Source organism: Tenacibaculum sp. ZH5_bin.1, assembly GCF_042865525.1.
Lineage (GTDB): Bacteria > Bacteroidota > Bacteroidia > Flavobacteriales > Flavobacteriaceae > Polaribacter > Polaribacter mesophilus.
Map to the genome: position 1 here is coordinate 1 of NZ_JBEGIO010000006.1, position 57,671 is coordinate 57,671.

Below are 57,671 nucleotides of genomic sequence, written 5' to 3' on the forward strand. Positions count from 1 at the left end.
CTTCCTTGAGCTGCTATATCTATTCTTCCATTTCCGTCTAACTGACCAGAAGAAACATTTTCACTTGCTTCTACTGCATCAAAGCACCCATCATTATCACTATCTAAATCTAAATGATTCGGAATTCCATCATTGTCGGAATCTAAAAAACCGCCACATATTAGAGCTAAGTTGATAGGAGATTTTGTATTTCCAGATTTTAGATCAAGTTTTAGCGATGTTGTGGTTGTTTTAATTTCCCAAGCTTCAGATGCTGAAATAGCACCTAAGGCATCAAAGTTCAAAATGCCACCAGAGTTAGAATTAATCATTAAATCACCATTTGGGTCGGCTACAGTAAATTCTCCTGTTGAAGTTAATTCCCAAGTATCCCCTGTATCAAAATTTCCAGTTATACCAATTTCATGTTTTAGAGAAACTGTTACTGGGGATGAAAAAGTAAAAGTTGCTGTTCCTCCTTGAGTGATTAAGATATCTCCATTAGCATTACCTTCGTCTACTGTACCTGTTGTAGTAATTGTTACATCTATTATTTTTTCTGTATCTTGATCAAAATAACTTCCAGAGGTTAAGGTAGTTCCAATTCCTGTTAAATCTAATGGGGTTCCTGCGCAAGCTAATGATTCTTCTGTGTCTAATATTCCATCATTATCATCATCTAAATCTAGCCTATCGGCTATTCCATCACCATCAGGGTCTGTCCCTGATCCATTAATAGTAATTACTAAATTAGCTGTATCTGAAGACACTCCGTCGGAAATTTCATAAAAAAATGTATCTGTTAATGTTTGACCTACGAGTAAGCCTGCTACTGCTGGGTTTGATGTATCAACAATATATTCATAACTTCCATCTGGATTCATTATTATTGACCCGTAAGTTCCAGGGTATAAAATATTTAAATTTCCGGCATTTAGGTTACCTAATGTAGTACCAAGTCTTATGGTGGTAACAGAGCCAGAACCTTGCCAGTAAATATCTGAAACACCAGCAATTTGTCCAAGAGGGTCAGGATCTGTAACATTAGGTCCATAATTATAGCTTAATCTTAATTGATTAATTGGCTGTTCAAAAAAAACATTGATATTTCCTGTAGCATCACTAGGTATTGCGCTACCTATTCCATAAAAAGTATTACTTCCTGAGTTAATTACTCCACCTGTTGTAACAAATTTATAAGTTGAATTTATACCATCTAAATTACCTTCAATTTTTATTTGATCTTGCCAAGAACTTCCTTGTGAAAAATCAATATCTGTTAGTAAGAAACCTAAATTAAAAACAGGTTGATCAAAATCTATAACTAAAACAGTGTCATCAGTTGGGTTAGTTGTTCCGTCTATATTATATATTAAATAACCTGTATGACCTCCGTTGGTAGTATAATCTACTGTTTGGTTAAAGGATGTACCAAATCCTCCAGGGTCTAAAGTAGTAAAAGAAAGCCCCACGCCACCAATAGTTTTTGTTTTTCCATTTACTGTTTCTCCATTTGTAAAATTGCTTTCCCAAACTAAAGTAGATAAGCCTCGATCTACGGTATCAGAGCCCCCAGTTCCAGGATCGGTTATTACATTACCTGTGGCACTTGCATCGATAAAAGCAGTTAAAGAATCTGTGTTATCTATTGCGTCAGGGGCTTCATCTACTCCGTTAATTGTTATGGTTAATATACCATAATCTTTTATACCAATGGCATCAGCTACAGTATAAGAAATAATATCATCTAAACTCTCTCCGTTTCTTAAACCTGTAACAGAAGCATTTGTTTCATCTACATCATAAGTATAAGTACCATTTGCTTGTATTGTAATGTCTCCATATAAAGTAGTATAAGTGTTGTTAACAGCTGAAGGATAGACGTCTACTTCTGTTACCGATATGGCAGTAGAGCCAGAGTCATTAGTAAGAACATTACCTGTAATAGTTCCAGTAGAATTAGCAAGAATACTATCAGCTTCATCTACAACTGTTGGGGGAGTAGTGTAGATTCTTATAATGGTTTGTGCTGTGGTAGAATCTCCATTTGTATCAAAAATGGTAACATCCATTGTGCGTACCCCATCTGTATATGGGCTTTGCAAATCTCCATAAAACAAGGTGGATAAAAACGTTTCAAACTCAGAATTAGAGATAGGATTTCCAGAGGTTTCTACAATATTAAATGTTGTGTTTGTTAGTTGTGTAATTTGTATTGTTGAACTCCCTATAGTATAGGTAAATGGACCAGATACCGGTAATTGTAACCATAATAAATCAAAACCACCGCCATTATTAATAGCTAACAATTCACCAAAAGGAGTATCAACAATTCCAGAAAAACTTATTGTTGCACTTAAAACACCTGTATCTGTTGTTACTTTTGGATCTACAGTTACAGGGAAAATGTTTGATGTTGTTGGCTGTAGTTGGAAATCATAATTATTTCCTGGTGTTATAGAGTTTAAATCTAAAGTTGGTGTAGCCATCATCATCATACTAAAAGTAGATGAAAAGGATCTTTGATTTAAATTACTATTAGTTATTTTTTTTGTTAAAAAAGAACTACTTATAGGGTTAACTAGATTGTTTGATGAGGATAATTTTGTGTCTTGAGGTGGTTTATAGGATAAGGTTTTGTTGAGATTACTTCTTTTTAATTCTTCTTTTATGATTACTTGCGAACTAAGGCTAATAGTAAATGTTAAGAAAATTATATATAATATGCTTTTATATACACTATAGTGAGGGTGTTTATTTTTCATATAAAGCTTTTTTTGTTTAAAGTGGAGGGTTATGCAGGATTGTAATTACATGTTACTTAATATATGAATTAAATAACATAGTAAACTTTATTAACTATATTGATAATGTAATCTATGTATAAATAGAATATAAAAACTAACTAAATAGTTAGTTGTTTTTTATACTTAGTTAATTGTGGCTCATAATTATGTGAAAATTGTATGAGGATATTTAGAATCAATCTCACAAACTTCATTGAAAGAATTGAGAAGATTTAGTAAATATGTTTTTTTCTTTTTTGAAAGCCTAATAGTTTTCTCTTTTCTAAAGGTAGGTAGTTGAATTTTCCAAAGAAGAAGAATTATAGGATTTAAGATAAATCTTATAATGCTAAAATTTTGATAATAAATGTGTTTCATGTTGGGAGACTTGATTTTGTTTATATATTATGATACTGTTATGTCATCTTTTATTTTATTTAATAGACAATTAAGAGAATAGAAATTTTTTAAAATACCAGTATAAATATATAAAAAATAATTTAACATTTTTTTATGTTTAAATATTTTTTGCATAGAATAGTGGTTTGTTAATTAAAGGAGTGGGAAAGGTGAGGATAGACTTTTAATTATTTTTTTCATTATTATGAAATAAGAGATGTTCTTAAATCGTAAAACTATTTTTAAGAAAATTGTTGTAGGAGTCATATTATAATAATGTTAACGCGCAAAATAAATGAGGCTCGGTAAAATTAAAAAGAAGATGAGAATTAGTTATGTATCTAAATATTTTAGTTTAAGCTATTCTATTCAGTTGGTCATTTTTTTAGAATTGGGAGGTACTTATTGGATAGTATTTTGAGTTTTTACTCATGACTTAGCTTTTTAGTGATTGAAGGCTATTCCTATATTTTTTGTAGGAACAACACTAAGGATAGTTACCAATCAATTATCTCCAAAAACGAATTTAACACTAACAAGAGTTAGTTGTATGGGAAGCTTAACTGATTGTTTTTAGTTGTAAAAAATACTTTTCATAAGCTCGCAAATGGAGAAAATAATAAAAGTATTAGATTAGATTTCTAGAGCTTTGTGTTAATCATAATAATTTAAATATCTTTAGCAGAAAAAGATACTTTTATTTTGATAACTACACTACTTATAATTTTATATGTAGCTATTATTGCTACAGTTGCTGTTATTATTATTAATACTTCAACACCACCAAAAGCAATAGCTTATCTATTTTTGCTGATTCTGTTTCCTGTAGGAGGTATTATTATTTATTTAATGGTTGGAATAAACCATAGAACGTATAAGTTATATAATAAAAAGTTAGAAGTAGACAAAAACATTTTCTTCGACCTTAAAGAGAAGCTAAAAAAGTATAATGAAAAAATACTATCAACGTCTAAAAGCCATTTAGGACATTTTTATAATCTGACGAAGTTTATACATAAAGAAAATATTTTAACTAGTAATAACAAAGTTAATTTACTAATAAACGGGGAACGTAAGTTTCCAGAAGTTATAAAAGTATTAAAAGCTGCAAAAAATCATATACATATAGAATATTATATTTTTCAAAATGATACTATTGGTAAGCAAATAGGAGATGTTTTAAAAGAAAAGGCTAAAGAAGGAGTTAAAGTACGTTTTATTTATGATGATTTTGGAAGTAAAGATATTCGTAAGTCGTTTGTGAAGTCTTTAATTGATAGTGGGGTGGAGGCGTACCCTTTTTATAAAATTAAATGGTTATTGTTAGCTAATAGAATTAATTATAGAAATCATAGAAAAATAATTGTAGTTGATGGAAAAGTTGGTTTTTTAGGAGGTGTTAATGTTTCTGAAAGGTATATTAATCCTAATAAATTTAATTGTTATTGGAGGGATACACATATTAAAATAGAAGGACTCGCTGTTTTAAACTTACAACGAGTTTTTTTAGCGGATTGGAATTTTTGTGCTAATCAAAATGTTATTATAGAGGAAGAGCTTTTTCCAGCGGGAGATCAAGTAAAAACAAATGAACATAAGCAATTAGTTCAAGTAATTTCTAGTGGACCAGATTCTGATCATCCAGACATTATGTATGCTCTTATTCAAGCAATTTTATTGTCAAAAAAAGAAATCTTAATCACAACCCCTTATTTTGTCCCGAGAACTTCTTTTTTAGATGCTCTTAAAATAGCTAGTTTGAGTGGGGTTACAATAAAACTATTGGTACCAAGTATTTCAGATTCGAAATTAGTTAATGCAGTGTCAAATTCTTTCTATAAAGAAGTGTTAGAAATAGGAGTGGAGGTATATAGATATAAAAAAGGATTTGTGCACGCGAAAACAATTGTATTTGATGAGTTAGTTTCTTCTGTAGGAACAGCAAATTTAGATGAACGTAGTTTTGATTTAAATTTTGAAATTAACGCATTAGTTTATGATAAAGATTTTGCAAGTCAGTTGAAAAATGCTTTTATGGAAGATTTAAAAAACAGTGAGAAAATAGACTTACATCAATGGAATAGTAGACCTGTTTTAATACGTTTTACAGAGAGATTAGCTAGATTGTTAGCTCCTATTTTGTAGTTAAGTTACAAAAAGAGTAACGATAAAACTTCTTAAGAAAAAGAAGTTTTATCGTTATTTATTCTTCAAAAAGAGCTTTTTGAGTTATTCTTTAATTATAAACATGGATCTACGATTCAGTTGATGTTCGTCTTCACTACACGTAGTTTGGTTATTACATTTGTTAATAAGTTTTGATTCTCCATATCCTTTCGCACTTAGCCTTGTTATATCAATTCCTTTTTTAAGAAACCAATCTAATGTAGCTTGTGCTCTATTTTCAGATAATCTTGAATTGTAAGAATCATTACCTCTAGAGTCTGTATGTGATTCTATATGAATTTTTAAAGTAGGATATTCTTTTAATGCGGCCAAAATTTTAGCCAGTTCAATTTCTGCATCAGGGCGAATATTAGATTTGTCGTAATCAAAATAAATAGGTTGTAACGTTAACTTACACCCTAAATCATTTGGAGGGCAAGGGTCAGAAAGCTCTAAAGCTAAAGGCATGTTTAGTTTAATAGGCATTTTAATAGTTTTTGGGTTGCTAGGGGTTTCTATAACTTTTTCTTTCGGAAAATATTCCTTTTTCTTTGCCCTTAGGGTATATTGTTCTTGGCAATCCAATAAGAAAGAAAAAGTAGCATCATTACCTACAGTCATTGTTTTTACTTCCTTGTTGTTACTATCTATTAAAGTAACTTCTGTATTTGGAATTAGTTCACCAGTTTTTTTATCAATCACAGGTCCTTGAATGGTGATTTCACAACGTTCCCAAATTTGATAAATATCGTCACTTTTACTACCTTCTTTACCATCACGATTAGATGTAAAATACCCTATTCTATCTTCTTTTATGATGAAGCCAAAATCGTCTTTTGGACTGTTTATAGGTTTTCCAAAAGTAGAAATTTCTCCATGAGAGTTTTCTTCTAGTTTTGTTACAAAAATATCTAAGCCCCCCATACCTGCATGTCCATCGCTTGAGAAATAGAGGTTGTTTTCATCACTAACAAACGGGAAAGTTTCTCTTTCAGAGGTGTTTATTTTATTACCAAGATTTATAGGTTTTGTGTAAATATCTTCACCTAAGATTTTTACATACCAAATATCAGACATTCCCAAGCTACCAGGCATATCTGAAGAAAAGTATAGTTTATCTTCTTCAGGGTTAAGGGCTGGATGTCCAACAGAGTAATTATCGTTGTTAAAAGGAAGTTCTTGTATATTTCCCCAAGTATTACCTTTTTTAGTGGCTTTATATATTTTGAGTCTAACAACATGATTTTTATCTTTTTTCTTTTTACCATTTAAATAATTATTCCTAGTAAAATACATAGTGTTTCCATCTTTTGTAAAAATAGCGGTAGATTCATGGTAAGGTGAGTTGATACTTCTGTTAAAAGCTTTTACTTTACCAAAGTTCATATCCTTATCTAAAGGAACTTGATATAAGTTAAGAAAAGGTTGCTTATCCCATCCAGCAAGCTCAGTAGGATGTTCTTTTGATAAAGTTGAATCTTTTCTGCTTGAAGCAAAAACAATATTATTGCCATAAAAGGCTGGACCAAAATCTGAATACTCTGTATTAACAGGAATTTTCTCTATTTCAAAAAGTTTATCCTGAACACCTTTTTTAAATAAAGTGTCAGCAACATTTCTATAGGATTCTAAAGGGATGGCTTTACCTCCTTTTAATCTGTAAATTTCCATGAGCTTTTCAGCCTCTTCAGGTTGATTAATGCTTTTTAAGCATTGAGCTGCTCTAAAATAATCAACTGTAAGGGCTTCATTTGGAAATCGGTCTATTAAATTGTAATACCATTTTGCAGCACTTGAATAATTACTATTAAAATAGTACGTATTTCCCAGTTTTCTATAAATTTCAGCTGATCCATAGTCTTCTTCAACGACCTTTAAATAGATTTTTTGTGCATCTATAAAATCATACGTATTGTATTTGATGTTTGCCTTTTCAACTAGTGCAATTTGAGTAAAAGCGTTTGTATTTGTTAAGGCAGTTAAAAAATAGAATATTAAATAATGCTTTTTCATGATATTAAGAGTTTAAAAGAATCTTGGTGTTAGTATGCGTTCAGGGTTATTAAAGATGTCAAATCTTAAAAAGAATTCATAAGAACCATTACTATGGTCTTCGATATCTGTAGTTTGAAAATCATATCCCATTCCTAAGAATAACTGATTAGTTATTTGAAACCCTGCCATGGCGCTAATTGCAGCATCCCATCGATAAGAGGCTCCAAGGGTAAATTTATTGTTGAACAGAAAATTTGCAGATAAATCGGCTTGCAGAGGAGATCCATTAACCCACTTAAACATAGTTGCAGGCTTGAGTTTTAGGTTTTCACTAATATCAAAAACATAACCCGCTATAAAGAAGTAATGTAAACGTTCTATGGCTATGGCATCTTCATTGTTGTTATTGACGCTATCTGAATTATAATGTTTTGAATTGAAAAAATTAGGTACTGATAATCCAAGATAGAGTCTGTCGTTATTATAGTAAATACCTGCACCTATTTGAGGTTGTACTTTTTTGTCAATGTTTTCTGCAAATTGCCAATCGTTTTCATCATATATGTTTAGTTTGGAGTAATCTACGTCTAGTATACTCAGTCCTCCTTTAATACCAAACGATATTCTTGAACGACCTGATAAAAGTAATGAGTATGCATAATCTATTGTAATACCTGTTTCGTTAGAAGGACCTATTTTATCATTAATAATAGAAAGTCCTATAGCGTTTCGTTTTAAGGTACCCAAAGGCATATTAAAAGTAAAAGTTCCGGTATTTGGAGCTCCATCAAATCCAGCCCATTGTGTTCTGTATAGTAACCCTAAACCAAGAGCATTTTTTGAACCAATATAACCCGGGTTTACAACTTGGGTGTTATACATGTATTGTGTATACTGTGGGTCTTGTTGAGAAAAACACACATTTACACTAATAATTATTAATAGTAATATAGAATAATGTTTCATTAGGTTTAGTGGTTTTTAGTTTCTTTTTAGATATAAATATCCTTTATCAGTCATGGCTTCTTGATCGGAGTTCCATCGTGTTAGTATATAGAAATAGGTACCTGTGGGTAGTTTTTGATCTTTACTAACTGTTGTACGTCCTTCAGAGGTTCCTCTAAATAAATTTCCGTTAATTCCATAAGCATCAGTTTGATAAACTAAAACACCCCATCTATTAAAAACTTTTAAATTATTGTTAGGATAATTTTCAATACCATTAATGCGGAAGAAATCATTAGCCCCGTCTTCATCTGGAGAAACAGCATTAAAAATTTCAAAAGGAATTTCTTCGACGGGTAGGTCTGTTATTGTAGGATCATCTGGATCACCATCATTATCAATATCAATATCGTCTAAGTTGTTTGGATCGTCAGAAGTATCAGTTACAGAACCTCCTGAAGAGTCTTCAGCTGTAACCAATGCTTGATTGGTAACAGACTCGTTTGTTAAGTCTTGTTCAGTTATAACATAAATAGCAGTAAAGGTTGTACTATCAACTTCGCCAGGCAATAGTTGAGGAATGGTGCTACCGTTAATTGTAATTCCAGGTAAGTTATCTTGTAAAGTAATATTATATAAAACTGAATCTCCAGTATTGTATATGATAAAACTATATGTTATGGTTTCTCCAACATTAGCATATCCATTTCCATTAGCATCATTAAAGGTGCTTACTTTTTCAAGATAAATACTGTTATTAGGTTGACACAATGTAGTTTGGGTTTGATCGTCTTCAAGAATACTATTGTCATCAGATAAATCACTTACATTGTTACTTGATTGGTCACTGAACCATTATCAATATTTGCTTGAGTAATTGTGTAATTGGCAGTATAACTCCAAGTTTCATTAATGTCAAGTTGGTTGTCACTATCGGTATCGCCTGAGGCAAGGGTAATTGTACCACCAAGCATTGGATCAGTAAGAACTACGTTGGTAATAGTAGTGTTTCCTGTGTTTGTAAGGGTAAAACTATAGGTAATGGTTTCTCCGATATCGCTACATCCATCTGTGTTTTCGTCATTGAAAGTAGCTGTCTTAATAAGTGCAATACTATCGGATTGACACACTGTAGTTTGTGTTGGGTCGTCTTCAAGCACACTATCATTATCAGATAAGTCTGTAACAACGACAGCTTGCGATGACTCTCCGCTTGCGGTAGCTTGATTCGTAATTGACCCATTATCAATATTGGTTTGAGTTATGGCATAATCAGCTGTATAAATCCATATTTCACCTACATCAAGTGTGTTGTTTGTGTTCAGGTCTCCTGAATTTAGTGTAACAGGTCCGCCTAATAAAGGATCATTTACAGTTACATTAATTAAACCAGTATTACCTTGATTTGTAACCGTCATTGTGTAGGTTATTGTTTCTCCGACATTGCTACAACCATCTGAGTTTTCATCATTAAAAGTGGCTGTTTTAACAATAGCAATGTCTGGTGCTTGACATAAATCAATCGTAGTGATATCATCTTCCAGGATACTATTGTCATCAGATTGATCACTAACTGTACCTCCAGAAACAGTACTAGCTTGCACTGTAGCTTGATTTTGTACAAAAGTGTTTGTAATATCTAGCGGAGTAACAATATAAGAACCTGTATATATCCAAATTTCATCAACATCTAACTCATTGTCAGAGTCAGTATCTCCTGAGCTGTAAGAAACTGTAAGTAAAGGGTCGGTTACAACTATTGAGTTTAGTGTTGTGTTTCCTGTATTTATAACAGAAAGGGTAAAAGTTATTGTTTCTCCGTTATCGCTACAACCATCACCATTTTCATCATTAATGGTTCCTTGCTTAATAAGTGCAATACCTTCATTTTGACATAAATTGGTTACTGTAGGGTCGTCTTCTAGAGTACTGTCGTCATCAGACAAGTCGCTTACGTTAGTTCCTCCTGTACTTACTCCTGTTACAGTGGCTTGACCAGTAACAGAGCCATTGTCAATATCGTCTTGAGTGATAATATAGTCTAGTGAGTATACCCATGTTTCGTCAACATCTAGTTCATTATCACCATCAGTATCACCAGAGTTTAATGTTAAAGGGGAAGGAGAAATAGGGTCTGTTAATTCAACGTTTGTAATACTAACATTCCCTGTATTGGTTACGGTATACGTATATGTAATTGTTTCACCTGGATTTGCGCATCCGTCACTATCTGTGTCATTAAAAACACCTTCTTTCAATAAAGCAATACCAGCTTGTTGACAAAAAGTTGAGTTAGTAGCATCTATATATCCACCGTAAACTTCAATTGAATTTACAGCGGCAACTAATGAGTTTACTGTTAATTGAATTTCGTCAAAACTAGTGCTAGTATCAAAAGCTACAACGTAAAAGCTATCTGTACTAGTAGGAGTAATATTAACTAACCCAAGAGCTTCAAGGGCTAACAGATTATTAGCTGTTTGTTGCTCCTGTTGAACACCGTCAAGATAAGTTGTAATTGTGAGTGTGTTCAATAAATCTGCCTGAAGTAAGTCGTTTGTATCTCTAATTATAAAACCTGCTTGTGTACCAGCAGGGTAATCAACAAGTACATCTTGAACTGAAATTGAAGCGCTTCCAGCTACACCAGCTACAATATTTATGAGTGCATAATCAGAATTGTCTTCAGATATAACATTTACAGCATTGTCAACTTCGCAAGCGATACAAGCAACACCGTCGGTTCCTGTATTATCGTTATTAATAATCACTGAGTTACTAGGGTTTGATATTACATAAGGTTCATCACAGTTAATCGTTCCTGGACAGAAAGATTGAAGTACCATTCCATAAACTCTGGTACTACCTAGGTTTAAAGAAAGAGTTTGTGTCATAGAAAGTTGTACTTCATCAAAAGGAGCGGTAGTAATAAACCCTAATCTTACAGATTCACTTCCTGTTAATAATAATCCAGAATATACAGGAAGTAATTCAGTAGTACCTGTTTTAGATTCAACAAGTGTTCCATCTAAATAGGTTGAAATGGTTATAGTATCAAACAATTGAGTGTTTAAAAGCGTAGTATTTTCAATGTCAAAACCTGCAAAAGTACTAGTAGGGTAATCGGTAACCTCATTTTTGTAGGCTATAGATGCGGTACCAGCGACCCCAGCTAATAAATTTATAGAAGCGTAGTTAGAGGTGTCAGAGTCAATAGCATTATTAACGTTGTTAACACTTCCTAGTGTTAAAAGACCTCCATTTCCAGTATGCTCCTCTACTGCTCTAACTGGAAAGTTTGGCTTAGTTAGTTGTGTAGCGGTGTTACAGGCTAATTCAGGACCTTCACAAAATCTATTTGTTACAGCAGCGTAAACGTTTGTTGTCGATGCAACTCCTGCCAAACTAGCAATAGAAATTTCTACAGCATCATAATTCATTGAAGTGTAAAAACCAACATAGAATTGATCAGCACCTAAAATAGGACTGTCTAAAGCAAGTAAAGAAGTACTTGTGTTAGTTTCTTGTTGTACACCATCAAGATAGGTTGTTATGGTAATAGCATTTAAAAGATCGGCTTGAAGAATGGAAGTGTTTTCTATTAAGAAACCTGCATAACCACCCGATTCGATAAACTCGCTAGCTGTATTGTCAGTTACAGTTAATGTATGTGTTACTCCAAGACCAATAAGTGTTGATACAGAAGCAAAGTTAGAAGGATCTGTGTCTATAATGTTGCTAGCATCTGAAATACCACAACCTATTACACAGAGTCCAGAAGTGTTTTCATCTACTGTTAAATCTGTAAAATTATCATTTGTTATTGCTACAGGATTTTCTGTATTACAGGGAACAGGGTATTGTACGCCATCTGTATAAATGATATATTCTGCAGTAGATTGACATCCGTTAGCATCTGTTACTGTTACATTGTAACTTCCTTGAGTTAATCCAGAAATAGAAGAAGATGTTTGGTCTCCGGGGTTCCACAAATAAGAGTAAGGAGGAGTTCCTCCAGATACGGATAAAGAAATATTCCCATCTGAAGCTCCGATAGAAGTTTCTTTTATTGTGTTACCTGATATTTTTATGGAATTGTCTACATAACTACCATAAACCTCAATGCTATTAATAGTAGCAGCGAGTGAACTAACTGTAAGTTGAATTTCATCATATTCAAGTGAAGTAGAAAAGCCAACCAAATAAAAACCATTAGTTGTAGAAGGAGTTATATTTATTAAACCTAATGCTTCGAGAGCTAATAAATTGTTTCCAGATTGTGTTTCTTGTACTGAACCATCTAAATAAGTTGTTATGGTTATAGAATTTAATAAATCTAATTGTAAAAGGTCATTTGTATCCCTAATAACAAAACCAGCAGCGCTTCCAGAAGGAAAGTTACTTAGAACATTTTCAACTGAAATAGAAGCTGTACTTGCAACACCAGCAGTTACATTTATCATAGCAAAGTCAGATTCACTTTCGCTAATAACATTTGTTGCGTTATCTACTTCACAAGCTACACAAGCTACTCCGTTTACACCAGTGTTTGTGTTATTAATTATTACAGGTTGAGAAGGATTGTTTAATAAAGTAGCAGTATCACAGTTTAAATTCCCTTCGCTAAAAGTTTCTAATATAAGACCATAAACTCGAGTACTCCCTAAGTCTAAAGTAAGAGTTTGTTGAATGGATAATTGAGCTTCATCAAAAGGTAATGAAGTAACAAAACCTACTTGAGAGCGTTCAGTACCAGTAAATAATAAACCACTGTCTACCGATAATAATTCAGAGCTACCTGTTTTTACTTCCTGTTGAACACCATCTAAATAAGTTGTTATGGTAATTTCATCAAGTAGTTCAAGATTTAAAACAGAAGCATTTTCAATGTCAAAGCCTACATACGTTTGTGCAGGATAATTTGTCAGCTCATCTTTTATAGAAATACTTCCAGTAGCTATAACACCTAAAGTAAAATCAATACTAGCGTATGAGTTGCTATTAGAGTCTACCGCAGCATTAGTATTGGTTACGCTACCAACATTTAAAACACCTCCCATTCCAGTATGTTCGTCAACTACACGAGCAGGAAAATCAGGTTTATTAATCAAAGTAGGAGTATTGGGTTCTAAATTAGGGCCAACACAAAAACTATTAGTAACCGGATAATAAATATTAGTACTAGAAGCAATACCTGCTAAACTAGCTATTGAAACTTCAATGCTATCGTAGTCTAAAGTAGTGTAAAACCCCGCGTAGAATTGATCATTATTTAATAGAGAACTACCAAGTGTTACTAACGAAGCTCCTGAATTAGTTTCTTGAGGAACACCGTTTAGGTAGGTTCTTATGGTAATAGCTCCTAGTAAATCTATTTGAGCAACAGAGCCATTTTCTATTAAAAAACCGGCATAGCTTCCTCCTTCAAAAAATTCATCCGTGGTATTATCTGTTACTGTTATTGTATGAGTTACACCTAAACCTAAAAGTGTAGAAATAGTAGTGTAGTTTGAAAGATTTGTGTCTGTCAAATTGTTGAGGTTTGAAATACCGCAACCCAATAAACAAAGTCCACTAGTATTTTCAGTTACAGTTAAATCAGTGAAACTAGATGAAGAGATAGCAACAGGAGCATCGGTATTACAGGGAACAGTAATAGGAGGAGAATAATTAATATTATTATTACTCGAATTTTCTTTTTTGACAAAAGAGGATAATACTAAGAGCAATAATATTAATTCAACAAATTTGAATCTTTTATAATTTTTTAGTAAGAGTAAATACGTTAGAGTAATTCTTTTCATAATAGTTGATTAGTTAGGTGTTATAAATAACTATCAAGCTTTAATTAGTGGTTGGTAAGCAAGGATAGTATTATGCGATTTGTAGTTTAGTAAACATGTTTAGTTTTTATTTACTAATACAACAAATAGTAATTCAGGTTTCTTTTTACAGAGCTATTAATAATTCTAAATAATAATTACTTATGAATTTCAGGTTAATGAAAATCTTAAAAGTAACTGTATAGTTAATTATTAGTATAGCAGTATGTGGAATACGGATTAAGGAAAAACTAATAGTTTAATTATAGCTAACCTTTTGAATAAGAAAAAAAATAAATAATCATAACACGAGAGACTTAAATTAAAAATAGCTTAAACATATTCTCAGTAAAACTTAAAAAAGCTTACCTAGTTTACAACAGTTAATAATGCATTATTAACAGTCAACAGTATTTTAACTTTAAGGGGAGAAAAAATTATAACTTTTAATTACATTATAATAAATTTCTTTTAGATCTTTTGTGAAGATAGTAAAAAAAATATTATAAACAAAAGAAAGAGAGCTTATTAGTGGCTTTTGTAAGCTTTGAAAATAGAGATGATAGAATAAAGGAAAGTGTATTAAGAATGTATTAACATTTTTTTAACTTCGATTAGTTCGGTTTGTTCCGAACTGAAGTTATTTTTGCATGGCAAATTTTTTATGGAGATGAATCAAGTAGAAAAGAAAAAATGTGAATTGGTAGAGAAATTGGGGATTTTTTTAGAAAAAAAAGAACAGTTAGCCCCAGTTGCAGCAAGAATACTTTCACATATTATTTTAACAGGAAAACAAGGAGCAACCTTTGAAGATTTAGTATCTGGTCTTTGTGCTAGTAAAAGCACAATTTCAACACACCTTAATCATTTACAAGGTTTAAAACAAGTAAGTTACTTTACAAAAACAGGTGATAGAAAAAAATACTTTATTCTAAATAGCGATACAATGCTAAAAGGAATAAGTAATATGATAGAAGAGTGGGAAGGAGAAAAAGAACTACACATAGAAGTTAAAGAATACAAAGAAGACATTAACAAAACTCTAAAAGAAGAAGATAGATTTGATCTTGATTTCCACGATAGTTTTATTGAGTTTTTAGATGGAGCAATTGCGTCTGTAACTAAATTAAAAGAAAAAATTATAAACCACAAACAATAACTATATATACATAAAATGAAATATCAACACATATACGGTATTGCTATTCTTAGCATTGTTGCATTATTTTTTACAAGTTGTGAAAAACAACAACAAAAACAACAACAAATGCCAACGCTACCTTTTCCAGTAGTAAAGGTTGCAAAAAAATCAATAACAAATTACCAACAATATCCTGTAACTATTGAAGGAGAAGTAAATAGTGAAATAAGACCTAAAGTTTCTGGATATGTAAAAAACGTTTTGGTAAAAGAAGGTCAAAAGGTTAAACAAGGACAATTGTTGTTTAAGTTAGAAACGCAATCATTAAGTCAAGATGCTGAAGCGGCAAAAGCAGTTGTAAACACAGCACAAGTAGAAGTTAATAAGCTAAAACCATTAGTAGAAAAAAATATTATTAGTCCAGTACAATTAGAAACGGCAAAAGCTAATTTGGCACAGGCTAAAAGTACATATAATAGTGTTATAGCTAATATTAACTACGCAAATATAAAAAGTCCTGTAAACGGGTTTGTAGGTTCAATTAATTATAGAAAAGGTGCTTTGGTAAGTGCACAAAGTGCAATGCCACTTACAAAAGTAGCTTCTATAAAAAATGTATATGCATATTTTTCTATGAATGAAAAAGAGTTTTTAAACTTTATCTCTTCCGCTGAAGGAGAGACAATGGATGAGAAAATAAAAAAGTTACCACCAGTAAAATTATTATTAGCTAATGGTAAAGAGTATGAGCAAACAGGAGCCATTGAAACCATTGCTGGTGATATAAATCAGCAAACAGGAACTATCAGTTTTAGAGCAAAATTTGATAATAAAGCAGGTTTGCTACGTAATGGAAGTAGTGGTACAATTTTAATACCTCAAGAGCATAATGATGCGTTGGTTATACCATCAGAATCTACATTTGAGCGTCAAGGTAAGGTATATGTTTATATCGTAAATAATGATTCTTTGGCAGAAAAAACTATTGAAGTTGAAGCCCAAATAGGAAAGCTTTATGTAGTAAAATCAGGGTTAACAACAGAACAAACAATCTTAGCTAAAGGCTTAAATAAAGTTCGATCTGGAGCAAAAATAAAACCTATTCCTACGCCTTTAGATAGCATAGTAAATTCATTCGATACGGTATTTAAATAATTAATAAAACCAGTTATGTTACAAAAATTTATAGAGCGTCCGGTACTCTCTACAGTAATTTCTATTATTATAGTAATATTAGGAGTACTGTCATTAACACAATTACCGGTAACGCAATATCCAGATATTGCACCACCAACGGTGCAGGTTACTGCTTCTTATCCAGGAGCTAGTGCCGAAACAATTTTAGAAAGTGTTATTGTTCCTATAGAAGAACAAATAAACGGAGTAGAAGGAATGACCTACATGACTTCTACTGCAAGTAATACAGGTACAGCAAGTATTCAAGTTTTCTTTGAACAGGGATATGATCCAGATATTGCAGCTGTAAACGTACAAAACAGAGTCGCTAGAGCCAATGCGTTATTACCTTCTGAGGTAACAAGAGCAGGAGTTATTACAGCAAAACAACAAAACTCAGCATTATTATATGCTGCAGTTTACTCTACAAATCCTGAGTATGATGATGTTTTTATTCAAAATTACTTAAATATAAACGTAAAACCAGAATTACAACGTGTATCAGGGGTAGGAGCAGTAAACGTGTTTGGGGCAAAAGACTATTCGATGCGAGTGTGGTTAGACCCAGCAAAAATGGCATCTTATAAGTTAGAACCTAGAGAAGTAATTGCAGCGATTAATGAACAAAGTTTAGAGGCAGCAGCTGGGTCTTTAGGACAAAACTCAGGAGAGTCTTTTGAATATGTAATTAAATATAAAGGACGATACAAAACTGCAAAAGAATACGAAAACGTTGTTGTAAAGGCTTTAGGGAATGGGCAGTTTTTACGTGTTAAAGATGTAGCAAAAGTAGAGCTAGATGCATTTTCATATTCGTCATTATCACGTACAAACGGGAATCCAGCACTTAACTTTGGTGTTTTTCAAACACCTGGATCTAATGCACAAGAAATTATTGAAAACATCTATGTAAAACTAGAAGATTTAAAGAAAGATTTTCCAGAAGGATTAGATTACATTATTAACTATGATACCAATAAATTCTTAACAGCATCTGTAAACAAAGTAAAAAGTACTTTAATAGAAGCCTTTTTATTAGTGTTTGTAGTAGTATTTATCTTCTTACAAGATTTTAAGTCTACCTTAATACCCGCAATAGCGGTTCCAGTATCAATTATTGGTACCTTCTTTTTCTTAAATCTATTTGGGTATTCTATCAACTTATTAACCCTATTCGCTTTAATTTTAGCAATTGGAATTGTGGTAGATGATGCTATTGTAGTAGTAGAGGCGGTGCATGCTAAACTGGAAGATGGAGCAGAAAGTGCAAAAAAAGCATCAATTTCAGCGATGAGTGAAATTAGTGGGGCTATTGTGTCTATTACGTTAGTAATGGTGGCGGTTTTTGTACCAATTACGTTTATACAAGGTCCATCAGGAGTATTCTATGAGCAATTTGGGGTAACACTAATGGTTGCTATTTTAATTTCAGCAGTAAACGCACTAACACTAACACCAGCTTTAAGCGCATTACTATTAAAACCACATAACGATACTCACAAGAAAAAAGGACTATTACAGCGATTTTATGATGCATTTAATGCAGGATTTAATGCGGTAACTAATAAATATACTAAATCTTTAGGGTTTTTAGTAAAACACAAATGGGTAACAGCAGGTATTTTAGGGTTAAGTGTTTTGGCTATTGTATGGGCAAGTAATACGATACCTACAGGATTTGTACCTTCAGAAGATAGAGGTGTAGTCTTTATGAATGCTGAATTACCTGCAGGTTCTTCTTTAGATAGATCGTATAAAGTAACAGAAAAGTTATATGAAAGTATTAAAGAAATAGAAGGAATCAAAGGGGCATCGTTTATTAGTGGAAGAAACTTTTTCTCAGGAGAAGGAAGTTCGTACGCAATGGGCTTTATTATTCTGGAAGATTGGAGTGAAAGAGAAAGTGATGCTGAATCAGTTAAAAGTATAGTAGGTCAACTTTTTGGTAAAGCAGCTATGATACCAGATGCAAACATTATTTTCTTTACACCACCAAGTGTACCAGGTTTTGGTAGTGCAGACGGTTTTGAAATGAGATTACTAGATCGTGCAGCCAAACCATTAACAGAAATGGATGCAACAGCCAAACAATTTGTTGGTTTGTTAAATCAACAACCAGAAATAGCGTTTGCTTCTAACTCTTTTGACACTGGATTCCCTCAGTTAGAACTAGATATAAATGTAGAAAGAGCTAAAGAAGCAGGAGTATCAACAAGTGCTATCCTTTCAGCTTTACAAGGATATATTGGAGGAAATTATGCAGCTGACTTTAGTAGATTTGGAAAACAATTTAGAGTTTTCGTACAATCGTTGCCTGAAGACAGAATAAATGAAGAAAGCTTAAATAGTATGTTTATAAAAACACCAAGTGGAGAAATGACACCAATCTCTCAATTTGTTAGTTTAGAACGTGTATATGGACCACAAACAGTTAATCGTTTCAACCTGTTCAATTCAGTAACAGTAAATGGAGGAATCACACCAGGATTCAGTACAGGAGACGCAATTACTAAAATAAATAGTTTAGCAGAAAATAATTTACCAGAAGGATATAGTGTTGCTTATTCTGGAATCACTAGAGAAGAGATAGCATCATCAGGACAATCTACCATTATTTTTATGATTAGTATTCTGTTTGTGTATTTCTTATTAGCAGCACAATACGAGAGTTATCTATTACCACTATCAGTAATTTTATCATTACCAATTGGGGTAGCAGGAGCATATTATACAACATATTTAGCAGGGTTAGAAAATAACATCTATTTCCAAATAGCTTTAATTATGTTACTAGGATTGTTGGCTAAGAATGCGATTCTTATTGTAGAGTTCGCAATACAGCGTCGTAAGCAAGGAAATAGCTTATACGATGCTGCTATTGAGGGAGCAAAAGTACGTTTAAGACCTATTTTAATGACTTCTTTTGCCTTTATTCTAGGGTTATTACCATTAGTGTTAGCAAAAGGAGTAGGAGCTGAAGGGAATAATTCTATCGGTACCGGTGCTGCAGGAGGATTATTAATTGGTACTTTAATAGGGGTATTTGTTATTCCTGTATTATTTGTAATATTCCAATGGTTACAAGAAAAAGTATCAAGTAAACCAGCTGTTGTTGAAATTAAAGAAGATTAATTATGAAATTTATTTTAAATAAAACTTTGGTTGTAGTCATTATGGCTACAACCCTACAAAGTTGTTTCGTAGCGAAGGATTATGTGCGACCTGAGTTAAAAGAAACAGAACATTTGTATAGAACAGATAATTTACCAAAAGACAGTATCTCAATGGCAGATGTGTCTTGGAAAGATATGTTTACTGATGCTCATTTGAAAGAATACATTGATGAAGGACTTCAGAATAACTTAGATATCCGTGTAGCCATACAACAAATGGCTGCTGCTGAAGCTTACATGAAACAAGGTAAAGCAGGGTATTTACCTACTTTAAGTGTAGGAGCAAAAGCTACACATCAAGAATTAGCAAAAAACAGTCAGTTTGGATCTTTTTTTAATGGTAGTATAGATCAATATGAAATTACAGGAAACCTTTCTTGGGAAGCTGATATATGGGGTAAAATACGAAGTAATAAACGAGCAGGAAAAGCAGCATATTTACAAAGTGTAGCTGCTCACCAAGCAGTAAAAACTCAATTAGTTTCAGCAATAGCAACTACCTATTATCAGTTAGTAGCTTTAGATGCTCAATTAGAAATTACTGAACAAACTATTGAAACCAGAGAGAGTAGTGTAAATACTATTAAAGCTTTAAAAGAAGCAGGTCAGGTTAATCAAGTAGCTGTAGACCAAAATATAGCACAATATAACAATGCAAAAGCGTTAAAGGTAGATTTAGAAGCTTCTATTTTTAAAACAGAAAATGCCTTAAACTTGCTATTAGGAAGAACATCAGTAGTTGTTAAAAGAAGTAAACTTTCACAACAAGAGTTAGATGTTACTATAAAACTAGGTGTTCCTACTATTTTGTTAAGAAACAGGCCAGATGTAATGGCTGCTGAATATGGATTAATTAATGCTTTTGAAATGACAAATGTTGCTAAAAGTAATTTCTATCCATCGTTAACTTTAACTGCAACAGGTGGTTTTCAGAGTTTAGATTTAGATGAATTACTAAGTACTAATTCCTTATTTGCTAATATTATAGGAGGCTTAACACAGCCTATCTTTAATCAAAGAAAAATAAAAACGCAGCACGATGTAGCTAAGGCACAACAAGAACAAGCATTGTTAAGTTTCAAAAAGACTTTGTTAACAGCAGGGAATGAGGTTTCAAATGCACTTTTCGATTATAATGCTGAAACCGAGAAATTTGAATACAGACAAAATGAGGTTGAAGCTTTACGAAGAGCAGAAACTAACTCTGAGGAGTTATTAAAAAATGGGTATGCAAATTATCTTGATTTATTAACAGCAAGAGAAAGAGTTTTGAACGCAGAAATAAACGTTATAAATAACAAATTAAATCAATTATTAAGTACAGTAAATATATATAAAGCTTTAGGAGGAGGATGGAAATAAAGTAGGGTTGATTATGAATAATAGGGAAAAACTTATCAATGTTGCAAAAGAAAAATTTATAGCATTTGGTAGTAAGCATACTACAATGGATGAAATAGCTGAGTTACTTGGAATTTCAAAAAAAACTATTTATGCATGCTTTTCTTCAAAAGAAGAATTGATAATTGAAAGTATCAAAGAATTAATAAATGAATTTAAAATTGATATAGAACCTATTTTAAAATCTGATAAATCAGCATTAAATAAAATAATAGAAATATATGAGGTAATTTTTAAATACGTAATAAAGTTTAAACCTTCTTTTATTTTTGGATTAAAAAAATACTATCCCAATGCCTATGATGCCTATATAGAAGTAACGAAGAATGTTGTATCTAAAGATGTGATAAATTTACTAGAAGAGGCTAAAGTAAACGGAGAAATAAGGAAAGATGTAGATCTTGAGCTATTTAGTAAATTGTATCTAAGTAATTTAGAAGGGAGATTGTTTAATGCTGACAACTTATTTAAAAATTACCCAAGAGAAGTCTTACTTGAATATATGATTATAAATAATTTAAACTCTTTAAAGCCTAGCAAATAAGAACATAAATTTTTGTGGTTTTTGATGAAAAGTGTCGTGTAGTATGTTATCATATCTACAAGACACTTTTTTGTATTGAAAAAATGATTTATAGATGGAAAAAGAAAAAGTATTTTTGACGTATTTTTGTAATAAAGTAACAGAAATTGTTAAAAAAAATAACTACATATTTATTGCTTAGTATTACAACTTTGTTTTATAGCCAGGATAAAACAGGATTACAGTTCTTAAATATTCAAAAAAAAGCAGAGAATTATTTAGAAAAACTACAAGAAAATTATACAGAAGGAAATTATAAGCTTCATAAAATTTATAGTGACTCTTTATACAATATATCTAAAAAGAATAACCTGAAAGCATTACAAGTAAAAGCAATGGTTAACCAGGCAATAAGCTTAAACATGCAAACAAAATATGTAGAAGGTATAGCACTGTATAAAGAGGCATTAGCTATTGCTAAAACGATACCAGAAAGCAAACAAGCTGAAACTGTTGTGTTAGTTAACTTAGGAAATATATATAATAATGTAGAACTTTATGAAAAGAGTATAGAAACCATGAAGATGGTGCTAAAGCAAGTAGCCTATACTGAAAAACCAAAGTTAATAAAAATGGCTGCGTTGAACGGATTATCGATAAGTTATTCAGCTTTAAATAAAGAAGAAAAATCATTACTATATGCAGAACAAGTAAAAGAAATAGGAGAAGAAACAGGTAATGAAAATATCATTTTAACATCCTTAAACCATATTAGTAGTTCCTATTATAAATTAGGAGCGTATCAAAAATCTATTGAAACAGCAAACAAAGCAACAAAATACAAGTCTTTTGAGAAAAATACTAGGGTAAAAGCATGGCTTTTAGTTAATTTAGGAGTCGCAAATTTAAAACTAGAGTTTTATAGTGAAGCAGAAAAATACTTAAAACAAGCGTTAAGCATAGCTTCTGAAAAAAGTATAGAAGAAATTGAAATGATATGTTATGAAAACTTGACTACGATATATCAAAAATTAAACAAAACGACAGCTTACTTAAATACAGAAAAGAAATATAATGAGAGTCGAATAAATTTTCTTAAGAATCAAAAAAAAGCGATAACAGAAGAACTAAAGGCAGAAATTAAAGCAAAAGAAGAAACTATTTCAGCACAAGAAAATACAGAAGCTTTACTCTCAGACCAACAAAAAACAACCTTGTGGTTTAGTGTGTTATGTATGATTGGTTTAGGTGGGTTATTTTGGATTTATATAAAAAAGAATGAAGAAGAAAGTGCTATTGAAGAAATAAAAGAGCAAACAAAAGAAGTAAAAGTAATCCAAGAAAAATATAAAAATTCTTCATTATCAAAAGAAGATAGAAGCTCTTACAAACAAAAAATATTAAAGGAAATTGAAGAAGAAAAAATATACTTAAACCATAACTTAACTCAAGCAAGTTTTGCTAAAAAATTATCACTAAGCAGTCATCATTTGTCTGAAGTGTTTTCGTTTGAATTTGACAAGAATTTTTATCAACTCATCAATTCATATCGAATTAAAGAAGCCAAGAAAATGTTACAATTATCTACAAGCAAAGACCACAAAATACTCGCTGTTGCTTACGATTCTGGTTTCAAAAGTAAAACTACTTTCAACCGTGTGTTTAAAGAACAAACAGGTTATACCCCATCAGAGTATCGAAAAAAACTAATAAATTAGGTTCCACTCTATAGAATGATACTTCTATAACAATCAACGGTTATATCTTGCGCCTCATTACTTAATATAAACGATATTATTAAGTAATACTTAGCTTTTATTTTATATATGAAGATTCAGTTTGAGTTGGTAATATCACCAAACAAACAACACCTATCAAACCAATATTTAATGGCTGGGTAGTTCTTACTTTATGTAGTATGTAAAAAAGCTTGATTAAAATAGAAGTGTTAAAAATTATATTAAAAAGAATGAAGGCATTAATAGGTAAATTTTTAAGAAGTGGTTTAGTAGTACTTTTTTTAATTTTAAGTAGTCAATTGTTTTCGCAGTCGTTCACTTCTTTATGGAACACGGCAAATATTAGTACTGGCTCTTCTGGAGTTAATGAAATAAGCATCCCAACGAATTCAGCTTACACGTATTCATACACCGTTGATTGGGGTGATGGAAATATTGATTCAAACGTAACAGGAGACATTACCCATATTTATGCCACACAAGGAACTTATACCGTAAGCATTAGCGGAACGTTTCCTGCAATTTATTTTAATAATACTGGAGACGTTGACAAAATTATCGAAATCTTGTCTTGGGGTACTATTCAATGGCAAAGTATGGAAAGCGCATTTTATGGATGTTCAAATCTAAATTTTGATGCTATTACTCCACCAAATTTAAGTCAAGCTACTAGCCTACAAAATGCTTTTAGAGATTGCTCATTGTTTAATGGTATTATGAATAATTGGGATGTAAGCACCATAACTAATATTTCAGGGTTATTTATGAATTGCGAAATTTTTAATAGACCTTTAGATCAATGGGACACATCTAGTATAATAGACATGTCTTACACTTTTTATAATGCAAGGGAATTCAACGAACCATTAGATAACTGGAACACATCAGCAGTAACTACTTTAGAAAACTTTTTATATAGAGCCCGTAAGTTCAATCAAAATATTAATAACTGGAATGTAGCTAATGTTGTTAATATGGAAGGAGCCTTTTACGATACAAGTGCATATAATCAGCCAATGAATAATTGGAATGTTGGTAATGTTACCAATATGAATAACACATTTAAAGGTTCTAATTTTAATAGCCCAATAGACAACTGGAATGTAAGTAGTGTTACAACAATGGAGGGAATGTTTAGTCAAGCTAAATTCAACCAACCTATAAATACATGGAATGTTAGTAATATTACAAATATGTCTAGGCTATTTTTTAGAAACAGAACCTTTAATCAACCTTTAAATAACTGGGATGTTAGTAATGTAACAAACATGTCGAGTATGTTTGATGGATGGGCTTGGGGAGCAGTTTTTAATCAACCTATAGGTAACTGGGATGTAAGTAATGTTACTGATATGAGTTATATGTTCCGAGATAACTCAGGCTTTAATCAAGGTATAGGAACTTGGAATGTAAGTAATGTTGTTACCATGAGAGGAATGTTTGAAGGCGCCACTGTTTTTAATCGAGATATTAGTTTGTGGAATGTTAGCAAGGTTACCAATGTAGAAAGTATGTTTGAAAGAACAGAAGCTTTCAATCAACCATTGAATACTTGGGATGTGAGCAATATTACTAATATACGCAACATATTTCAACGAGCAGAAGCTTTTAACCAACCTTTAAATACTTGGGATGTAAGTAATATCACTGATTTTCAATATATGTTTGATAGAGCTACGTCCTTTAACCAAGATATAAGCAGTTGGCAAACAGGAAATGCTAGAAACATGTCTTATATGTTTAATCAAGCTACTTTATTTAACCAAGACATAGGAGTCTGGGATATATCTAGTGTTACAAACATGACAAACATGTTATCGAATAGCGGTATTTCTCAAGAAAACTATGATAATATTCTTATAGCTTGGAATGCTCAAACAGTTCAAAATAATGTTGATTTAGGGGCGACGAATCTAAATTATTGTGATGCATTAAACCAAAGACAAAGTTTAATTGATAATAACGGGTGGACTATATCAGGAGATATTGTAAACTGTTCTTATGTATTATGTACTCAAATAACCATGCCGCAAGATGGAGATACACAAGTGCCTGCAAACAGTGATATTCGTTGGGATCCAGCTCCTAATGCTACAGGATATAGAATTAGTGTAAGAAGAGAAAACGGAGCGACTTCACAGGTTATATATAATAATGAAGATGTAGGAAATGTTGTAGGAGTAGATTTTACCAACGAATTTATAGCAGGAGATACTGTATATGTAACAGTTGTTCCGTATAACGATGAAGGACCAGCTACAGGTTGCCAAGAAATTAGTTTTACAGTAATAGAAAGTTGGGTAAATAGCCCAGATGCATTCAAGCTTACCTACGATACAAGTATACAATCTTCATTCACTACACCAACAAATCAGTTAAGAATAGAAACAAATTCAGGCTATCCAAAATATCTTACATACAATTATTCTATAGATTGGGGAGATGGACAGTACAACCATAATGTTACAGGTGATATTACACACACATATCTTACATCAGGAATTTATACCGTAAGTATTATTGGTGTTTTTCCTTCTCCAAAACATGAAACTATTGGAGACTCTGACAAACTATTATCCATAGATCAGTGGGGAACTCAAGTCTGGGAAAGTATGTATGAAGCTTTTGAAAGTTGTGTAAATATGGAGCACAATGCTACAGATACTCCTAATCTTAGCAATGTAACGGATATGGAAAGAATGTTTAGTTCTTGTAGAAAATTTAATGCTAATATTAATGATTGGAATGTTAGTAATGTAACTAACATGCGTGGTATGTTTAGTGGAACTTCAATTTACAACCAACCACTTAATAATTGGGATGTAGGTAATGTTACTAATATGAACTACATGTTTGGTAGTGCCATAGAGTTTAATCAAGACATAGGAAATTGGAATACAGGAAATGTTGCAGATATGGGAGGGATGTTCCAAAATGCAGAAGTATTTGATCAGAATATTAATAATTGGAATGTGAGTAGTGTTACAGATGTGAGTAGTATGTTTGAAAGAGCAGAAGCATTTAACCAACCACTTAATAATTGGGATGTCAGTAATGTTACCAATATGTCTGAAATGTTTAATGGTTTTATTTCAAACATGGCTTTTAACCAAAATATTGATAATTGGAATGTAAGTAATGTTACAGATATGTCTGAAATGTTCCAGAGATGTGTTGATTTTAACCAACCTTTAAACTCTTGGAATGTAGGTGCTGTTACAAACATGACTTCGATGTTTGAAAGCGCATATGTATTCGATCAACCATTAGGTAATTGGAACGTATCTAAGGTTACTAACATGGAGAGCATGTTTCAAAGCGCTAGAGACTTTAACCAGAATATAAATAGTTGGAATGTAACCAATGTAACGAACATGAGTTTAATGTTTTACAATGCTCAAATGTTTAACCAACCATTAAATTCTTGGGATGTAAACTCAGTAGTTAATATGTCAGGTATGTTCCGAAGAGCAGAAGCATTTAATCAGCCATTAAACTCTTGGGATGTAAGTGCTGTTGCTAACATGAGTCAAATGTTTCAAGAAGCCACAGTTTTCAATCAACCATTAAATTCTTGGAATGTAAGTTCAGTAACCTTAATGCCTTCGATGTTTGAAGAAGCTGTTGCTTTTAATAGTCCGTTAGAAAACTGGAATGTTTCTGTAGTAACAAACTTTGAAGCAATGTTTAAGAATGCAGAAATATTTAACCAACCCTTAGGGAATTGGAATACAGGCGAAGCACAAACAATGGCTGAAATGTTTCATGGAGCGTCTGCATTTAATCAAGATATTAATAATTGGAATGTATCTTTTGTAACCACTATGCAAGAAATGTTTCGAGGAGCAACGTCTTTTAATAGACCATTAGATTCTTGGAATGTAGCATCGGTAACTAATATGCAAGGCATGTTTCAAACAGCAATAGCTTTTGATGGTGCTATTGGAAGTTGGAATATTAGGAGAGTAACCACCATGCAAGACATGTTTAATGGTGCAATAAACTTTAATCAACCAATGAATAATTGGAGGCCAACAGCAGTAACGAACATGGATAGAATGTTTCAAGGTGCAAGTTTGTTTAATCAACCTTTAAACCAATGGTTATTAAATACGTTATCGATGAACGCTATGTTTAATAACGCTACAGTTTTTAATCAAGATTTAGGTGATTGGAATATTAGTGGTGTAACTAACATGCAGAACATGCTAGATAATACAGCTCTTACTAGAGTAAATTACGACAATACGCTTATTGCATGGTCTGAACAAACACTAACACCTGGAATAAATATAGGAGCTAACACTCTTCCCTATTGTGATGCTGTAGAAGAAAGACAATTAATGATTGATAATTTTGGATGGTCTTTTACAGGTGATGTCTTAGATTGTCCTATTCCAGAATGTACACAGTTAATAGCGCCTTTAAATGGAGCAACAGATGTTCCTGTAAATACCAATTTAACTTGGGAGCCTATTTTGTATGCACGTGAATATGCTTTAACAATTAGAATTGAACCTTCAGGAATGATAATAAACGAAACTGTTGTAAATGCTACCACTTATGAATTTGCTACAGATTTTTCAGGAGGAGAAATAGTTTATGTTACTATTGTACCTTCAAACGAAAATGGAGATGCAGTAGGACCTTGTGCAGAAGAAAGCTTTACGGTGTCTACAACTCCATCTACAGTACCAGATTGTACCAGCTTAACCTTACCACTTGCTGGTGGTACAGATATATCTGTAAGTACAAACTTAGAATGGAATGTTATAAGTAATGCAGATGGATACAGGCTTACAGTAGGAACTACTTCAGGTGGAATAGATATTCTTAATAGTATTGATGTAGGTAATAGTACAACATACGATTTACCTGTAGATTTACCAGAAGACACCGATATTTTTGTAACTATAACTCCTTATAACGATAAAGGAGATGCAACAAGTTGTGGAGAAGAGTCTTTTAAAACAGAGTTTATTCCAGTAGTACCTAGTTGTACAAGTTTAGTGAATCCTATAAATGGATCAACGAATGTTCCGTTGAATACTGATATTTCTTGGAATGAAATTACAGAAGCAACTGGGTATTTAGTAAGTGTAGGAACTACTCAAGGAGGGATAGAGGTTGTGAATAGTATTGATGTAGGAAACATAACAACTTATAGTTTTACTCAAGACTTACAAGCAAATAGAATACATTATGTTCGTATAATTCCATACAATGATGTAGGAGACGCTACAGGTTGTGTAGAAGAAAGTTTTACTGCTGGAGATGCAGTGGTAAGTGCACCAAACTGTACCACAATAACAGTTCCAAGTAACGGAGCAACGAATGTTAGTGTTAGTACAGGAATTAGTTGGGATGCAGTAGCTGATACAGATGGATATTACCTTTCAATCGGAACTACTTCAGGCGGAACCGATATTGTAAACAACGAATCAGTAGTAGGAACGAGCTATACTTTAGCTAGTGATTTACCAGAGAACACGACAATTTATGTATCAGTAATTCCATATAATTCGATAGGAAGTGCTACAGGATGTTCTGAAATTAGCTTTACTACGGAAATAGTACCAACCACACCGAGTTGTACCACAATTACAGCTCCAAGTGATGGAGGAACTAATGTAGCAGTCGATACAAATATTACTTGGAACGCAGTAGCTGATACAGATGGGTATTATATATCAATCGGAACAACCTCAGGCGGAACTGATATTGTGAACAACGAATCAGTAGTAGGAACGAGCTATACTTTAGCTAGTAATTTACCAGAGAACACGACAATTTATGTATCGGTAATTCCATACAATTCGGTAGGAAGTGCTACAGGATGTTCTGAAATTAGCTTTACTACAGAAATAGTACCAACCTCACCAAATTGTACAACAATAACAGTTCCAAGTAATGGAGCAACGAATGTTAGTGTTAGTACAGGAATTAGTTGGGATGCAGTAGTAGATGCCGATGGATATTATGTATCAATCGGAACAACCTCAGGTGGAACCGATATTGTAAACAACGAATCAGTAGTAGGAACGAGCTATACTTTAGCTAGTAATTTACCAGAGAATACAACAATTTATGTATCGGTAATTCCATACAATTCGGTAGGAAGTGCCACAGGATGTTCTGAAATTAGTTTTACTACGGAAATAGTACCAACCACACCGAGTTGTACCACAATTACAGTTCCAAGTGATGGAGGAACTAATGTAGCAGTCGATACAAATATTACTTGGGACGCAGTAGCTGATACAGATGGGTATTATATATTAATCGGAACAACTTCAGGTGGAACCGATATTGTAAACAACGAATCAGTAGTAGGAACGAGCTATACTTTAGCTAGTAATTTACCAGAGAATACAACAATTTATGTATCGGTAATTCCATACAATTCGGTAGGAAGTGCTACAGGATGTTCTGAAATTAGTTTTACTACGGAAATAGTACCAACCACACCGAGTTGTACCACAATTACAGTTCCAAGTGCTGGAGGAACTAATGTAGCAGTGGATACAAACATTACTTGGAGCACTATTTCTGATGCCGATGGGTATTATATATCAATCGGAACAACTTCAGGTGGAACCGATATTGTAAACAATGAGCTAGTGATAGGAACAACATACAATCCTACGAGCGATTTACCAGAGAACACAACAATTTATGTATCAGTATTACCATATAAGTCGGGGGGCTTAGCAACGGGCTGTGGTGAAGTTCGTTTTACCACAGAAACCGTTGCAATTATACCAAACTGCACCACAATTACAGTTCCAACCAATAAAGCAACAAATGTTAGTGTTAGTACTGGAATTACTTGGGACACTGTTTCAGATGCCGATGGGTATTACCTGTCAATTGGAACAACTTCAGGGGGAACCGATATTGTAAACAACGAGTCAGTAACAGGAACGAATTATACTTTAACTAGTGATTTACCAGAGAACACCATAGTTTATGTATTAGTAACTCCATACAACTCGCTAGGAAGTGCTAATGGGTGTTCTGAAATTAGTTTTAGAACTGAAGCAAGCTTAGTAGGGGAAACCAAATACGGTTTTTCTCCAAATGGTGATGGAGTAAATGACTTTTGGGAAATAAAGGGAATTGAAGAACATCCTAATAATATAGTAACTGTTTTTAATAGGTGGGGAGATATGGTTTTTCAGATGAAAGAATATGATAATCAATTTAATGTTTTTAGAGGCGTAGCCAATAAGCTAACGGGTATGGGAGGTGATAAGTTACCAGCAGGGACATACTTTTTCAGTATAAAAATTTCAACAGAAGGGAAATTAAAAGAAACAAAAGGGTTTTTAGTTTTAAAAAGATAAGATGAAAGAGATAAGGAACTATATTTTACTGTTTATTTTTATGATGGTACTTCAAAATAATTGGGGACAACAAACAGCTTTGTATCCAGAGTATAATTATAATCCGTTTATTATAAACTCTGCCTATACGGGAATGTCTGATGGAGCAGAAATTACACTTAGTAATTATGGCTATATAAATAGTATTGAAGGAAGTCCCAGAACATTGTCATTAAGCTTTCATACTCCGATTGCAAGAAAAAAAATGGGGATAGGTGGGGCTATTATACGAGATAAAATAGGGGTAAGTACTTATACAAATGCGTATGCTTCATATTCATATAAAATATTTTTTGATACGGAGATTGATAGACCTTATTGGCAACATTATAACGAACATGTAATATCGTTTGGACTAACAGCAGGAGTACAACAGTTTCATGAGAACCTGTTAGAGTTAGGAATTACTGATGATATAGAGTTTTCAGAAAATATGAATGTAACTGTACCAACCGTAGGTATTGGGTTTTTATATAATCATGCAGATTTTTATGCAGGAATTTCGTTGCCAAATCTTTTAGGTGATAAATTAGCGTCTAGAGATGATTTAAATATATCAAACCCTATTTACGGTTATTTCGGGTATCGTTTTTTTACCAATCGATTTGAGGAAGTAATGATTAAACCTAGTGTTTTCTTAAAGTATGAAGGTGGAGCACCTATGCAGATTGACGCAAATGTTGCTATTAACTATAAAAACAAATTTGAAATCGGTACGGGCTATAGAAGTAGTTCCTCAATTAATTTTTTAGCAGGTATTTATGCTCTAAAAAACTTAAAATTTGTGTATTTCTATAATGCAGCATTTAGTGATTCTGTGTTAGGAAATAGCCATGGAGTTATCCTTTCGTATGTTTTTGAGAAAAAGCGCAGGTATTAAAAAGGAATGTTGGGAATTACCTAAAACTCCAATTTTTATAATTAGCAGAAGCCTCTAGTTTATTTTCAATAGTATCAGGTAATTCAGGGAAGAAATCAATACCTGTTTTTTGTTCTAATTCATCAATAGAAACTACAAAATCAGATAGCGGTTTGTTACTTTCTTTATGTGGAAGTAAAAAGGCAATGGCTTTAATTTCAGGCTGAGTATAATCTAGTAAAACCTTATAAAAATAATTAGGAACACTTACTTTTTCCTTTCCTATAGTTTTCAAGTTAGGTTCTAAAACACCACCAGTAACAACATACAAGTGATTATATTTTTTAGCCCAATAACGAGTTTTTTGCTCTAGTTTATTCCAAATACCAGCATTAAACTCATGGTTTTGAGGAGAAATGTTTGAAGTGTAAAAAGTTTCATCATGAGCACTTTTAGAGGCACGTCTATCACCAGCAGGACATAAATGTCCTTTGTCATAACCAGATCTTTTATAATTTCTCCAATCTGCAGATTTTGTCTTCACTTTGGGGTCTACAATAAAAAATGGACGCTTACGGTTGGTATAAACAATATCACTTTTATCTAAAGGATAAGCAACCCATTCAGCTTGCTCATGCTTTTCACTATACGATAACTGGTAGCCATTATGTTTTATAATGACTCCAGTTGTTGAGGTAGGAAAGTAATTGAAGTTATTAGTTTTATTACTGGCTGTTTCTGTTGTAGGTTCAGAAGAGTTCTTAGCTTCTTCTTTTTGTTGTAACCAATAACCTACAAGTAAAGCAACAATGGTTATAACAACCTTTATTTTCCTTGAAGTACTCATTTAATTACTTAAAACGATTTCTTTAAAATCTTCAGTTTTTTCAACTTCGTTAAAAATCTCTTGAAATTTAACAGGAGGTACTGTTAATTTACGTTTAACCAAATCTAACCAAGCACCATAAACAGTGATAATTGCAGAAAGTTTACCTGCTTGATTAAAAACTTCATGTTGAATTTTCCAACGTTCACCTTTTTCGGATAAACCAGTAACTTTTAAGTTTACAGTTATGTCTTCTCCCATGTGTATTTCACGTAAAAACTTGGTATTTTCTTCAAATAAAATAGGACCAACTTTTTCCTTAGTAAAATCTTGAACAGTTACATTATGCTCTTTAAAAAAACGTAAACGTAATTCAGCAGCGTAATCATTGTATGCGGTATGACGCATGTGTATGTTGGCATCAAAATCTGCCCATCTTGTTTTAAACTCAACACTAAAACTCATATCAAAAAAATTTAAGAAAGCGAATTTACAAATTTTAAGCTTTCACATCTAAAGCATCACGAAGTGTATTTCCAATTAACATAAATGCCATTACTAAACTCATAATTGCTAATCCTGGAATCAATGCTAAAAATGGTTTGCCCAAAATGATATAATTATAATGATTTTTAATCATAGCACCCCAAGAGGGAGTAGGAGGTTGGGCTCCAATACCTAAAAAACTCAGTCCGCTTTCAATTAAAATAGCAGCTGCAAAATTTGCGGCGGAAATTACAATTATAGGAGCTAAAATATTAGGTAAAATATGTTTGAAAATAATTCTAAAATCAGAAAAACCTAAAGCTTTAGCAGCTTCTACATATTGCTGCTGTTTGGTAGTAATTACTTGACCACGAACTACACGGGCAACTTCTACCCACATGGTTAGCCCTACAGCAATAAAAACCTGCCAAAAACCTTTACCTAAAGCCAAAGTGATGGCAATAACAAGTAAAAGTGTGGGAATAGACCAAGTGATATTAATAACCCACATAATAAAATCATCAATTTTTCCACCAAAATAGCCTGCAATAGCCCCAATAGGAATTCCTATTAAAAGTGAAATAAACACAGCTATAAATCCAATAAAAAATGAAATTCTAGCACCAATCAACAACCTGCTTAATAAATCACGGCCATATTTATCAGTTCCTAAATAAAATGTTTTTTGTTGAATGTATTGTTCAAAGGAAACAGGAAATTCTTTGGGTAAACCATCGGAATATTTAATAATCTCTAATTGATTGTTTTTAACAGAAAATGATTTTATAGGTATTTCTGTTGCTGAATGTTGTTTTCCCATCATAAAAACAGAAAACCACGATTGTTGATTTTTTACTTCTGAAGGAATGCTTAATAGTTGCACAGAAAAACCAGGAGGTTTCGAGTGAATTTCTAAATGCATTTGATTAGCAGAGTTGCTGTTGTCTGGAGCTAAAACATAGCAAAAAACAGCAATAAATCCACATAAAATAATATACCCAAAACTAAACATACCTGTTTTACTACGTTTAAATTTTTGGATGGCTATTTGCCATAAAGATGTACCTGTATTATTATTCACTCTTTTGTATTTCTTTCAAGTTATTGATATCAATACTTGATGGATTTTGAAAAACTTCCAAATCAAAATATTTTACAGAAGCTAAAATATGATCAAAAATGTTCGCCATAACACGTTCGTAATCTACCCAATTTTTTTCTCTACTAAAGGCATAAATTTCTAGTGGAATTCCGTTAGGAGTTGGCTCTAACTGACGAGACATTAACAACATATCTTGATTTATTTTTGGATGATTTTCAATGTATTTATCCAAGTAAATTCTAAAAGACCCAAAATTGGTTAAGTTTCTACCGTTTAATATTACAGATTTGTCAATATTGTTTTCTTCGTTGTATTTTTTTACTTCCTTGCTACTTTTTTCAATATAGTCAGAAATTAACTCAATCTTTTTAAAGCGCTCAATATCTTCATCGGTAAGAAAGTGAATGCTATTTATTTTAATTAAAATTGATCGTTTTATACGTCTACCTCCTGAAGTATTCATTGTTCTCCAGTTCTTAAAAGAATCGGATGTTAAATAATACGTAGGAATGCTAGATATTGTATTATCAAAATTTCTAATAATTACAGAAGTAAGGTTAATTTCAACTACATCACCATCAGCGCCATATTTTTCCATGGTAATCCAATCTCCAATTCTAACAGTATCATTTACTGCTACTTGAATGCTTGATACAAAACCAAGAATGGTGTCTTTAAAAATTAATAATAATACTGCTGAAAAAGCACCTAATGCAGTTAAGAATCTAATTAAAGGTTTTCCAGTTAATACAGAAAAAGATGATATAGCAGCAATAAGCCACATGATTACCATGAAAATTTGCACATAGCTCTCTAAGGGTTTGTCTTTGAAAGCATTTGTGGTACGAAGAAAATCTTTAACACTTAGTAGAATACTACGTATAAACCAAATAATAGCAAAAATAATGGCAATAGTAGCAATACGTTCAGCGTAGGTAAACAGATTAGGGAAATCGACTAAAATATCTTTTAAAAAATTAAAAACAATAGTAAGAATAACAATTCTTGAAAGGTTTAAAAAGGTTTTGTTTTTAATAAGCATATCATCAAAACTAGTTGATGTTTTAGCTGCCATTTTATTAACTGTTCTTTTTCCAACGTATCTAAAAACTTTGAATAAGATATAACCTAAAATTCCAAACACAATAAGATTTGCAAATAAATTTAGGTATGTAGCTAATGTTTCTGAAAGTGAAAGCTGTTCTTTAAAAATTTTATAAAAAAACTTGTTTAACATAAAGTAATATTCGTTTAAAATTTGCTGATTTCTTCACCTATTTGTAAGTCAAATTTTTTTCTAAACCAATATATAACAACATACAAAACAGGAGTGTCAAGAGCTGCTATAATGACTTTAAATAAAAAACCGCTAAGTAAAAGGCTACCAAAAATACTCCAAGGAAGTATTTTAAAAGAACTCAATAAAAATAATACGGTAAAAGTATCTATAAATTGTGACAAAAAGGTAGAAAAATTATTGCGAAGCCATAAATGTTTTCCTTTAGTTAATTTTTTCCAAAAATGAAAAATTCGAATGTCTATAAACTGAGCAGCTAAGTAAGCTAGCATAGAAGCTAGTACAGCAAAAGGAGAAAGCCCAAAAACTTTGGTAAAAGTTTCGTCGCCAATGGGAGAGTTATTAATTGCAGGAGCATAATCAGCTACTAAAATAATTAACATAGAAAAAAAGGAAGCAAAAATTCCTGCTACAACAACTCTGTTGGCCTTTTTCTTACCATAAATTTCAGAAAGAATATCTGTAATTAAAAAAGTAATAGGATACGGAAGTATTCCAACAGATACTTCAAAACGAAATAAATTAAAGGGGTCCCAATAAAAAAACTTCTGAAAAATAAGGTTTGAAGTTACAAGAGAGGCTATAAATAACGAAGCTAAAACTAGGTAAATAAGTTGTGCTTGAGATTTTTGTTGTACAGTCATAAAACGAAGATAGTAATTTTAAAAGTTGTATGTTTGCAAGGTTAAATAAACAACAAAACAAACAAATGAAAGCGTATATTTTTCCAGGTCAAGGAGCACAATTTACAGGAATGGGGTTAGACTTATATGAAAACTCTCCATTAGCTCAAGAACTTTTTGAAAAAGCAAATAATATATTAGGTTTTAGTATTACTGACGTAATGTTTGAAGGTACTGCTGAAGAATTAAAACAAACTAAAGTAACACAACCAGCTATCTTTTTGCATTCAGTAATTTTAGCAAAAGTTTTAGGAGACGATTTTAAACCAGAAATGGTTGCTGGTCACTCTTTAGGAGAATTATCAGCGTTAGTAGCTAATGGTGTATTGTCTTTTGAAGATGGATTAAAATTAGTTTCTAAGCGTGCTTTAGCAATGCAAAAAGCATGTGAAATTCAACCATCTACTATGGCAGCTGTGTTAGGATTAGAAGATGTTGTAGTTGAAGAAGTTTGTGCTTCGATTGATGGAGTTGTGGTAGCAGCAAACTATAATTGTCCAGGACAATTAGTAATCTCTGGAGAAATTGAAGCTGTTGAAAAAGCTTGTGAAGTATTAAAAGAAAAAGGCGCTAAAAGGGCATTACTTTTACCTGTAGGAGGAGCATTTCATTCACCAATGATGGAGCCAGCTCGTGAGGAGTTAGCTGCAGCTATTGAAGAAACTACATTTAACGAACCTATGTGTCCAGTATACCAAAATGTGGTAGCGAAAGCAGTAACAAACCCTGCTGAAATTAAAGAAAACTTAATAGCGCAATTAACAGCGCCAGTAAGATGGACACAATGTGTGCAGGCAATGATAGCTGATGGTGGTACTGAGTTTGTTGAAGTTGGTCCTGGTAAAGTATTACAGGGATTAATGCGTAAAATTGATAGAAGTGTAGCTGCTAGTGGTGCTTCTTTAGCATAAATAGTAAAAACAGATAGTATAGAAAATCCCGTTCTTTTGGAACGGGATTTTTGTTTTGTGAAAAAGAAAATTGTTATCTAGCTAAAACACAATCTTCACAATCTTTAACTTCACCATAATAGGTTTCTCTGTATTTGTGTACCGTTTCCAGAGGTATAATATTTAAAAACATTTTTTTAATGTAGGTAACATTAGTATGAAGTTTACCCATTTTTCTTGAAAATCGTTTTTCCAAACGTGTTTCTCTTTTAATTTTAATCAATTTCATTATTCTAGTATCATTTAATTAGAGTACAAAGTTAATAAGCTTAAAGTGTGATGTCAATTAATAATCGTTAAAACATTAAAAATCAACTAATAAATATGTGTTGTTAAATTTAGAGTGTATTATTTTAAGAATATGATAATAGGAAGTAGAAACAATTCACAAATTAGAGGTGTAAAAAAGCTGTTTTTTGCTAAAATGAATAAAAAATCACTCAAAAATGATTAAAAACAACCAAAAATGAGTGATTTTTTGTCTTTTTATATAAGAAATCTTAGCTTCTGATATCTAAGGTTTGGAATATTTGTGCTTTTTTTGGAGCTAAAAGAATTAAATAAATTAATAAGATTACTCCTAACAATAAAAAATCAGGTTTTAAAATTAAAATCAAAAAACAAGCACCTTCAATAATAGCCCATCTAGCTATAGAAGCAGACTGATAAATAGCAAGTTTCTCTTCATTACTAGCATCTTTTTGAATGTTTCTCAACATGTTTTTAAAGATGAAGTTACTAGCAACATAAGCTATTGCAGGAATAAATGCATAGAACAAAGATGAGTCATCAATCACCATGTCAAACATGGTCTTGAAATTACCTAAAAATGTAAAAGCAAGAGTAATTCCAGCAATTAAGGCAAGGTGAATAATTTTTAAAGTTTTAATTTTTTGATTCATAAGATTTCAATCCAAATTATTGAATAAAATCATTTACAGTTTTAGAGATAAATGCTAGCTGCTCTTCATCTAATTCTGTATGCATTGGCAATGAAATAACTTCATCTATTAATTGATTGGTAACAGTGAAGTCATCTTCATTATATCTATCATCTTGATATGCTTTTTGAGCATGTAACGGAACAGGATAATAAATAGCATTTGGAATTCCGTTATCTAATAAATGTTGGTGTAACTCATTACGTTTTCCGTTAGTAATTCTCAATGTATACTGATGGAAAACATGCGTTGTAAAATCGCTAATAGTTGGTGTGATAATATTTGGGTTGTTAGCAAATGAATTTGAATAATATTCAGCAGCTTTTCTGCGGGCATCACAATAGCTATCTAATAAAGGTAACTTAGCTTTTAATACAGCCGCTTGAATAGAATCTAAACGAGAGTTTACTCCAACTACATCATGGTAGTAGCGTTTGTACATTCCGTGATTAACCATTCCGCGAAGTGTATGTGCTAATTCATCATCATTGGTAAAAATAGCTCCACCATCACCATAGCAACCTAAGTTTTTAGAAGGGAAGAAAGATGTTGTTCCCACATTTCCAATAGTTCCAGCTTTTTTCTTAGTTCCGTTAGAAAAAGTATAATCTGCTCCAATAGCTTGAGCATTATCTTCTATTACTAATAAGTTATGTTCTTTAGCAATTTCTAAAATAGCTTCCATATTAGCACATTGTCCGAATAAATGAACAGGAACAATAGCTTTTGTTTTAGGGGTAATTACCTTTTTTAGAGCTTCAATGTCAATATTAAAAGTGTCAGGTTCAACATCAACTAAAACAGGAGTTAATTTTAATAAACCGATAACCTCAACAGTTGCAGCAAATGTAAAATCAGCTGTAATCACCTCGTCACCTGGCTCTAAACCTAAGCCCATCATAGCTATTTGTAACGCGTCAGTACCGTTAGCACACGGAATTACATGTTTAACGCCTAAATAACTCTCTAAATCAACTTGAAAATCACGAACATAAGGTCCGTTAATATATGCTGAAGAATTTAAAACTTCTTGAATAGAAGCATCAACCGTATCTTTAATTTTTTGATATTGACTTTGTAAGTCAACCATTTGAATTTTTCTCATTTTGACATGATTTTATAAACATCAAAAATACAAACTATCTTTGATTGTTACGAGGTCTTTAGGCAAAATAATATCTATTAATAATTCAAAATTTAATAGATATATTTAAAACAAGAAAGACGAAGTATCGTTATTTTTACCAAAGATTATTAATTAATGAAAGAATCTAAACGTAAAATAGCTTTTAAGGTTTTAGTGGGTTATGCTACCCTAGCGGTTTTAGCGGTTATTTCAGGAATCTTGCTGTTTTCTGAAATAAAAACATACATAGAGATACAAAAACAAGGAGTTTCTGATAGGAATAATATTATACAAACAGGAGGGTTAATTGCTGATATATATGAAAATGAAAATTTAGGGAGAGCCGCCATTCAGTTAAATTCTTATAAACGATATAATGAATATGTTACCGAGAATAAATTATTGTTGAAAAAAATTGACTCACTTAACTTCATAGCAAAAGACGTATCTAAAACATTTATTTTAGACAGTGTTAAGCTGGTTTTAAATAAAAAACGAAAAAACATAACAAGTTTAAGAAGGTTAAACCAAAGGAATGCTTCAGAAAAATCAATAGATGAGGCTATAGACAAGCTAGGGTCTATAGATTCTTTATTAGGCAAAGGTTCAGTAAAAGATCTTGTAGATAATCCAGATGTTTTTAATAAGAAAACTGGATTAAGTTTAGAAAAGTATTTACGCCTGTTTGATAATGAAGAAGAAGGAGAAGAGAAGCCTGTTAATGTTGAAGAACAAAAGAAAATTGACTCATTAGTTTCTGCATCTAAAGAAATACTTCAAAAAGCGCAGAGAGAAACAGTTATTAAACGTAGATTTTTGAGAATAAAAGAGAGAGAATTAATAGAAAATGATATTATAATTTCAAGAAAATTACGAGAGGTTTTAAATGTACTAGAAAAAGATGTTATTGTTAATGCTAACATAGCTCATAAAAAACATGAAGAAACGTTAGAACGTAGTAGAAACATAATTCTATTAGCAGCTGGAGTAGGTTTTATAATAATTATACTTTTTTCAATAATAATATTAAATGATTTTTGGAGGAGTCAACATTATAGGCAAGAATTAGAAAGTGCAAATGCAGTTACTTCTTCACTTTTAAAAAGTAGGGAGCAACTAATATCCATGGTAAGTCATGATTTAAGAACTCCTTTAAGCACAATTACCGGTTTTAGCGAGTTATTACAAAAATCAATTACTAGTACTAAAGAGAAAAATTATGTGGTGCATATACAAAATGCATCGGTTTACATGGGACAGCTTGTCGGCGATCTTTTAGAATTTTCTAAATTAGAGAATAGTAAAATAACTATTGAAACTATTCCTTTTGATTTAAAAAGAAATATAGAGGAAGTAGCTAATAGCGCTAAAAGCCTTGTTCAAAATAAACCAATTTCAATAAATGTAAATCATGATGAAAATATAAATTCATTAATTGTTAGTGATCCTTTTAGAATAAAACAAATACTATATAATTTAGTAACTAACGCATGTAAGTTTACAAAAGAAGGTTCAATAACAATAAAAAGTAAGTTAAGAAGCGTAAAAGAAAAAAAATATATAGAGATTAGAGTGATTGATACTGGAGTTGGAATTGGAAAAGATGAACAAGAAAAAGTTTTTAAAGAATTTACGCAAGCACATGAAAAAGAGAATAGGCAAAATGGATTTGGGTTAGGTTTGACCATTTCTAGAAGACTAGCAGAACTTTTGGGAGGATCTTTAACTTTACAAAGTAGTTTAGGAAAAGGCAGTATATTTTCGTTGTTCGTGCCTATTACTTTTGCTGAAGAAAAATCAAATATAAAAGAGATAAGTTCACAAAATAAAAGCCTTAATATTAATGCTATAATAGTTGAGGATGATGCTTCTTTGAGAATACTTTTGAAAAATGTTTTAGAAGAATTAGGAATAGCGGTAACTTCTTTTAGTAATGCGCAAGAGGCACTAAGTAGAATAGATAATATTATCTATGATTTAGTGCTTACAGATATACAACTTCCTAAAATGAATGGTATTCATTTTATGGAAACCTTAAAAAAACACAAATCTTACAAAGGTCAGCCCATTATAGCAATGACAGGGAGAGCAAATTTATCGGAGAATGAATATGTTAAAAATGGTTTTTCAGATGCCATAATAAAACCATTTCACGCTAAAAAATTGGAAGAAATTTTACAGCGATTTTTTGATTTCAAAGCCCAGGAAAAAGATGTGGTTATTAGTAAGATTGACAATGAAATAACAACAAATAGCTTTGATATTACTTCCTTGAAAACATTTTTGAATAATGACGAAGTAGAGATAAAGAAAATATTAAAATCTTTTTTAAAAGATACCGGAGAGAATTTATTGCTATTAAAAGAGTTAGTGAATAATAATGATGTACAGGGGTTTAATGACGTTAGTCATAAAATGTTGGGAATGTTTAGGCAATTAAAAGCTACTAAGTTAATAACTTTTTTAGAAGAATTTGAGGTTAGTAAAGAGATAAATAAAACCTCATGGAAAGATTTTGAAAAAGAATTAGAAATCTTTTTAGTAGAAATAAAAAAGTATCTTAACTAATATTATGCTCTTTCAGTTTATTATACAAAGTCTTTCTAGTAATATTTAAAAGCTTTGCAGCTTTAGTTTTGTTGTTTTTAGCCTCATGTAAAGCCCTAATAATAAGTTTTTTTTCATTTTCCTTGGTAGAAAATTCATTAGGGATGCTGTATTGATCTTCAGTGTTTTTTAATTCTTCAGGCAACACTTCTTTTTCTATAATTTCTGTCTGAGATAAAAGTGTAGCTCTTTTGATAACATTAGATAACTCTCGTAAGTTCCCTGGCCAGTTATATTGTTGAAATAAAGTTAGTACTTCATGAGAAAAGCCAACGATTGATTTATTGAGTTGTTTGTTGGCTTTTTCTAAAAAGAAATCGGCATAAAGAATTAAATCGTCTTTTCTATCATTTAGATTAGGGACTTTAATAGAAAACTCATTTAAACGATGGTATAAATCTTCTCTAAAATTACCTTTTTCAACAGCTGATAATAAATCTTCATTAGTGGCAGTAATTAAACGAATATCTACCATAATTTCCTTACTGCTTCCCACAGGTTTAATCTTTCTTTCTTGTAAAGCACGTAAAAGTTGTACCTGACTTTCGTAGTTTAAGTTTCCTACTTCATCTAAAAAAAGAGTACCTCCATTCGCTGCTTCAAAATGCCCTATTTTATCATTTATAGCTCCTGTAAATGATCCTTTTTGATGTCCAAAAAATTCACTTGAGGCAATCTCTTTAGGTATAGCTCCGCAATCCACGGCAATAAAAGGCTTATCTTTACGTAAGCTTTGAGTATGAATTGTACTAGCTACAACTTCTTTACCTGTGCCACTTTCACCTGTAATAAGAACAGACATGTCAGTTGGAGCTACTAAATGGATGTGTTCATAAAGGCTTTTAGAAGCTGCGCTTATACCGGTAACGATATGAGAATTAGAAACTTTTTTATCTTCTTTTTTAGGTTCAGTAATTTGTTCGGTTTTAACTTCCAGAGCATTATTAATTACTTCTAAAACTTCATCAGGATTAAAAGGTTTAGAAATATAATCAAAAGCACCTTGTTTCATAGCTTGAACGGCTGTTGATACTTCAGCATAACTCGTCATTAAAACAACAGGGATGTCGCTATCAGTGTTTTTACTTTGCTTTAATAAATCAATACCATTACCGTCAGGAAGGCGTAAATCAGTAAAAATCAAATTATATGAATTTTCTTTCAATAGAGTAGAGGCATTTTTAATTGTATAACTAACCTCAACAACATATTTGTGTCGTTCTAAAAAATGTTTTAACATGTTAGAAAATGTAACATCGTCTTCTACCAATAAGATATTTTTCATAAAAAAGGTTGCTCTAAATTGTTCAGATAAAAATTCTCTGTAAAAATAAAAAGAGCGTTTTATATGAAAACGCTCTTTTGCTAATAAAATTGAGGAGGGAAATAAAAAAATTACTTTTTAGTATTGTTTACTTCTTTTTCATTTAACAAATTACCTTCTTTATCAATGTAAATAGTCTTCTTGGTGCTTCCTTCACTAACCTCTAGTTTGTACTGCTCTTTTTCATTAATAAAAGCTTTACTTAAGGTAGCCTTAGGGAAACTTTCTTTAATAGAGTTAACCAACGCTGCTGGTAATTTATCTAAAGATATTTCTTGGAATCCATCAGCTACAACTGTATGAATTGGAGTAATAGGTGTAAGAGTGTTGTTTACTGTTGCGTAAGTTGAAACACCTGTTAAAATTGCTACTGCTAAGATTAATTTTTTCATGATATTAAGTTTTTAAGTTATAATTATTAATTGTTGTAATACTACAAGGGAAATTTATGTGTTTACTTTACCTCTTTAGCGTCTAACCAGTTTCCGTCTTTGTCGGCGAAAACGGTTTTGTTACCATTTTCTAAAGAAATTTCTAACTTGTATTGTTCTTTACTGTTTACAAAAGCTTTTCCTAGTGTACCTTTAGGAAAACTCTCTTTTACAGCATTCACTACAGCTGAAGGTAATTTATCTAAAGATATTTCTTGAAATCCGTTCTCTACAACTGTATGAATTGGAGTAATAGGTGTAAGAGTGTTATTTACTGTTGCATAAGTTGAAACACCTGTTAAAATTGCTACTGCTAAGATTAATTTTTTCATGATATTAAGTTTTTAAGTTATAATTATTAATTGTTGTAATACTACAAGGGAAATTTATGTGTTTACTTTACCTCTTTAGCGTCTAACCAGTTTCCGTCTTTGTCGGCGAAAACGGTTTTGTTGCCATTTTCTAAAGAAATTTCTAACTTGTATTGTTCTTTACTGTTTACAAAAGCTTTTCCTAGTGTACCTTTAGGGAAACTCTCTTTTACAGCATTCACTACAGCTGAAGGTAACTTATCTAAAGATATTTCTTGAAATCCGTTCTTTACAACTGTATGAGTTGGAGTAATAGGTGTAAGAGTATTATTTACTGTTGCATAAGTTGAAGCTCCTGCTAAAATCGCTACTGCTAAAATTAAATTTTTCATGATATTAAGTTTTTAAGTTATTTACATATTTGTTTATTGTATAGAAATAAATATGCCATCGACTTTAATTAAACCTTTAAAAACTTTAACGTGTTGATTTTTAATAGTATATTGTTTTTTTAGGTTTGGGCAGATAATAGCTTTATGTGTAAAAAGTGTATAAGTAAAGAGTAGAAGTGTGTAAAAATTACACTATTTACCCAAAAAGAGGAACAATAAATAAATCTGTTATCTTTGAAGAAAATCATCCCTAATGAAGTTATTAAAAAAGTCTTTAAAAATTGTTTTACTACTTTTAGTGTTATTAAGTGTTGGAATTTGGCTATTTACAAAAACTCTGCATCCAACTTATAAAGGAGAGTTAGAACTAAACTCAATTTCAGATAAAGTTACAGTGTATTATGATGAGGTTGGAGTGCCGCATATCAACGCGCAAAATCAACTAGATGCTTATACTGCTTTAGGATATGTACATGCACAAGATAGATTGTGGCAAATGGAGCTTATCAGAAGAATTTCAGCTGGAAGATTAGCAGAAGTTTTTGGAAAAGATTTGGTAAGAGTCGATAAATTTTTCTCTGGATTAGGAATTGAAGAAGCTGCTGAAAAAACAATTCAAGAATTAGATAAAAATTCAGAAACGTATAAATTAACGGAAGCATATTTAAATGGGGTTAATCAGTTCATAGAAGAAGGAGCAACGCCCTTAGAATTTTATTTAGTAGGATTGGATAAAGAAAATTATACAATTAAAGATGTGTATAATGTTTTTGGTTATATGGCATTTAGTTTTGCAATTGCCCATAAAACTGATCCGTTGTTAACTGAAGTAAAAGAAAAGTTAGGTGAGTCTTATGTAAATGAGTTGTTGAATTCTTTCGATAAAAATTTAACACTGAATAAGACAACTAATAAAGGTACAATTAAAGCAGAGATGTCTATAGCGGTAAGCAAGATTGTAGATCAGTTGCCAGTTGCACCTTTTATAGGAAGTAACTCTTGGGTAATTGCACCACCTAAAGCCAAAAACGGTAAGGTAATTTTTGCGAACGATCCACATATCGCATTTTCTCAACCATCTGTTTGGTATCAAAATCATATAAAAACTCCAGACTTTGAAATCTACGGATTTAATCTGGCTTTGATGCCATTTCCGTTGTTAGGACACAATAAAGAGTATGCTTACGGATTAACAATGTTAGCAAATGACGATTTGAACTTTTATATAGAAGAAAACAATCCAGAAAATTCAATGGAATACAAAACACCTAATGGATACCAGAAATATGAGTTATGGGATAAACGTATAAAGGTTAAAGGAGGAAAAGATACTACATATCAAGTTAAAGTTAGTAAACATGGTCCGATTATGAACGGATTAATAGAGCATGTAACAGATGAAAGTCCAATTGCAATGAACTGGATTTATACGCAACTACCTAATCAATTATTAGAAGCATCACATAAAATGTCGCATGCAAATTCGTTACAAGACTTTAAAACAGGAACCGCCAAAATTCATGCACCAGGATTAAATGTAATGTATGGAGATACGAAAGGGAATGTAGGTTGGTTTGCATCGGCTAAATTATATCAATTAAGAGATAGCCTATCTTCTAAAGTGTATTTAAACGGAGCTTCTGGTAAGGATGAAATTGTAGAATATTTAGACTTTAAAGAAAATCCGCAAGCGGAAAACCCTAGTTGGAATTATGTGTATTCTGCCAATAATCAACCTGATTCCGTGAGAGGTAAGTTATATCCGGGATACTATCAACCAGAAGATAGAGCAAAACGAATTGTTCAGTTATTAGATCCTAAAAACGATTTTACGAAAGAGGATGTAGCTGAAATGATTTATGATGTTACTTCACCTGTTGTGCCAGAAATAGGAAGAGAGTTGTTAGCAAGTGTAGATAAGTCGTCATTATCTCCTTCGGCTAAAAAAGCATATTCGGTGTTAGAAAAGTGGAATGGAGAATATTTAAAAACCAACGTAGCTCCGACTATTTATAATCGATTTTTGTATGAATTTTTAACAGCTACTTACAAAGATGAGTTAGGAGATAGTTTTCAGTTGTTTATTGACACCCAATTACAAGATCAAGTATTAGCACAACAAGCTAAAAGAGAACAATCGGTTTGGTGGGATGATATTTCAACGATAGATAAAGTTGAAACTAGAAATGAAATAATTACCACAGCTTTTCAAAAATCCATCACGTTTTTACAAAACCAATTAGGAGAGAATGTAGATAATTGGACGTGGAATCGCGTAATTTCAGTGGAATACGAACACGCTATTGGTAAAGCGGGAGGTTTGTTGCGTAAGTTTTTCAATGTAGGTCCGTTTGAAACTATTGGAGGAAATGAGGTGATTAACAACCAGATTTTTAAATTGGATAGTACAGGTGTGTATAAAATTCATGGTGGACCATCAACACGTAGAGTCATTGATTTTTCAGATGTAGAGAATAGCATTGCGATTTTACCTACAGGACAATCAGGAAATGTGTTTAGTCCATATTACAAAGACCAAGCACAAAAATATGTAGATGGTGAGTTTGTAAAAATGAGCCTTAATGAGACAGCTATAAAGAAGAGCGCAAATAAGTTGGTGTTTTTACCGAAGTAAAGAGTAAGTGTAGATTAGAAAATAAGAAAATATTATTATAAAAAAGGAAAAGAGGCTTAAGCCTCTTTTCCTTTTTTATAATATAAGAATCTTGTTAAGCAACACATGTTCCATTAGAGCATGTTCCTGATCTTAAAACATATCCGTAACCATCACTGGCAGGTACAGCCATATTGGCGCATTGACTATTAAAAGAACAGCCGCAAGAAGGGTCATATTGAGTTTCATTTAGATTGTCACAATATTCATCATAGTGGCGTGGGTAAGTTAATCCTCCTTTTATTTGTTTTTGATCAGCTTTGTTTAAAACTTTACCTAAGGTTAAAATTGATTTTTTCATTTTCAAAATAATTTAAATTTTTATATATTCCTTGAACATTTAAAGACACTCAAGGTCTATGTCTGTTTTTTATTTCAATAGATGTGAAAAAATAAACGAACTAACTTTTAATTAGAATTAATTATCTTGGGAACAAAGAAATATCATAGTTAGTTATAGTCAATTTTTACAGCTTTTTAATTTTTTTTGAATTTAATAGGAAACTAATATAATAAAAATTACTTTCTGTAACAGGTAAGATTTAAAACTTTGTTTTTGAAAAGTTATTAAGCTAAAAACGTATAGCTTTTTAATTTCTTCTTGAAGGTGGTTGATTTAATAGAAGAGGATATTAAAATTTGTTATAACACTCATAAAATAATGAGAAATTGGTTTGTTTCTGGGTTAAACCTCTTTATAAACCTCCTCAAAAGGAATTCTAAAACGTTCTCCATATACACCTTCTGGTTTACGAATACCACAAGAAACAATCATATTAATTTCTGCACCAAAAGGTAGTTCTAGCAAACGTTTTACACGCCAAGTATCAGAGCCTTCCATAGGGCAGGTGTCGTAACCTTCAGCAGCCATAGAGAGCATGAATGTTTGTGCTGCCAATCCGCAAGTTTTGTGAGCTACAATGCGCATATCACTATTACGAACTTCACGGTAAATAGGTCGGAAAAGTCCAACAAAAAGAATCATTAAGTATTTAAGATAACCAACAATTCCGAAGATGTCAAAGTAGGTAAACGGAATTAATTTTCCGTAGTAGTTACGCGCTACTTTTTCTCTACTTCGTTGTTCTGATTTCGGATTGTTTTTACCAAAAACTTCATCCATAAAAGCTAAGTTAGCTTTGGATCTTTTACGCCACAAATCTTTACGAGTCACAAAAACCACTAGTTGCTGAGCAGTTTTAGCTGCATTTTGATTAAAGCATAATGGAGCCATTTTTTTTATAATTTCTTTATCAGTGATATGATAAAACTCCCACAGTTGCATGTTGCTACTGGTAGGAGCTAAAATAGCTTGCTCTAAACATTTTTTTACAACAGCAGTGTCTATCGGTTTTTTAGGGTCATATACTCTTACTGAACGACGGTAGTTAACTGCTTCGGATACGGTTTTTTCACTCATTTATATAGGTGTCTTGATTCTTGTGTCTATTTGTCTTTTATCTAATTTATCCTAGTTTCATTAAGGTTTTTAATTGCTTTAATTTTCCTTTGTATGGAGCATATCGAGTAGGAACATCTAACCAAGTTCCGCGAGAAACCACTCCTTTATGATGAGAAAACGTATCAAAAGTTTTTTTTCCATGGTAACTGCCTATACCGCTTTCACCAACGCCACCAAAAGGTAACCTATGATTAGCAAAATGTACAGTGGTATCGTTTATGGTTCCACCTCCAAATGAATAACGTTGAATCATTTTTTTAGCAAATGAATTTCTATTGGTAAACACATATAAAGCCAGAGGTTTGTCGTATTTAGTAGTGGTTTTTTCAATGTCAGCTTCATTTTCGTAAGAGATTAGCGGGAAAATAGGTCCGAAAATCTCACCTTTCATGACTTCACTATCTAAATTAGGTTCGTCAATTAATGTAGGAGCAATGTAGCGATCGTCTCTATCAGTTTGTCCGCCAATCACACACTTTTCATTTTCTAGCATCAAAGCTAAACGATCAAAATTACGAGTGTTAACAATACGTGGAAAATCTGGAGAGTTTTGAGGATTTTTCCCGTAAGTTCTAAAAATTTCATCTTTAAATTGTTGTATAAATTGCTCTTTTACTGATTTGTGTATCAATAAATAATCAGGAGCAATACAAGTTTGCCCACCGTTAATGAATTTTCCCCAAACCAAACGTTTTGCAGTCAATTTAATATTGGCAGTTTCGTCAACAATACATGGACTTTTTCCTCCAAGTTCTAGGGTAACAGGAGTTAAATTATTAGCAGCGGCTTTGGCGACAATTTTACCAACAGGAACACTGCCTGTAAAGAAAATATAATCCCAACGTTGTGCTAACAATTCAGTAGAAACATCTACGCCACCTTCAACCACAGCTACATGGTTTTTATCAAATACAGCTTCAATAATTTCTTTGGTAATTTTACTTGTATGCGGTGTCAGTTCCGAAGGTTTTAATACTACAGTATTACCTGCTGCAATAGCACCTAATAATGGTGCGAATGCTAGTTGATACGGGTAATTCCAAGGAGCAATGATAAGTACAGTTCCGTAAGGTTCTTTATAAATTTTTGCAGAGGACGGAAAATTTAGTAACGACGGTAATACACGTTGAGGTTTACTCCAAGAGTGTATATTTTTTATGGCCATTTTTAATTCAGCCGAAACAATAGAAGTTTCGGTCATTACTGCTTCGTATTCTGGTTTTTTAAAGTCATCATGTAGTGCTTTTATGATGTCTTTTTCTCTTGCAACAAGTTCTTTTTGTAATCTTTTTAAGGTACTTTTTCTAAAAGAAATATCTTTGGTTTGTTGAGTAGCAAAATAGTTTTTTTGCGACTGAACTAATTCGGGAATATTCATAAGCTATAAGTCTTGTATTTTTTTATTCATTATTGAAAACCATAATGGAGGAACCAAGGCTACCAGCATCATACCCGGGTATCCTGTTGGCATTTGTGGGCTTTCTGGTAATGATTTTAAGAGCTGATAATGTTTGCTTCCGTTATAGTGATGGTCGGAGTGACGGGATAAATTAAACAACATTAACATACCAATTCTGTGATCAGAATTCCATGAATGCGTTCTTTTTACACGCTCATAACGACCTTTTTCATTCTGTTTACGTAGTAGTCCATAATGTTCTATATAGTTTACAGTTTCAAGTAATAAAATTCCAAAAACAGCAGCGGTGATAAAAGCTAGTAATGCTTTTAATCCGAATAAAAAGAAAATACCAGCTAATAAAAGAATGTTACAGAGTGTGTAAATGAGCATTCTATTTTGTAAGTGAAACCAGCTTCTTTCTGAATTTTTTAAACGTGTATTTTCCACTTCCCAAGCTTGATAATAGCTTTGAAAATGAGAACGAATCCAAAACAGGTAAACAATTTCATTTCTTCTTGCAGTCGCGGCGTCTTTTGGAGTGGCTACATTAAAATGATGTCCTGCATTATGGTAGGGTAGAAAGTGGGTGTCTAATGAAGTTAGTAGTAAAATTTCTCCTAAAAGCTCATCAAAACGGTTGTTTCTATGTCCTAACTCATGCCCAACATTAATACCAATAACGCCACATAGCAAGCCCATAGCTGAGATTTTTCCTATATATTCTAAGATAGTTAATTGTGTGTCTTTCATTATCCATAAAAACCACACTAGGAAAACTAATTGAATAGGTACCATTGCGTATAGAATATAGGTGTAGAGTCTATTTTCTTTTTCTTGCGCTTCTTGTTCTTTATTGAAGTTATTTTTATCAGGTTTAAAAAGTAATTCGAGAAGAGGAACTAAGCCGAAGAAAACAAGTAAAGGTAAAAGTGTTAACCATCCCATATTTGTAAACGAAATGTAAACAGTGATAGGGAGTGTTAAAATCGTTAAAAATTTAAGAGCTTTCATCTTGGGTGAAATTTGTCTAAATATACAAATTACAAACAAGCATCCCAAACGGGGTCAGAAGGAGTTGGAGCGGTAACCTTAATAGGTTCTTTGCTAACAGGGTGTGTAAATTGAATTTTTCGAGCATGTAAATGAATACTTCCGTCTTTGTTGCTTCTTTTAGCACCGTATTTTAAATCTCCTTTTATAGTAGAGCCAATGTTAGAAAGCTGTACGCGAATTTGATGGTGACGTCCAGTTTCCAAGTCGACCTCTAATAATGAATAATTATCTAGTTTTTTAAGCGTTTTGTAGTGAAGTATAGCTTTTTTACTTCCGTTAACCTCTTTAGTGTAAGCGGTCGATTTGTTATTTTTTGGATTCTTTTTTAAGTAATTTGTTAAGGTATCGGTTGCTTTTTTAGGTTGCTGTTGAACCACTGCCCAGTATGTTTTTTTAATGGTTTTGTCACGTAACATTTTATTTAGTCGTTCTAAGGCTTTTGAAGTACGTGCGTAGATAACGATACCTGTAGTAGGGCGATCTAGCCTGTGAACGGTTCCTAAAAATACGTTTCCAGGTTTGTTGTATTTATCTTTAATGTATTCTTTAACAACATCTAAAAGTGGTTTGTCGCCTGTTTTGTCACCTTGCACTATATCACCAGCCCGCTTATTAATCACTATAATGTGATTGTCTTCATGTAAAACTTGTAAGTTTTCTTTTGTAGAGTGCATTATTAATACTTCCCTTAAGGTATGGTGAAAATTATTTAAAATTCTCCGCTACATCTTCGTTAACTTGATCAATAAAGTTTAAAAACTCATCTCGCCCCATTCCTGTAGAAGATGAGGTAACAAAAGAAATTGGTAATTCCTCCCAGTAATTTAATAATTTCTTTTTGTAAGTGGTAATTTGTTTGTTGAGTTTAGAGCTCCCTAGTTTATCAGCTTTGGTAAAAACAATACAAAACGGAATGCGGTTTTCACCTAAAAACTGCATGAATTCCAAATCTATTTTTTGTGGATCGTGGCGAGAATCGATTAAAACAAAAGTACAAACCAGCTGTTCACGTTCTTTAAAATAGTTTTCAATAAAAAATTGAAAAATTTGACGCTTTTTTTTAGAAACCTGTGCATAACCATATCCAGGAAGATCTACTAAAAACCATTCGTTATTAATTTTAAAATGGTTAATAAGTTGTGTCTTCCCTGGTTTACCAGAGGTTTTTGCCAAATCTTTACGCTCCATCAACATATTGATTAATGAAGATTTTCCGACATTTGATCGACCTATAAAAGCGTACTCAGGTATTCTGTCTTTAGGAGCCTTGGTAACATTGCTGTTACTCATTACAAATTCAGCAGATTTTATTTTCATACTATAATTAAGCTAGTTTAGCTGTTATATTTCGCGTTTAGAAAGCCACCCTTCTAAAATTTTATTAAATTCTTCTGGTGTTTCCATCATAGCTGCATGTCCGCATTTGTCAATCCAGAATAAATCGGCATCAGGTAAAAGTTTTTTGAAGTCTTCAGCAACTTCAGGTGGAGTAACACTGTCTTGTTTTCCCCAAATTAAACAGGTAGGTTGTTTCATGTTGGGTAAATCTTTAGCCATGTTATGACGAATGGCACTTTTAGCAATAGCTAGTGTTCTAATCAAGGTATTTCTATCATTTATAACATCGTACACTTGATCAACAAGTTCGTCTGTAGCAATAGCTTTATCGTAAAAAACATCTTGTGCTTTTTTTCTAACAAACTCCTTGTCACCTCTTTTAGGATAGCTATCTCCCATTGAGTTTTCGTATAATCCAGAACTACCTGTTAAAACTAATGCTTTAACATCTTCAGAATAATGTTTTGTATAGTATAAAGCTATATGTCCGCCTAGAGAATTTCCTAGTAGAGTAACATTTTTAAGCCCTTTATACTCTATGAAATCATGTAAAAACTTGGCTAAATTTTTTACATTAGTTTTAAGGAGGGGTAATGTGTATAAGGGTAACTCTGGTATAAAAACTTGATATCCTTTTTTTGAAAGATGATTAAAAGTGGAACCAAAATTACTAAGAGCTCCCATTAACCCGTGAAGAATGATAATTGGGCTTCCTTCTCCTGCTTCAGCATATGTAAATTTGTCTTCTTTCTTTAAAAATTCAGTCATATATGTTTTTGATTTGACTTAACCACAAATGTAGTTCTTTTTTATCACTTTTTCATTTTTATTATTTACTGTGTAGGCGAGTCTTTTAAGTGGTTTATTTTGAGTTTTTTATCTCCAGAAGTAAAACTTATCAACAAAGTGGTAAAAAGTGGTAAAAAGTGGTAAATATTTTTTATTTTTGATGCAAACTATAGATTCTTTACGTGGTAAGTTTAATTGGAACATATGAGTGCAAGGTAGATGCTAAAGGGAGGTTGATGATGTCGTCAGCGTTCAAGAAGCAATTGTCTTCTGTGTTGCAAGAAGGGTTTGTGATTAAACGTTCTGTTTTTCAGTCTTGTCTGGAGTTGTATCCAATGCAAGAATGGAATCTGGTAATGGCAAAAATCAATAAACTAAATCGATTTGTAAAGAAAAATAATGATTTTATCAGAAGGTTTACTGCCGGTGTGAAAATGGTGGATGTAGATGCTTCAGGGAGAGTCTTGATTCCGAAAGATTTATGTCAGTTTGCGGGTATTGAAAAGCAAGTGGTGCTCTCTTCTGCAGTGAATATTATTGAAATTTGGGATAAGGATAAGTACGAAAAAGTAATTGATGATGCTGTTGTTGATTTTGCTGAGTTAGCAGAAGAAGTAATGGGTAATACGGAAGCAGATGAGTTATCATAATCCAGTTTTATTGAAAGAAAGTGTTGATGCACTTAGTATAAAGGAAGATGGAGTTTATGTGGATGTTACCTTTGGAGGAGGGGGGCATTCTAGAGAAATATTAAGTCGATTAGGTGAAAAAGGAAGATTGTTTGCTTTTGATCAAGATCCTGATGCGCAACAAAATAAAATTGACGATCCGCGTTTTGTTTTGATTGGAGAGAATTTTCGATTCATATCGAGGTTTTTGCGCTTTTATGGTGTTAGGAAAGTAGATGGGGTGCTGGCTGATTTAGGAGTGTCTTCACATCAGTTTGATGAAGCAGAAAGAGGTTTTTCTACTCGTTTTGATGCAGATTTGGACATGCGAATGGATCAGAAATCTGAATTATCAGGAAAAAAAATAATCAATACCTATAGTGAGGAAGATTTGGCGGATGTGTTGTTTTTGTATGGAGAATTGCGGAATGCGCGAACCTTGGCGAAAACTATTGTTGAGGCAAGAGTTGATAGAGAAATTAAAACGAGCTTTGAGTTAAAAGAAGTGTTGCAAAAATTTCTTCCGAAAGCAAAAGAACATAAAATACTAGCGCAAATTTTTCAAGCAATACGAATAGAAGTGAATCAGGAGTTGGAGGTGTTGAAAGAATTTTTGCAGCAAATCCCAGACTTGTTAAATGAAGAAGGTAGATTGAGTGTGATTTCATATCATTCTTTGGAAGATAGGTTGGTGAAACGATTTATAAGGACCGGATTGTTTAGTGGTGAACCAGAAAAAGATTTTTATGGTAATACCAGTGAACCACTTAAAAAAGTTGGTAAAATGATTGTGCCAACAAAAGAGGAGATAAAAGAAAATAATAGAGCACGTAGTGCGAAACTAAGAATAGCAACATTAAAGTAATGTCAATAGTAAGAAAGGGTATATACGATCTTTTAAGAGGTAGTTTTCTTACGGATGAAAGCTCGTTTAAGAATTGGCGAATTTTGATTTTTACAGTTGTTTTGCTATTAGTGATGATCTATAGTTCGCATAGTGCCGATGCAAAAGTGGTGCAAATAGCAGTGCTTAATAAGAAGAAAAGAGAGTTGCGGGCTGAAGATGTGGACACGAGTACTCAATTAATGCGAATGAAGTTAGAGAGTAGTATTCGAGATAAAGTAAAAAACAAAGGGTTGTACCCTGCAAAAAAACCGCCCCAAAAAATAAAAGTAACATATAATAAAGAGTAATATAAAATGGTAGTAAAAAAAGGCATATTAAACAAACTCTACGTGATTGTTGTTTTAATGACGCTTTTCTTTGTAGTTATCATTTTTAGACTTTTTAAACTTCAATATGTAGAAGGAGATAAGTATAGGAATCTTTCTGAAGAAGAAACAGTTAAAAACGATACTATTTTTGCAAATAGGGGAAATGTGTATGCGGCAGATGGAAATTTGTTAGCAACCTCTATGTCAAAATTTACCATTCGAATGGATGTGGTGGCGGTAGATTCTGAGATTTTTGAAAAAAATATCCGAGCACTTTCTGAGTCGCTTTCTGGATTGTTAGGGAAATCAGCTAGTTACTATCAAAAGAAGTTGCGTAATGCAAAAAAACGTAGAAACCGATATTTGTTAATAGCCCGTAATGTAGGATATAATGATTATGTGAAAATGAAAAGCTTTCCCATTTTTAATAGAGGGGTGTATCGAGGAGGCTTTATCGCGGAACAAAAAACAGTGAGAGTTCACCCAATAGGAAAAATAGCTGAACGTACAATTGGTTACGATGATTACAGAGGTGGGGCAGGAATTGAAGGTGCTTTTGCGGATTATATGCAAGGTGAAAACGGTTGGCGTTTAAAACAAAAGATAGCTAAAGGGCAATGGAAGCCTATTAATGATGTAAATGAGAAGGAGCCTGTAGATGGAAGTGATGTAATTACTACAATAGATGTAAATGTTCAAGATATAACGCATCATGCTCTGTTAAGACAGATGGAGTATTTTGAAGCAGATCATGGTTGTGCTGTAGTGATGGAAGTGGAAACAGGAGAGATTAAAGCGATTTCTAATTTAGGGAGGACTTCTAAAGGGAGGTATTACGAAAAAAGAAACTATGCTGTTTGGGAGAGTCACGAGCCTGGGTCAACTTTTAAGTTAGCTAGCTTAATGGTGGCTTTAGAAGATAAAGTTGTAGATACTTCAACTGTGGTAGATTGTGAAAAAGGAAGAATTTATATTAATAATCGTAAAGTAGAAGATAGTAAAAGAGGAGGGTACGGAAAAATATCATTAGGAAGGGTGTTTGAGGTTTCTTCAAATGTTGGAATTGTGAAAACAATACAAAAGTACTACGATAAAAATCCTAAAAAGTTCACGGATAGAATTAAGTCTTTTGGGTTGGATCAATTAACAGGTGTTAAAATCAAAGGAGAAGGAAAGCCTTATATACCAGAACCAACAGAGAAAAGTTGGAGCCCTATTTCATTAGAGTGGATGGCTTGGGGTTATGGGGTTTCTCTTACACCGTTACAAACACTAGCGTTTTACAATGCAGTCGCAAATGACGGAAAGTTGGTAAAGCCATATTTTGTAAAAGAGCTAAGAGTAGGAGGTAAAGTTGAAGAAAGCTTTGGAACAGAAGTAGTAAAAGAAAAAATAGCATCACAAGAAACCTTAGACAAGGTACGAAAAGTGATGGAAAATACTATAAAATACGGAACAGGTAAAGGAATTTATTCACCAAACTTTTCTATGGCAGGAAAAACAGGAACGGCAAAAAAATACATTCCTAGAACTAAAAATGCTAAGGGAGAATATGAAGGAGGATATTATTCAAATCAAAAGTATGTGGCTTCTTTTGCAGGTTTCTTTCCCGCAGATGAACCAAAATACTCTTGCATTGTAGTAGTTCATAGTCCTAAAAAAGAAAAAGGATATTACGGGGCTACGGTTGCTGCTCCTATATTTAAAGAAATAGCTCAAAAAATTTATACGTCAACAGCAATTAATAATCAGCTTGTTTCTGATGATATTTCAGAAGAGGTTCTTGAAAGGGAGTATCAAGAATACTATCAAAAACTAAGGAAGTATAAAACAATTATGCCTAAAGTTTTAGGTATGAGTGGAATGGATGCAATTGCATTATTAGAGAATATGGGGTTAAAAGTTAAATTTTCAGGAGTAGGAAAAGTAACAGAACAGTCCGTAGATAGGGGGCAAAAAGTCTCAAAAGGTGCAACGATATATTTAAAATTATCATAGTTGAAGAAATTAAAAGACATATTATATAAGGTAGCGGTAAAAGAAGTTTACGGAAGCACTGATGTTGATATAAACAATATTCAGTTTGATAGTAGACAAGTGCAGGAAGAGGATGTTTTTGTAGCTCAAAAAGGAGTGACAGTAGACGGGCATCAGTTTATAGCGAAAGCAGTATCGTTGGGTGCTAAGACTGTTATCTGTGAGTCTTTACCAGAAAATAAAAATGAAGAGGTTACTTATGTTAAAGTAGAAGATTCTAATGCGGCATTAGCAATAATAGCAACAAATTATTATAACAACCCGTCAAAAAGCTTGCAGTTAGTAGGAGTAACAGGAACAAATGGTAAAACTACAATTGCAAGCTTATTGTACCAACTGTTTAAAAAAGCAGGATATAAAGTGGGGTTGTTATCAACTGTGCGAGTAATGGTTGATGAAGAAGAATATAAAGCAACACATACAACACCAAACTCAGTAGCAATAAATCAGTATTTATCAAAAATGGTAGAAGCTGGAGTTGATTATTGTTTTATGGAGGTAAGTTCTCATGGAATACATCAAAAACGTACTGAAGGCTTAGAGTTTGCAGGAGGAGTGTTTACAAACTTATCGCATGATCATTTAGACTACCATGAAACATTTGCAGAGTATCGGGATGTTAAAAAATCGTTTTTTGATTCGTTACCAAAAACAGCATTTGCTTTGGTGAATTTAGATGATAAAAACGGACAAATAATGTTGCAAAACACAAAGGCGAATAAACAAACTTATGCGCTTAAAACAATCGGAGATTTTAAAGCAAAAGTGTTAGAAAAACGTCTTTCAGGAACTTTGTTAACAATCAATGGAGTAGAAGTTTGGACGAAGTTAATAGGAGAATTTAATGCGTACAACTTGTTAGCTATTTATGGAGTAGCAGAGTTGTTGGGACTAGAGAAAATAGAAATTTTACGTATTGTAAGTGAGTTAGAAAGCGTGAGTGGAAGGTTTCAATACACAGTTTCTGACGAGGGAGTTACAGCAATAGTAGATTATGCACATACACCAGATGCACTAAAAAATGTATTACAAACTATTAACGACATCCGAACAGGAAATGAAACTGTG

At 32.3% G+C, this 57,671-nt stretch carries 41 protein-coding genes (1 of these 41 running past the window's edge); 17 read left to right on the forward strand and 24 right to left on the reverse strand.

Annotated features, from left to right (window positions below; all coding sequences use genetic code 11):
• On the reverse strand, positions 1–2,744 hold a 2,744-nt coding region (locus tag ABHQ57_RS13780; protein ID WP_389863999.1), incomplete at its 3' end, for a beta strand repeat-containing protein.
• Positions 2,745–3,866: 1,122 nt separating this feature from the next.
• Here ABHQ57_RS13780 and cls point away from each other — a divergent pair.
• A complete protein-coding gene (gene cls, locus ABHQ57_RS13785; protein ID WP_231128356.1) occupies positions 3,867–5,309 on the forward strand; it encodes a cardiolipin synthase in 1,443 nt (480 codons plus the stop codon).
• A gap of 84 nt (positions 5,310–5,393) precedes the next feature.
• Here the strand turns inward: cls and ABHQ57_RS13790 are convergent, their stop codons facing one another.
• The 4 genes from ABHQ57_RS13790 to ABHQ57_RS13805 are packed head-to-tail and all read right to left on the reverse strand — an operon-like array spanning position 5,394 to position 14,074.
• Positions 5,394–7,343, reverse strand: a complete 1,950-nt coding sequence (locus tag ABHQ57_RS13790; protein ID WP_167712401.1) for an OmpA family protein — start codon at positions 7,341–7,343, stop codon at positions 5,394–5,396.
• A 12-nt stretch (positions 7,344–7,355) separates the two neighbouring features.
• Positions 7,356–8,291 (reverse strand): type IX secretion system membrane protein PorP/SprF, encoded by a 936-nt coding sequence (locus ABHQ57_RS13795; RefSeq protein ID WP_047790750.1) that lies wholly within the window; start codon positions 8,289–8,291, stop codon positions 7,356–7,358.
• A 15-nt stretch (positions 8,292–8,306) separates the two neighbouring features.
• Positions 8,307–9,041 (reverse strand): gliding motility-associated C-terminal domain-containing protein, encoded by a 735-nt coding sequence (locus tag ABHQ57_RS13800; RefSeq protein ID WP_389864002.1) that lies wholly within the window; start codon positions 9,039–9,041, stop codon positions 8,307–8,309.
• A 53-nt stretch (positions 9,042–9,094) separates the two neighbouring features.
• The gene (locus ABHQ57_RS13805) at positions 9,095–14,074 is read right to left on the reverse strand and encodes a beta strand repeat-containing protein (RefSeq protein ID WP_389864004.1); all 4,980 of its coding nucleotides are present in this window, start codon (positions 14,072–14,074) and stop codon (positions 9,095–9,097) included.
• Between the two features lie 688 nt (positions 14,075–14,762).
• Between ABHQ57_RS13805 and ABHQ57_RS13810 the strand changes: the two genes are divergently transcribed.
• The 8 genes from ABHQ57_RS13810 to ABHQ57_RS13845 all read left to right on the forward strand — a co-directional run bounded on the left by ABHQ57_RS13810 (position 14,763) and on the right by ABHQ57_RS13845 (position 31,510).
• A complete protein-coding gene (locus ABHQ57_RS13810; RefSeq protein WP_047790747.1) occupies positions 14,763–15,251 on the forward strand; it encodes a GbsR/MarR family transcriptional regulator in 489 nt (162 codons plus the stop codon).
• Between the two features lie 15 nt (positions 15,252–15,266).
• Complete coding sequence (locus tag ABHQ57_RS13815; protein ID WP_047790746.1) at positions 15,267–16,388, forward strand: efflux RND transporter periplasmic adaptor subunit; 1,122 nt, start codon at positions 15,267–15,269, stop codon at positions 16,386–16,388.
• A gap of 15 nt (positions 16,389–16,403) precedes the next feature.
• The gene (locus tag ABHQ57_RS13820) at positions 16,404–19,541 is read left to right on the forward strand and encodes an efflux RND transporter permease subunit (RefSeq protein WP_047790745.1); all 3,138 of its coding nucleotides are present in this window, start codon (positions 16,404–16,406) and stop codon (positions 19,539–19,541) included.
• Between the two features lie 2 nt (positions 19,542–19,543).
• Positions 19,544–20,944: an efflux transporter outer membrane subunit gene (locus ABHQ57_RS13825; protein WP_047790744.1), complete on the forward strand. Its 1,401-nt coding sequence runs from the start codon at positions 19,544–19,546 to the stop codon at positions 20,942–20,944.
• Between the two features lie 13 nt (positions 20,945–20,957).
• A complete protein-coding gene (locus tag ABHQ57_RS13830) occupies positions 20,958–21,527 on the forward strand; it encodes a TetR/AcrR family transcriptional regulator (RefSeq protein ID WP_073184201.1) in 570 nt (189 codons plus the stop codon).
• A 173-nt stretch (positions 21,528–21,700) separates the two neighbouring features.
• Positions 21,701–23,224, forward strand: coding sequence for a helix-turn-helix domain-containing protein (locus tag ABHQ57_RS13835; protein WP_389864008.1), 1,524 nt, complete (start codon positions 21,701–21,703; stop codon positions 23,222–23,224).
• A 251-nt stretch (positions 23,225–23,475) separates the two neighbouring features.
• Positions 23,476–30,591, forward strand: coding sequence for a BspA family leucine-rich repeat surface protein (locus ABHQ57_RS13840; protein WP_389864010.1), 7,116 nt, complete (start codon positions 23,476–23,478; stop codon positions 30,589–30,591).
• A 1-nt stretch (position 30,592) separates the two neighbouring features.
• Positions 30,593–31,510, forward strand: coding sequence for a PorP/SprF family type IX secretion system membrane protein (locus ABHQ57_RS13845; RefSeq protein ID WP_167712397.1), 918 nt, complete (start codon positions 30,593–30,595; stop codon positions 31,508–31,510).
• Positions 31,511–31,526: 16 nt separating this feature from the next.
• Here ABHQ57_RS13845 and ABHQ57_RS13850 read toward each other — a convergent pair whose 3' ends face one another.
• The 5 genes from ABHQ57_RS13850 to ABHQ57_RS13870 are packed head-to-tail and all read right to left on the reverse strand — an operon-like array spanning position 31,527 to position 35,844.
• Positions 31,527–32,336 carry a DNA/RNA non-specific endonuclease gene (locus tag ABHQ57_RS13850; RefSeq protein ID WP_047790797.1) on the reverse strand — a complete coding sequence of 270 codons (810 nt, stop codon included), beginning with the start codon at positions 32,334–32,336 and terminating at the stop codon, positions 31,527–31,529.
• Complete coding sequence (locus ABHQ57_RS13855; RefSeq protein ID WP_167712396.1) at positions 32,337–32,780, reverse strand: thioesterase family protein; 444 nt, start codon at positions 32,778–32,780, stop codon at positions 32,337–32,339. It lies immediately after the preceding gene.
• 34 nt (positions 32,781–32,814) lie between these two features.
• Entirely contained in the window at positions 32,815–33,882 is a 1,068-nt protein-coding gene (locus tag ABHQ57_RS13860; protein ID WP_389864013.1) for an ABC transporter permease, read from the reverse strand.
• Positions 33,875–35,140, reverse strand: a complete 1,266-nt coding sequence (locus ABHQ57_RS13865) for a mechanosensitive ion channel family protein (RefSeq protein WP_073184214.1) — start codon at positions 35,138–35,140, stop codon at positions 33,875–33,877. The genes ABHQ57_RS13860 and ABHQ57_RS13865 overlap by 8 nt, the downstream gene beginning before the upstream one ends.
• Positions 35,141–35,154: 14 nt before the next feature.
• On the reverse strand, positions 35,155–35,844 hold the full coding sequence (locus ABHQ57_RS13870; protein ID WP_073184216.1) for a queuosine precursor transporter: 690 nt from the start codon (positions 35,842–35,844) through the stop codon (positions 35,155–35,157).
• Positions 35,845–35,909: 65 nt separating this feature from the next.
• Here ABHQ57_RS13870 and fabD point away from each other — a divergent pair, with 65 nt between their 5' ends.
• Positions 35,910–36,794: an ACP S-malonyltransferase gene (gene fabD / locus ABHQ57_RS13875; RefSeq protein WP_159615094.1), complete on the forward strand. Its 885-nt coding sequence runs from the start codon at positions 35,910–35,912 to the stop codon at positions 36,792–36,794.
• Between the two features lie 73 nt (positions 36,795–36,867).
• On the opposite strand, the gene ABHQ57_RS13880 is transcribed toward fabD, so the two are convergent.
• The 3 genes from ABHQ57_RS13880 to ABHQ57_RS13890 form a co-directional block, all read right to left on the reverse strand.
• A complete protein-coding gene (locus ABHQ57_RS13880; protein ID WP_073184218.1) occupies positions 36,868–37,062 on the reverse strand; it encodes a hypothetical protein in 195 nt (64 codons plus the stop codon).
• A 271-nt stretch (positions 37,063–37,333) separates the two neighbouring features.
• Positions 37,334–37,735 carry an MFS transporter gene (locus tag ABHQ57_RS13885; protein WP_159615093.1) on the reverse strand — a complete coding sequence of 134 codons (402 nt, stop codon included), beginning with the start codon at positions 37,733–37,735 and terminating at the stop codon, positions 37,334–37,336.
• A gap of 16 nt (positions 37,736–37,751) precedes the next feature.
• A complete protein-coding gene (locus ABHQ57_RS13890; protein ID WP_167712394.1) occupies positions 37,752–38,879 on the reverse strand; it encodes a DegT/DnrJ/EryC1/StrS aminotransferase family protein in 1,128 nt (375 codons plus the stop codon).
• A gap of 156 nt (positions 38,880–39,035) precedes the next feature.
• Between ABHQ57_RS13890 and ABHQ57_RS13895 the strand changes: the two genes are divergently transcribed.
• Complete coding sequence (locus ABHQ57_RS13895) at positions 39,036–41,468, forward strand: ATP-binding protein (RefSeq protein WP_167712393.1); 2,433 nt, start codon at positions 39,036–39,038, stop codon at positions 41,466–41,468.
• On the opposite strand, the gene ABHQ57_RS13900 is transcribed toward ABHQ57_RS13895, so the two are convergent.
• From ABHQ57_RS13900 to ABHQ57_RS13915, 4 genes are all read right to left on the reverse strand, one after another.
• Complete coding sequence (locus tag ABHQ57_RS13900) at positions 41,461–42,792, reverse strand: sigma-54 dependent transcriptional regulator (RefSeq protein ID WP_159615090.1); 1,332 nt, start codon at positions 42,790–42,792, stop codon at positions 41,461–41,463. The two genes, ABHQ57_RS13895 and ABHQ57_RS13900, sit on opposite strands and share 8 nt — an antisense overlap.
• Positions 42,793–42,902: 110 nt before the next feature.
• Positions 42,903–43,223 carry a hypothetical protein gene (locus ABHQ57_RS13905; protein ID WP_047790858.1) on the reverse strand — a complete coding sequence of 107 codons (321 nt, stop codon included), beginning with the start codon at positions 43,221–43,223 and terminating at the stop codon, positions 42,903–42,905.
• 62 nt (positions 43,224–43,285) lie between these two features.
• Positions 43,286–43,594, reverse strand: coding sequence for a hypothetical protein (locus tag ABHQ57_RS13910; protein WP_073184239.1), 309 nt, complete (start codon positions 43,592–43,594; stop codon positions 43,286–43,288).
• A gap of 62 nt (positions 43,595–43,656) precedes the next feature.
• Entirely contained in the window at positions 43,657–43,965 is a 309-nt protein-coding gene (locus ABHQ57_RS13915; RefSeq protein WP_073184241.1) for a hypothetical protein, read from the reverse strand.
• A gap of 253 nt (positions 43,966–44,218) precedes the next feature.
• On the opposite strand from ABHQ57_RS13915, the gene ABHQ57_RS13920 reads away from it, so the two are divergent.
• The gene (locus ABHQ57_RS13920) at positions 44,219–46,600 is read left to right on the forward strand and encodes a penicillin acylase family protein (protein WP_167712392.1); all 2,382 of its coding nucleotides are present in this window, start codon (positions 44,219–44,221) and stop codon (positions 46,598–46,600) included.
• Positions 46,601–46,694: 94 nt separating this feature from the next.
• Here ABHQ57_RS13920 and ABHQ57_RS13925 read toward each other — a convergent pair whose 3' ends face one another.
• The 7 genes from ABHQ57_RS13925 to ABHQ57_RS13955 all read right to left on the reverse strand — a co-directional run bounded on the left by ABHQ57_RS13925 (position 46,695) and on the right by ABHQ57_RS13955 (position 52,662).
• Positions 46,695–46,940: a hypothetical protein gene (locus tag ABHQ57_RS13925; RefSeq protein WP_073184246.1), complete on the reverse strand. Its 246-nt coding sequence runs from the start codon at positions 46,938–46,940 to the stop codon at positions 46,695–46,697.
• Between the two features lie 384 nt (positions 46,941–47,324).
• Positions 47,325–48,059, reverse strand: a complete 735-nt coding sequence (locus ABHQ57_RS13930) for a nitroreductase family protein (protein WP_167712391.1) — start codon at positions 48,057–48,059, stop codon at positions 47,325–47,327.
• 46 nt (positions 48,060–48,105) lie between these two features.
• Positions 48,106–49,479, reverse strand: a complete 1,374-nt coding sequence (locus ABHQ57_RS13935) for an aldehyde dehydrogenase (RefSeq protein WP_167712390.1) — start codon at positions 49,477–49,479, stop codon at positions 48,106–48,108.
• Positions 49,480–49,482: 3 nt separating this feature from the next.
• Positions 49,483–50,514, reverse strand: coding sequence for an alkane 1-monooxygenase (locus ABHQ57_RS13940; protein WP_047790356.1), 1,032 nt, complete (start codon positions 50,512–50,514; stop codon positions 49,483–49,485).
• Positions 50,515–50,543: 29 nt separating this feature from the next.
• Complete coding sequence (locus ABHQ57_RS13945) at positions 50,544–51,230, reverse strand: RluA family pseudouridine synthase (RefSeq protein ID WP_073184252.1); 687 nt, start codon at positions 51,228–51,230, stop codon at positions 50,544–50,546.
• A 31-nt stretch (positions 51,231–51,261) separates the two neighbouring features.
• The gene (gene yihA, locus ABHQ57_RS13950) at positions 51,262–51,873 is read right to left on the reverse strand and encodes a ribosome biogenesis GTP-binding protein YihA/YsxC (RefSeq protein ID WP_073184254.1); all 612 of its coding nucleotides are present in this window, start codon (positions 51,871–51,873) and stop codon (positions 51,262–51,264) included.
• 24 nt (positions 51,874–51,897) lie between these two features.
• Entirely contained in the window at positions 51,898–52,662 is a 765-nt protein-coding gene (locus tag ABHQ57_RS13955; protein WP_073184256.1) for an alpha/beta fold hydrolase, read from the reverse strand.
• Positions 52,663–52,865: 203 nt separating this feature from the next.
• Here ABHQ57_RS13955 and mraZ point away from each other — a divergent pair, with 203 nt between their 5' ends.
• The 5 genes in view from mraZ to ABHQ57_RS13980 are tightly spaced (at most 6 nt apart) and all read left to right on the forward strand, a layout consistent with a single transcriptional unit that may run on beyond the window.
• Complete coding sequence (gene mraZ / locus ABHQ57_RS13960) at positions 52,866–53,333, forward strand: division/cell wall cluster transcriptional repressor MraZ (RefSeq protein ID WP_159494756.1); 468 nt, start codon at positions 52,866–52,868, stop codon at positions 53,331–53,333.
• Positions 53,320–54,216, forward strand: a complete 897-nt coding sequence (gene rsmH / locus ABHQ57_RS13965; protein ID WP_073184260.1) for a 16S rRNA (cytosine(1402)-N(4))-methyltransferase RsmH — start codon at positions 53,320–53,322, stop codon at positions 54,214–54,216. Before mraZ ends, rsmH begins: the two co-directional genes overlap by 14 nt.
• Positions 54,216–54,545: an FtsL-like putative cell division protein gene (locus ABHQ57_RS13970; RefSeq protein ID WP_047790362.1), complete on the forward strand. Its 330-nt coding sequence runs from the start codon at positions 54,216–54,218 to the stop codon at positions 54,543–54,545. Before rsmH ends, ABHQ57_RS13970 begins: the two co-directional genes overlap by 1 nt.
• Before the next feature lie 6 nt (positions 54,546–54,551).
• Entirely contained in the window at positions 54,552–56,564 is a 2,013-nt protein-coding gene (locus tag ABHQ57_RS13975; protein ID WP_231128355.1) for a penicillin-binding protein, read from the forward strand.
• Positions 56,565–57,671, forward strand: the 5' portion of a protein-coding gene (locus tag ABHQ57_RS13980; RefSeq protein WP_167712389.1) for a UDP-N-acetylmuramoyl-L-alanyl-D-glutamate--2,6-diaminopimelate ligase. 360 nt of this gene lie beyond the right edge of the window; the window shows 1,107 of its 1,467 coding nt (coding positions 1–1,107); the start codon lies at positions 56,565–56,567; its stop codon lies beyond the right edge, outside the window. It abuts the gene before it with no gap.

Excerpts from the sequence above, each read along its gene's own strand:
- ABHQ57_RS13955 (WP_073184256.1), bottom strand. The coding sequence starts at position 52,662 with ATGACTGAATTTTTAAAGAAAGAAGACAAATTTACATATGCTGAAGCA.
- yihA (WP_073184254.1), bottom strand. The coding sequence starts at position 51,873 with ATGAAAATAAAATCTGCTGAATTTGTAATGAGTAACAGCAATGTTACC.
- rsmH (WP_073184260.1), top strand. The coding sequence starts at position 53,320 with ATGAGTTATCATAATCCAGTTTTATTGAAAGAAAGTGTTGATGCACTT.
- ABHQ57_RS13970 (WP_047790362.1), top strand. The coding sequence starts at position 54,216 with ATGTCAATAGTAAGAAAGGGTATATACGATCTTTTAAGAGGTAGTTTT.
- ABHQ57_RS13830 (WP_073184201.1), top strand. The coding sequence starts at position 20,958 with ATGAATAATAGGGAAAAACTTATCAATGTTGCAAAAGAAAAATTTATA.
- ABHQ57_RS13945 (WP_073184252.1), bottom strand. The coding sequence starts at position 51,230 with ATGCACTCTACAAAAGAAAACTTACAAGTTTTACATGAAGACAATCAC.
- ABHQ57_RS13930 (WP_167712391.1), bottom strand. The coding sequence starts at position 48,059 with ATGAGTGAAAAAACCGTATCCGAAGCAGTTAACTACCGTCGTTCAGTA.
- ABHQ57_RS13920 (WP_167712392.1), top strand. The coding sequence starts at position 44,219 with ATGAAGTTATTAAAAAAGTCTTTAAAAATTGTTTTACTACTTTTAGTG.
- ABHQ57_RS13905 (WP_047790858.1), bottom strand. The coding sequence starts at position 43,223 with ATGAAAAAATTAATCTTAGCAGTAGCAATTTTAACAGGTGTTTCAACT.
- ABHQ57_RS13895 (WP_167712393.1), top strand. The coding sequence starts at position 39,036 with ATGAAAGAATCTAAACGTAAAATAGCTTTTAAGGTTTTAGTGGGTTAT.
- ABHQ57_RS13820 (WP_047790745.1), top strand. The coding sequence starts at position 16,404 with ATGTTACAAAAATTTATAGAGCGTCCGGTACTCTCTACAGTAATTTCT.
- ABHQ57_RS13850 (WP_047790797.1), bottom strand. The coding sequence starts at position 32,336 with ATGAGTACTTCAAGGAAAATAAAGGTTGTTATAACCATTGTTGCTTTA.
- fabD (WP_159615094.1), top strand. The coding sequence starts at position 35,910 with ATGAAAGCGTATATTTTTCCAGGTCAAGGAGCACAATTTACAGGAATG.
- ABHQ57_RS13870 (WP_073184216.1), bottom strand. The coding sequence starts at position 35,844 with ATGACTGTACAACAAAAATCTCAAGCACAACTTATTTACCTAGTTTTA.
- ABHQ57_RS13910 (WP_073184239.1), bottom strand. The coding sequence starts at position 43,594 with ATGAAAAAATTAATCTTAGCAGTAGCAATTTTAACAGGTGTTTCAACT.
- ABHQ57_RS13855 (WP_167712396.1), bottom strand. The coding sequence starts at position 32,780 with ATGAGTTTTAGTGTTGAGTTTAAAACAAGATGGGCAGATTTTGATGCC.
- ABHQ57_RS13915 (WP_073184241.1), bottom strand. The coding sequence starts at position 43,965 with ATGAAAAATTTAATTTTAGCAGTAGCGATTTTAGCAGGAGCTTCAACT.
- ABHQ57_RS13845 (WP_167712397.1), top strand. The coding sequence starts at position 30,593 with ATGAAAGAGATAAGGAACTATATTTTACTGTTTATTTTTATGATGGTA.
- ABHQ57_RS13810 (WP_047790747.1), top strand. The coding sequence starts at position 14,763 with ATGAATCAAGTAGAAAAGAAAAAATGTGAATTGGTAGAGAAATTGGGG.
- ABHQ57_RS13885 (WP_159615093.1), bottom strand. The coding sequence starts at position 37,735 with ATGAATCAAAAAATTAAAACTTTAAAAATTATTCACCTTGCCTTAATT.
- ABHQ57_RS13880 (WP_073184218.1), bottom strand. The coding sequence starts at position 37,062 with ATGAAATTGATTAAAATTAAAAGAGAAACACGTTTGGAAAAACGATTT.
- ABHQ57_RS13825 (WP_047790744.1), top strand. The coding sequence starts at position 19,544 with ATGAAATTTATTTTAAATAAAACTTTGGTTGTAGTCATTATGGCTACA.
- ABHQ57_RS13840 (WP_389864010.1), top strand. The coding sequence starts at position 23,476 with ATGAAGGCATTAATAGGTAAATTTTTAAGAAGTGGTTTAGTAGTACTT.
- ABHQ57_RS13865 (WP_073184214.1), bottom strand. The coding sequence starts at position 35,140 with ATGTTAAACAAGTTTTTTTATAAAATTTTTAAAGAACAGCTTTCACTT.
- ABHQ57_RS13975 (WP_231128355.1), top strand. The coding sequence starts at position 54,552 with ATGGTAGTAAAAAAAGGCATATTAAACAAACTCTACGTGATTGTTGTT.
- ABHQ57_RS13815 (WP_047790746.1), top strand. The coding sequence starts at position 15,267 with ATGAAATATCAACACATATACGGTATTGCTATTCTTAGCATTGTTGCA.
- ABHQ57_RS13805 (WP_389864004.1), bottom strand. The coding sequence starts at position 14,074 with ATGAAAAGAATTACTCTAACGTATTTACTCTTACTAAAAAATTATAAA.
- ABHQ57_RS13790 (WP_167712401.1), bottom strand. The coding sequence starts at position 7,343 with ATGAAAAAGCATTATTTAATATTCTATTTTTTAACTGCCTTAACAAAT.
- ABHQ57_RS13940 (WP_047790356.1), bottom strand. The coding sequence starts at position 50,514 with ATGAAAGCTCTTAAATTTTTAACGATTTTAACACTCCCTATCACTGTT.
- ABHQ57_RS13935 (WP_167712390.1), bottom strand. The coding sequence starts at position 49,479 with ATGAATATTCCCGAATTAGTTCAGTCGCAAAAAAACTATTTTGCTACT.
- ABHQ57_RS13900 (WP_159615090.1), bottom strand. The coding sequence starts at position 42,792 with ATGAAAAATATCTTATTGGTAGAAGACGATGTTACATTTTCTAACATG.
- ABHQ57_RS13925 (WP_073184246.1), bottom strand. The coding sequence starts at position 46,940 with ATGAAAAAATCAATTTTAACCTTAGGTAAAGTTTTAAACAAAGCTGAT.
- ABHQ57_RS13795 (WP_047790750.1), bottom strand. The coding sequence starts at position 8,291 with ATGAAACATTATTCTATATTACTATTAATAATTATTAGTGTAAATGTG.
- ABHQ57_RS13890 (WP_167712394.1), bottom strand. The coding sequence starts at position 38,879 with ATGAGAAAAATTCAAATGGTTGACTTACAAAGTCAATATCAAAAAATT.